General features: G+C 33.9%; 43 protein-coding genes (2 of these 43 running past the window's edge). 19 read left to right on the top strand and 24 right to left on the bottom strand.

What is annotated here, in order from left to right; translation table 11 throughout:
• Positions 1-32: the 3' end of a ribosomal maturation YjgA family protein gene (locus tag ABXT06_RS09460; protein WP_354590530.1), read on the top strand. The gene continues 352 nt to the left of window position 1, outside the view; 32 of the gene's 384 nt are visible here — the last part of the coding sequence; its start codon lies beyond the left edge, outside the window; its stop codon occupies positions 30-32.
• On the opposite strand, the gene ABXT06_RS09455 is transcribed toward ABXT06_RS09460, so the two are convergent.
• A complete protein-coding gene (locus ABXT06_RS09455) occupies positions 13-1,791 on the bottom strand; it encodes an ABC transporter ATP-binding protein (RefSeq protein ID WP_354590529.1) in 1,779 nt (592 codons plus the stop codon). The two genes, ABXT06_RS09460 and ABXT06_RS09455, sit on opposite strands and share 20 nt — an antisense overlap.
• 78 nt (positions 1,792-1,869) lie before the next feature.
• Here ABXT06_RS09455 and ABXT06_RS09450 point away from each other — a divergent pair, with 78 nt between their 5' ends.
• The 3 genes from ABXT06_RS09450 (at position 1,870) to ABXT06_RS09440 (ending at position 5,521) form a co-directional block, all read left to right on the top strand.
• Positions 1,870-2,448 (top strand): non-canonical purine NTP diphosphatase, encoded by a 579-nt coding sequence (locus ABXT06_RS09450; protein WP_354590528.1) that lies wholly within the window; start codon positions 1,870-1,872, stop codon positions 2,446-2,448.
• 203 nt (positions 2,449-2,651) lie between these two features.
• Entirely contained in the window at positions 2,652-4,565 is a 1,914-nt protein-coding gene (locus ABXT06_RS09445; protein WP_354590527.1) for a DEAD/DEAH box helicase, read from the top strand.
• Between the two features lie 173 nt (positions 4,566-4,738).
• On the top strand, positions 4,739-5,521 hold the full coding sequence (locus ABXT06_RS09440) for a carboxypeptidase-like regulatory domain-containing protein (RefSeq protein ID WP_111366840.1): 783 nt from the start codon (positions 4,739-4,741) through the stop codon (positions 5,519-5,521).
• Between the two features lie 119 nt (positions 5,522-5,640).
• Here the strand turns inward: ABXT06_RS09440 and ABXT06_RS09435 are convergent, their stop codons facing one another.
• Positions 5,641-7,101, bottom strand: a complete 1,461-nt coding sequence (locus ABXT06_RS09435; protein WP_354590526.1) for an aminoacyl-histidine dipeptidase — start codon at positions 7,099-7,101, stop codon at positions 5,641-5,643.
• A gap of 205 nt (positions 7,102-7,306) precedes the next feature.
• Between ABXT06_RS09435 and ABXT06_RS09430 the strand changes: the two genes are divergently transcribed.
• From ABXT06_RS09430 to ABXT06_RS09420, 3 genes are all read left to right on the top strand, one after another.
• Positions 7,307-8,368: a DUF3810 domain-containing protein gene (locus ABXT06_RS09430; RefSeq protein WP_354590525.1), complete on the top strand. Its 1,062-nt coding sequence runs from the start codon at positions 7,307-7,309 to the stop codon at positions 8,366-8,368.
• Between the two features lie 155 nt (positions 8,369-8,523).
• Positions 8,524-9,018, top strand: a complete 495-nt coding sequence (locus ABXT06_RS09425; RefSeq protein ID WP_008462500.1) for an RNA polymerase sigma factor — start codon at positions 8,524-8,526, stop codon at positions 9,016-9,018.
• Positions 9,019-9,026: 8 nt separating this feature from the next.
• Positions 9,027-9,659, top strand: a complete 633-nt coding sequence (locus tag ABXT06_RS09420; protein ID WP_354590524.1) for a DUF8845 family protein — start codon at positions 9,027-9,029, stop codon at positions 9,657-9,659.
• 2 nt (positions 9,660-9,661) lie between these two features.
• On the opposite strand, the gene ABXT06_RS09415 is transcribed toward ABXT06_RS09420, so the two are convergent.
• Together ABXT06_RS09415 and ABXT06_RS09410 are read right to left on the bottom strand one after the other, a co-directional pair.
• Entirely contained in the window at positions 9,662-10,492 is an 831-nt protein-coding gene (locus ABXT06_RS09415) for a lysophospholipid acyltransferase family protein (protein WP_354590523.1), read from the bottom strand.
• Positions 10,493-10,624: 132 nt separating this feature from the next.
• The gene (locus ABXT06_RS09410; protein WP_354590522.1) at positions 10,625-11,269 is read right to left on the bottom strand and encodes an NUDIX hydrolase; all 645 of its coding nucleotides are present in this window, start codon (positions 11,267-11,269) and stop codon (positions 10,625-10,627) included.
• A gap of 91 nt (positions 11,270-11,360) precedes the next feature.
• Between ABXT06_RS09410 and ABXT06_RS09405 the strand changes: the two genes are divergently transcribed.
• Complete coding sequence (locus tag ABXT06_RS09405) at positions 11,361-11,798, top strand: DUF4268 domain-containing protein (RefSeq protein WP_354590521.1); 438 nt, start codon at positions 11,361-11,363, stop codon at positions 11,796-11,798.
• Between the two features lie 145 nt (positions 11,799-11,943).
• Here the strand turns inward: ABXT06_RS09405 and ABXT06_RS09400 are convergent, their stop codons facing one another.
• Genes ABXT06_RS09400 through mnmA form a run of 4 tightly spaced genes read right to left on the bottom strand, consistent with a single transcriptional unit; the run spans position 11,944 to position 16,163 of the window.
• Complete coding sequence (locus tag ABXT06_RS09400; protein WP_354590520.1) at positions 11,944-12,354, bottom strand: hypothetical protein; 411 nt, start codon at positions 12,352-12,354, stop codon at positions 11,944-11,946.
• 19 nt (positions 12,355-12,373) lie between these two features.
• Positions 12,374-13,318 (bottom strand): NAD(P)H-dependent flavin oxidoreductase, encoded by a 945-nt coding sequence (locus tag ABXT06_RS09395; RefSeq protein ID WP_354590519.1) that lies wholly within the window; start codon positions 13,316-13,318, stop codon positions 12,374-12,376.
• 5 nt (positions 13,319-13,323) lie between these two features.
• Positions 13,324-14,931, bottom strand: a complete 1,608-nt coding sequence (locus tag ABXT06_RS09390) for a S8 family serine peptidase (RefSeq protein ID WP_354590518.1) — start codon at positions 14,929-14,931, stop codon at positions 13,324-13,326.
• 44 nt (positions 14,932-14,975) lie between these two features.
• A complete protein-coding gene (gene mnmA, locus ABXT06_RS09385; protein ID WP_502909023.1) occupies positions 14,976-16,163 on the bottom strand; it encodes a tRNA 2-thiouridine(34) synthase MnmA in 1,188 nt (395 codons plus the stop codon).
• A gap of 142 nt (positions 16,164-16,305) precedes the next feature.
• Here mnmA and ABXT06_RS09380 point away from each other — a divergent pair, with 142 nt between their 5' ends.
• Positions 16,306-18,183, top strand: coding sequence for a PEP/pyruvate-binding domain-containing protein (locus tag ABXT06_RS09380; RefSeq protein ID WP_354590517.1), 1,878 nt, complete (start codon positions 16,306-16,308; stop codon positions 18,181-18,183).
• Here the strand turns inward: ABXT06_RS09380 and ABXT06_RS09375 are convergent.
• The 11 genes from ABXT06_RS09375 to ABXT06_RS09325 all read right to left on the bottom strand — a co-directional run bounded on the left by ABXT06_RS09375 (position 18,180) and on the right by ABXT06_RS09325 (position 30,697).
• Entirely contained in the window at positions 18,180-18,737 is a 558-nt protein-coding gene (locus ABXT06_RS09375) for a DUF4956 domain-containing protein (protein ID WP_354590516.1), read from the bottom strand. The two genes, ABXT06_RS09380 and ABXT06_RS09375, sit on opposite strands and share 4 nt — an antisense overlap.
• An 89-nt stretch (positions 18,738-18,826) precedes the next feature.
• Positions 18,827-19,552 (bottom strand): toxin-antitoxin system YwqK family antitoxin, encoded by a 726-nt coding sequence (locus ABXT06_RS09370; RefSeq protein WP_354590515.1) that lies wholly within the window; start codon positions 19,550-19,552, stop codon positions 18,827-18,829.
• Positions 19,553-19,645: 93 nt separating this feature from the next.
• On the bottom strand, positions 19,646-21,562 hold the full coding sequence (gene yidC, locus ABXT06_RS09365; RefSeq protein WP_354590514.1) for a membrane protein insertase YidC: 1,917 nt from the start codon (positions 21,560-21,562) through the stop codon (positions 19,646-19,648).
• 79 nt (positions 21,563-21,641) lie between these two features.
• Positions 21,642-23,255 carry a CTP synthase gene (gene pyrG / locus ABXT06_RS09360; RefSeq protein ID WP_354590513.1) on the bottom strand — a complete coding sequence of 538 codons (1,614 nt, stop codon included), beginning with the start codon at positions 23,253-23,255 and terminating at the stop codon, positions 21,642-21,644.
• A 524-nt stretch (positions 23,256-23,779) separates the two neighbouring features.
• Positions 23,780-24,106, bottom strand: a complete 327-nt coding sequence (locus ABXT06_RS09355; RefSeq protein WP_354590533.1) for a DUF2752 domain-containing protein — start codon at positions 24,104-24,106, stop codon at positions 23,780-23,782.
• Between the two features lie 76 nt (positions 24,107-24,182).
• Positions 24,183-24,593, bottom strand: coding sequence for a DUF4190 domain-containing protein (locus ABXT06_RS09350; protein ID WP_111424036.1), 411 nt, complete (start codon positions 24,591-24,593; stop codon positions 24,183-24,185).
• A 103-nt stretch (positions 24,594-24,696) separates the two neighbouring features.
• A complete protein-coding gene (locus tag ABXT06_RS09345) occupies positions 24,697-24,927 on the bottom strand; it encodes a DUF3820 family protein (protein ID WP_354590512.1) in 231 nt (76 codons plus the stop codon).
• Positions 24,928-25,219: 292 nt separating this feature from the next.
• Positions 25,220-27,148, bottom strand: a complete 1,929-nt coding sequence (gene nagB, locus ABXT06_RS09340; RefSeq protein ID WP_354590511.1) for a glucosamine-6-phosphate deaminase — start codon at positions 27,146-27,148, stop codon at positions 25,220-25,222.
• Positions 27,149-27,172: 24 nt separating this feature from the next.
• Complete coding sequence (locus ABXT06_RS09335) at positions 27,173-28,552, bottom strand: sugar MFS transporter (RefSeq protein ID WP_354590510.1); 1,380 nt, start codon at positions 28,550-28,552, stop codon at positions 27,173-27,175.
• A gap of 165 nt (positions 28,553-28,717) precedes the next feature.
• Complete coding sequence (locus ABXT06_RS09330; protein ID WP_354590509.1) at positions 28,718-29,599, bottom strand: sugar phosphate nucleotidyltransferase; 882 nt, start codon at positions 29,597-29,599, stop codon at positions 28,718-28,720.
• 6 nt (positions 29,600-29,605) lie between these two features.
• Positions 29,606-30,697, bottom strand: a complete 1,092-nt coding sequence (locus ABXT06_RS09325; protein ID WP_354590508.1) for a GHMP family kinase ATP-binding protein — start codon at positions 30,695-30,697, stop codon at positions 29,606-29,608.
• A 232-nt stretch (positions 30,698-30,929) separates the two neighbouring features.
• On the opposite strand from ABXT06_RS09325, the gene ABXT06_RS09320 reads away from it, so the two are divergent.
• On the top strand, positions 30,930-31,970 hold the full coding sequence (locus tag ABXT06_RS09320) for a LacI family DNA-binding transcriptional regulator (protein WP_354590507.1): 1,041 nt from the start codon (positions 30,930-30,932) through the stop codon (positions 31,968-31,970).
• Between the two features lie 118 nt (positions 31,971-32,088).
• Here the strand turns inward: ABXT06_RS09320 and ABXT06_RS09315 are convergent, their stop codons facing one another.
• Positions 32,089-32,727, bottom strand: coding sequence for a sugar-binding protein (locus ABXT06_RS09315; RefSeq protein ID WP_354590506.1), 639 nt, complete (start codon positions 32,725-32,727; stop codon positions 32,089-32,091).
• Positions 32,728-33,407: 680 nt separating this feature from the next.
• Here ABXT06_RS09315 and ABXT06_RS09310 point away from each other — a divergent pair.
• From ABXT06_RS09310 to ABXT06_RS09270, 9 genes are all read left to right on the top strand, one after another.
• Positions 33,408-36,506, top strand: a complete 3,099-nt coding sequence (locus tag ABXT06_RS09310; protein ID WP_354590505.1) for a SusC/RagA family TonB-linked outer membrane protein — start codon at positions 33,408-33,410, stop codon at positions 36,504-36,506.
• A 31-nt stretch (positions 36,507-36,537) separates the two neighbouring features.
• Complete coding sequence (locus tag ABXT06_RS09305) at positions 36,538-38,049, top strand: RagB/SusD family nutrient uptake outer membrane protein (protein WP_354590504.1); 1,512 nt, start codon at positions 36,538-36,540, stop codon at positions 38,047-38,049.
• A 97-nt stretch (positions 38,050-38,146) separates the two neighbouring features.
• Positions 38,147-39,553 carry an aryl-sulfate sulfotransferase gene (locus tag ABXT06_RS09300; protein ID WP_354590503.1) on the top strand — a complete coding sequence of 469 codons (1,407 nt, stop codon included), beginning with the start codon at positions 38,147-38,149 and terminating at the stop codon, positions 39,551-39,553.
• 12 nt (positions 39,554-39,565) lie between these two features.
• Positions 39,566-40,561 (top strand): c-type cytochrome, encoded by a 996-nt coding sequence (locus tag ABXT06_RS09295; protein ID WP_354590502.1) that lies wholly within the window; start codon positions 39,566-39,568, stop codon positions 40,559-40,561.
• 37 nt (positions 40,562-40,598) lie between these two features.
• Entirely contained in the window at positions 40,599-43,601 is a 3,003-nt protein-coding gene (locus ABXT06_RS09290; RefSeq protein ID WP_354590501.1) for a glycoside hydrolase domain-containing protein, read from the top strand.
• A 278-nt stretch (positions 43,602-43,879) separates the two neighbouring features.
• A complete protein-coding gene (locus tag ABXT06_RS09285; RefSeq protein WP_354590500.1) occupies positions 43,880-46,975 on the top strand; it encodes a DUF5107 domain-containing protein in 3,096 nt (1,031 codons plus the stop codon).
• 20 nt (positions 46,976-46,995) lie between these two features.
• A complete protein-coding gene (locus tag ABXT06_RS09280; RefSeq protein WP_354590499.1) occupies positions 46,996-49,179 on the top strand; it encodes a M1 family metallopeptidase in 2,184 nt (727 codons plus the stop codon).
• A gap of 99 nt (positions 49,180-49,278) precedes the next feature.
• Positions 49,279-50,568, top strand: coding sequence for a DUF3472 domain-containing protein (locus ABXT06_RS09275; protein ID WP_354590498.1), 1,290 nt, complete (start codon positions 49,279-49,281; stop codon positions 50,566-50,568).
• Between the two features lie 41 nt (positions 50,569-50,609).
• On the top strand, positions 50,610-51,989 hold the full coding sequence (locus ABXT06_RS09270; protein ID WP_354590497.1) for a Gfo/Idh/MocA family protein: 1,380 nt from the start codon (positions 50,610-50,612) through the stop codon (positions 51,987-51,989).
• Between the two features lie 230 nt (positions 51,990-52,219).
• Here ABXT06_RS09270 and ABXT06_RS09265 read toward each other — a convergent pair whose 3' ends face one another.
• From ABXT06_RS09265 to guaA, 4 genes are all read right to left on the bottom strand, one after another.
• On the bottom strand, positions 52,220-52,621 hold the full coding sequence (locus ABXT06_RS09265; RefSeq protein ID WP_008462463.1) for an OsmC family protein: 402 nt from the start codon (positions 52,619-52,621) through the stop codon (positions 52,220-52,222).
• A complete protein-coding gene (locus tag ABXT06_RS09260; RefSeq protein ID WP_354590496.1) occupies positions 52,621-54,696 on the bottom strand; it encodes a LysM peptidoglycan-binding domain-containing protein in 2,076 nt (691 codons plus the stop codon). Before ABXT06_RS09260 ends, ABXT06_RS09265 begins: the two co-directional genes overlap by 1 nt.
• Positions 54,697-54,790: 94 nt before the next feature.
• The gene (locus ABXT06_RS09255) at positions 54,791-56,704 is read right to left on the bottom strand and encodes a LysM peptidoglycan-binding domain-containing protein (RefSeq protein WP_354590495.1); all 1,914 of its coding nucleotides are present in this window, start codon (positions 56,702-56,704) and stop codon (positions 54,791-54,793) included.
• 63 nt (positions 56,705-56,767) lie between these two features.
• Positions 56,768-57,671, bottom strand: the 3' portion of a protein-coding gene (guaA, locus tag ABXT06_RS09250) for a glutamine-hydrolyzing GMP synthase (protein ID WP_354590494.1). It continues 626 nt past the right edge of the window; 904 of the gene's 1,530 nt are visible here — the last part of the coding sequence; its start codon lies off the right edge, out of view — the gene reads right to left on this strand; its stop codon occupies positions 56,768-56,770.

Raw genomic sequence — 57,671 nt, 5'->3', positions numbered from 1 at the left:
CTTTGAATTTTCTCAATCAAAAGTCTGCGTGATTTTATCAATATTTAAGCTGTTGGCCATTGCCATGAATATTTGATAATAGGTTCCTTTATTATCATAGAGCTCATCATGAGTTCCTTTTTCTACACATCTACCTTTTTCTAAAACAATAATATTGGAAGCATCAATTATTTGGGAGATGCTATGCGAAATGATAATAACAGTTCTGTCTTTTTTAATGGCATCAAGAGATTTCTTAATCTGTTCTGTAGCAATGGCATCTAAGCTTGCAGTGGGTTCATCCAGAAAAATGATCGGCGGATTTTTGAGAAAAAGTCTTGCAATAGCGATTCGCTGTTGTTGTCCGCCTGACAGCAAATGCGCATCAGAATCGTAACCTTTTGGCAATTGTATCACTTGTTCGTGAATATATGCCTGTTTTGCCGCTTCGATTACTTCTTCTTGAGAAGCTTCGGGATTTCCGTATAGAATATTTTCTGCAACCGTTCCTTTAAAAATATGATTCTTCTGAAGCACCAATCCGATGTTTTTGCGCAGAAAATCGGTATTATAATCTGCTAAATCTACTCCATCCAAAAAAATATGACCTGACGATGGCAGATAAAATTTGTCCAGTAAATTGATTATAGTACTTTTTCCGGCGCCACTTAATCCTACTAATGCAGATGTTTCATTCGGTTTAACCGTAAAATTAATATCAAACAAAGCCTGAGTTCCGTTTGGATAAATAAAATCGACATTTTTCACTTCAATTAATCCAATAATTTTTTCTGGAATGTAATTACCGCTGGTTTCCACTTCTTTTTCTGCTTCCAGAATATCAAAGAATCCTTCAGAATAAATCAAGGCATCGTTTACTTCATCATAAATTCTATGCAATTGTCTAATTGGAGATGAAACATTATTAAAAAGCATAATATGAAACATAATCGCTCCAATTGTCATTTGATTATTCAAAACAAAATAAGCAGTCAAAATGATAATAATTACGACTCCAATCTGTTCGACAAAACTTTTTATGCTTTCAAAAATAAAGCTAGTCTTTCTCGTTTGCAGCTGATTTTCAGTCATTTCAAACTGAATCTTTTCATGGCGATCGGCTTCAGTCGATTCACGAACGAAAGATTTAATCACAGTTATAGACTCAATTAAACTAATGATTCCGTTATTTTTGGTTTCGCGATAATTGCGCATTCTTCGTCTAAATCCGCTTAATTTGGTTGCCTGCAATTGACTGATATAAAAGTAGATCGGAATAATGCATAAACTTACCAAACCCACATAAACATTAGCATAAAACATAATGCCCAAAGCCACAAAAGCATTGGCAAATAAAGGAAGAATATCTATAAAAAAGTTTTGGACTAGTCGTGTCAAACTGCTGATTCCGGCATCAATTCTAGTTTGCAGTTTTCCGCTTTCATTTTCATCAGAAGTATAAAACTCCATTCTGTAGCTTAGAATTTTTTCTACAATGGTTTGAGAAATATCACGCGTAATAAAAATACGGAGTTTTTCTCCATAGAATTTCTGTCCAAATTGAACCACCGAATTCACCAATTCTTTAGTTAGCAAAACAATACTAATAATCCCAAGCAAATGAAACCCTTTTGATAATGGCTCATGTGCCACCATCAAATTATTAATTGTATCTACAGTGTATTTTAGAATTATAGCATTTACCTGTGCCGCAAAAGATCCCAAAAAAGTAAGCAATAAAGTAGCAACAACCATCTTTCTGTAAGGCTTTACAAATGGCTGGATTTTTTTATATAATACCAATAGCTGCATTTATTTTATTTTTAGGCTGCATATCAAATATAAGAATTCTAAATTTGTGTTGAAAATCATTTAAAAACATTAATTCATATGAAACTCGTTTTTGCTTCGAACAACAAAAATAAAATAGCCGAAATTCAAAGCATGCTTCCTGAAGGCATCAAAATATTAAGTCTAGAAGATATTAATTGTTTTGAAGATATTCCAGAAACTGCGGATACAATTGAAGGAAATGCTATTTTAAAAGCCGATTATGTAACCCAGAAATTTGGCTATAACTGTTTTGCAGATGATACAGGTTTGGAAGTAAATGTATTAAATGGCGAGCCAGGAGTATATTCTGCACGTTATGCAGGCGAACAAAAAAATGCAGACGACAACATGAACAAGCTTTTGGAGGCTTTAAAAAATAAAGAGAATCGCAGTGCCCAGTTCAAGACCGTTATCACTTTAAATCTTGACGGAAAACAATATTTATTTACTGGAATTGCAAAAGGAGAAATTACGTTAACCAAAACAGGAACAAATGGTTTTGGCTACGATCCTATTTTTAAACCAGAAAATTTTAACGAAACCTTTGCAGAACTGCCATTAGCAACTAAAAACACTATTGGTCACCGCGGAAAAGCGGTTAAGCAACTTATTGATTTTCTGCGCACCACAAAATAATTGTTTAAAATACAACATTTTAAAGGCTAAATTTTACATTTCACGACGTATTTTTTGGCTTGTTTCTGCTTTTCTTGCAAAAAATTATTTTAATAAAAGTGTAACTTTTTGATAATCAATTCTTAACAAATACATAATTCTTAAAATTGCATTAGTTTATCTGAATAATTAACAGTAATTTTGCACCCTATTTTAAAACACATATGAATAAATTTGAACAATTAGGATTGAATGAATCGTTACTGAAGGCGATTTTAGATCTAGGATTTGAAAATCCGTCAGAGGTACAGGAAAAGGCGATTCCCCTATTATTGGAAAAAGACACGGATATGGTTGCGTTGGCTCAAACAGGGACAGGGAAAACGGCAGCTTTCGGTTTTCCGCTAATTCAAAAAATTGATGCCGACAACAGAAATACACAAGCATTAGTTTTATCGCCAACACGCGAGTTATGTTTACAGATTACTAACGAACTTAAAAACTACTCAAAATACGAAAAAGGTATTAATGTGGTAGCAGTTTACGGAGGAGCTAGTATAACAGAGCAAGCAAGAGAAATAAAGAGAGGTGCACAAATCATTGTGGCAACTCCAGGAAGAATGCAAGACATGATTAACAGAGGTTTAGTAAACATTAAAAACATAGATTACTGTGTTCTTGATGAGGCTGACGAAATGTTAAACATGGGATTCTATGATGACATTGTATCTATTTTATCAGATACTCCAGACGAAAAAAGCACATGGTTGTTTTCTGCAACTATGCCGCAAGAGGTTGCTAGAATTGCAAAACAATTCATGAGCGAACCATTAGAAATCACTGTAGGAGCTAAAAATTCAGGTTCATCTACAGTTTCTCACGAATTTTATTTAGTTAATGCTCGTGATCGTTACGAAGCATTAAAACGTTTAGCTGATGCTAATCCAGACATTTTCTCAGTAGTTTTCTGTCGTACGAAAAGAGACACACAAGCTATTGCTGAGAAGTTAATTGAAGATGGATATAGCGCTGCTGCGTTACACGGAGATTTATCTCAAGCACAACGTGATGGTGTAATGAAATCGTTCCGTGGAAGACAAATTCAGATGCTTGTTGCTACTGACGTTGCTGCACGTGGTATTGACGTTGACAACGTAACTCACGTTGTAAACTACCAATTACCTGATGAGATCGAAACATACAACCACCGTTCTGGACGTACAGGTAGAGCTGGAAAATTAGGTACTTCTATTGTAATTGTTACAAAAAGCGAGTTACGTAAAATTTCTTCTATCGAGAGAATCATCAAACAGAAATTTGAAGAAAAATCTATTCCATCTGGAATCGAAATCTGCGAAATTCAGTTGTTACACTTAGCAAACAAAATTAAAGATACTGAAGTTGATCACGAAATTGACAACTATTTACCAGCAATCAATAATGTTTTAGAAGATTTATCTAAAGAAGAATTGATTAAGAAAATGGTTTCAGTAGAATTTAACCGTTTCATCGCTTACTATAAAAAGAATAGAGATATTTCTGTATCTGGTGGCGAAAGACGTGAAAGAGGTGATTCTGAGCCAAGAGAATTTAGCAATAATGGAGCAGTTCGTTATTTTGTTAATATTGGTTCTAGAGACAACTTCGATTGGATGTCATTAAAAGATTACTTAAAAGAAACATTAGATTTAGGTCGTGATGATATCTTTAAAGTAGACGTAAAAGAAGGATTCTCTTTCTTCAATACTGATCCACAGCATACTGACAAAGTAATGGATGTTTTAAACAACGTTCAATTAGAAGGTCGTCGTATTAATGTTGAGATTTCTAAAAATGACGGTGGAGGAAGACGTGACCACAACAACCGTGGAGGAAGACGTGATTCTGGAAGAAGAGAAGGAAACTTCGCTCCAAGACGTGAAGGCGGATTCAGAAGTGACAGAGGCTCAAGAGACGGAGGTTCACGCGAAGGCGGATCACGCGACGGAGGTTTTAGAGGTGACAGAAACTCATCTTCAAGAAGAGAAGGCGGTTTCAGAAGTTCTGCCCCAAGAAATGAAGGTGGTTCAGATAGAGCTCCAAGACGTTCTGAAAACTTTGGCGATAGCTCAAGACCAAGAAGATCAAGAAGAGATTAATAATCTAATTTCTTAAAATACAAAATCCCAAATTCCAATTTTATACGGAATTTGGGATTTTTTCTTGTATCAAATAATCTTGTCAATGTCTTTGTTAATTTTCTTATAATTAAATTCCAAGACTATGAGATATTTAATCCCGATTTACTACTTTTAGAGCTTTAAATCAGGATATGAAATATTTCGCAATTTTCTTTTTTACACTTCTCGCTAACATTGGTTTCGCACAAGATACGCAAGATACACAGCCAACAGTTCCACAAAGAGTTTCAGGTTACGTTATTAATGACGACAGCAAACAACCACTTGCTGGCGTAAACATCATTAACACCAATAAAGTACGTGGTGCAAAATCTGACGAAAAAGGGTATTTTGAAATTGACGTACAAGTCAATGATACTCTTCATTTTTCTATCCTAGGATTTCAATCATTAAGAATCAGAGTAACAAACGACTGGATAAAAAATAAAGTAACTAGAATTCAGCTTACCGAAAAAGCAATTGCTTTGGAAGAGGTTGTTATTGCTCCTTTCTCTTTAACAGGATATCTTGAAATTGACTCTAAATTAATTCCAACAAAAGAAAACTACCGCTATAGCATTTCAGGTTTAACGCAAGGTTATGAAGCTGGAGAATATGCCCCAAATGCCTTTGGAAAAGTCCTTGGCTCGATTTTTAACCCCGCCGACATGCTTTATAATTTCTTTGGAAAGAACGGAAAAGAACTCAAGAAGCTAAAAGAAATGAAAAAGGATGATACCGTAAGAACGCTTTTAGAATCCAAATACGATCGTGAAACGGTTGCAGTTTTATTAGGCATCAGTAAGGATGAGATTCCTGAAATTATGCACCGCTGTAATTATTCTGATTCTTTCATCCAAACAGCAAATGATCTTCAGATTATGGATGCAATTAGCGCTTGTTACGAACAGTACAAAGTTTTGAAAAGAAATTAATATTTTTCCATAAAAAAATCCCCAATTTTTCAATTGGGGATTTTTTTTTAGTCGCAGTTTTCGGTCGCAGTTTCCTGTTTTATTGAACTGAAAACTGAGACTGCGACTGAAAACTATTTTTATTTAACTGGAATATTTTCTAAGATCTCAAGAACAAATTTCCAATATTTCTGAGCAGAAGAAATACTTGCTCTTTCGTCTGGAGAGTGCGCTCCATGAATAGTTGGACCAAAAGAAATCATATCCATATCAGGATAATTTGTTCCTAAAATTCCGCATTCTAAACCAGCATGGCAAGCTACAACTTTTGGTTGTTCTCCATTTTGCTTTTCGTAAATATCTTTTAAAACTTCTAATATTTCAGAGTTTACATTAGGCGTCCAACCTGGATAAGAACCAGAAAGTTCTACTTCGCATCCTATTAATTCAAAAGCAGAACGTAGTGAATTAGCTAAATCAAATTTTGAAGATTCAACAGAAGAACGCGTTAAACATCCAACCAAAATTTCTCCGTCTTTTATAACAACACGAGCAATATTGTTTGAAGTTTCAACTAAATCAGACATATCAGCGCTCATTCTATAAACTCCATTCTGAGCCGCATAAATCGCCCTGATAATTCCCTCTTGAACTCCTAATTCCATTACTTTTTCAGGCAAATCACCTTTTACGATTTCAATCGATAAGTTTGGTTCAGTTGTTTTATATTCTGCTTTGATATCAGAAATAACTTCCTGCATATCATAAACATAAGCTTCATCAAACATTTGAGAAATAATTACTTTAGCAACACTTTCTCTTGGAATTGCATTTCTAAGACTTCCTCCATTAATTTCAACAATCTGCAAACCAAAGTTTTCAAATGCATCAAATAATAAACGGTTCATGATTTTATTGGCATTTCCTAAACCTTTATTAATATCCATTCCTGAATGTCCACCGTTCAATCCTTTTACTGTAATAGTATATCCAACAGAACCTTCTGGAACTTCTTCTTCATGATATGTTCTTGTAGCAGTTACATCAATTCCACCAGCACATCCAATATCAATTTCATCATCTTCCTCTGTATCTAAATTCAATAAAATCTGACCTTGTAGAATTCCACCTTTTAGATTTAAAGCACCTGTCATTCCTGTTTCTTCGTCAACAGTAAACAAAGCTTCAATTGCAGGATGCGGAATATCTTTGCTTTCCAAAATCGCCATAATAGTAGCCACTCCTAACCCATTGTCAGCTCCAAGAGTTGTACCACGCGCACGAACCCAGTCACCGTCAACATACATATCGATTCCTTGCGTATCAAAATCAAAAACTGTATCTGCATTTTTTTGATGTACCATATCTAAATGTCCTTGCATTACGATTGGTTTACGATTTTCCATTCCTGGAGTTGCCGGTTTTCTAATGATTACGTTTCTAATTTCATCTTCGAAAGTTTCTAAACCTAAGCTGTTTCCAAAGTTTTTCATAAACTCAATTACACGCTCTTCTTTCTTCGATGGACGCGGAACAGCGTTTAAATCTGCAAATTTGTTCCAAAGCGCTTTTGGTTCCAGATTTCTTATTTCTTGACTCATTATATTTTGTTTAATGTTTAACAATTAAGAGTTTCAAAGTTACAAAGTTTAATTGCTTTTTGCCACGAATTGCACGAATTAGCACAAATTAAAACGGCTCTAAAACTGAATAAATCAATAATTACCGAAAATTCGTAGAATTCGTGACAAACTTTTTTCGATCATTCGATATTGTATTTATATTTACGTATCTAAAATTTACCTTGTGAGATCAAAATACGTTTTACCCTTATTTCTAATAGTTCAGATTATTTTTTATAAAATCCTTCCCTACTTTCCAGATTTTGTGGAAGGTTTTTATAGCAAAAACTTATTTCTTAGAATTTCCCATTTTTCAAGAACACTTTTAGGCAAAGTTCCATTTTCTGTTGGTGACATCATTTATGCTCTTTTACTAATTTCTATAATTAGCTGGTTTTGGAAAATCAGAAAAACTTGGAGAACAGATTGGAAAGATTACCTTTTAACAATGTTGGGTAAGATTTCTGTTTTTTACTTTTTTTTCCATCTGCTTTGGGCTTTCAATTATTATCGCAAACCTCTTTTTGAAAAAATGGAAATCAAAAGAGAATACACCGACGCTGATCTTTTGGCTTTCACTAAAAGATTAATTGCAAAGACGAATGAAGTTCAGTTTCAAATCACAAAAAATAAAAGCTCCAAAATTGTCTTTCCATATTCACAGAAAGAGTCATTCAACATGATTTTAAACGGTTATGACAATTTAGCAAAAGAACATCCTTATTTTAAATACGAAACGCTAAGCGTAAAAAAATCATTATTCAGTGTTCCATTGACCTATATGGGATTTGGCGGTTATTTAAATCCTTTCACAAACGAAGCTCAGATTAATTATTTATTGCCAATGTACACTTTTCCGCTAACCACAGCCCATGAAATGGCGCATCAGATTGGTTTTGCAAGCGAAAGCGAATGCAATTTTATTGGTCTTTTGGCTTCTGTAAAAAATGAAAATTTATATTATCAGTATGCTGGATATAGTTTTGCATTACGTTATTGTCTCGGGATTTGGAAATTTAAAAACGAGAAAATTTTTGAAGTATTAAAGAAACAAGTAAATCCTGGAATTTTAAAAAACTATCAAGAAGACCAAGATTTTTGGAAAAAATATGACACCTTTATTGAAGAAGGTTTTCATTTTTTATGGGATAATTTTTTAAAAACAAACAACCAAAAAGATGGAATGGAAAGCTATAATAAGTTCATCGATTTAACGATCAATTATTACAAAACAAGAGAACTATAATTTCTTTTGCCGCAGATTAAATGATTAAAAATGATTTCTAATCTCTTTTAATCATTTAATCTAAAAATAGAAATCATTAAAATCTGTTCAATCTGTGGCAAAAAAAAAATAAATTCAACTGTAACAAAAATGATTTCATAACTACTAATATAAATATGAGCGAAAATCTAGAACAGTCATTTGTTGCGCAGCTGCAGGCAAATCAGAATATAATCCACAAGATTTGTAGATTATATACTGCTGGAGAAGATGCTCATAAAGACCTGTTTCAAGAGATTACCATTCAGCTTTGGAAAGCTTATCCAAAATTTAGAGGTGACAGTAAATTTTCGACTTGGACGTATCGTGTTGCCTTAAACACAGCGATTACCTTATACCGCAAAACCAAAAGAACTATTTCGACCGTAGATTACGAAAACCATCAGCATTTTGTAAAAGATGTTGACTACAATTATGAAGAAGAAGAACAGATTAAACTGATGTATAAAGCGGTTTATCAATTGAATGACATTGAAAAGGCATTAGTTTTTATGTATTTAGAAGACAAAGATTATCAAGAAATAGCTGAAACCCTAGGAATCAGCGAAGTGAATGCGCGCGTGAAAATGAACAGAATTAAGGGGAAACTTAAAAAAATACTAAATCCTTAAAAATTATTATGAAAGAACTGGATTTATTAAAAAAGGACTGGCAAAAGAACTCTGATTCTTTTCAACAAATTTCTGAAAACGAGATCTACAAGATGATTCACAGAAAGTCATCTTCCATTGTAAAATGGATTTTGATTATCAGTATTTTTGAAATTTCGTTTTGGACATTTTCAAACATCTTTATCAATACAGACGATGTATTGCACAAAATGAACCATCCTGAAATTGTAACTGCTTTGGAATTTCTAACTTATTTCAATTATGTGGTTGTTTTAATTTTTGTTTACATTTTCTATAAAAATTACAAAACAATTTCAACTACAATAGCCACAAAATCCTTGATGAGCGCCATTTTAAAAACTCGTAAAACAGTTCAATATTATGTTTGGTACAATTTAGGGATGATTGTAATTACCGCAATTCTGAGCTTTTTTATTGCTTTTGTATACAATCCAGACATGGAGTTTCTTAGAGAAAAATTAGCCATGAACGGAAAAGCTATGTTTGTAACAATAGGTATCCTGATATTAGTAATTTTAGGTTTCTTCGGATTATTCTGGTGTTTCTATAGAGTGATTTACGGAACACTTTTACGCAGATTATATACTAATTATAAAGAATTGAAAAAAATTGATTTTTAAATCTAATATTCATTTTCAGAATCCTTGTAACTCCATCTTCTCATTTCATTAAGTTCTTCTTGCGCTTTGATTTCTTCAGCAGGAATAACTTTTAAAAATGATGGATGCTGTTCGATTGCGTATTCTACTTTTTCTACGATTTGTTCGATCGTGTCGTTTTCATAATCAATATCAAGAGGTTCTTTGATGATGAAAGATTGTAGAATTCCTTTTTTCTTCATTCGAAGTCCTTTCTTATCGAATGATCTACGGAAACCATCAATTACAATAGGAATAACGATTGGTTTATGCTGTTTGATAATATGAGCGGTTCCTTTACGAACAGGTTTAAATGATTTTGTAGTTCCTTGCGGAAAAGTGATTACCCAGCCGTCTTCAAGCGCAATTCTAATGTTTTCAGTATCATTTGGATTCACGTCACGTTTTTCTGTTACATCTACTCCTTTTGCTCTCCAAGTTCTTTCAACTGTAATTGCACCTACATAAGCTAAAATTCTTGGCAACAATCCTGCCTGCATAGTTTCTTTTGCAGCAACATAATAAATATTCATTTTGGGCTGCCACAAATAACCGATGTTCTTAATAGTATCTTGACGTCCAGATAAACTGGCGTTAAAAACATGAAACATCGCTACAACGTCTGCAAAATAAGTTTGGTGATTGGAAATAAATAAAACATTAGTATCTGGAAGTGTTTTAATAATTTCAGATCCTTCAATCTGCAATTCATTAAAACCTCTATATCTCTTATGAGTCATCGCACCTAGAATTCGGATCAACCATTTCTTGATGAATAATATATGCCCAAAAGGATTTCGTTTAAACAATCCCATAACTAATTTGTCTTATTTTTTTGTTAGGTCGCAAACATACAAAAATTATTCTTTTAGCAACACTATAAAACAATTTCTGCAATTAAGAGTTATCCAAATGAATATCAAATCGTTAAATAAACTTTATGGAACTTATTTCATCATCGCTTCTTTCAAGACATCTCGCAGTTCGCTCAAAATCATCGCTGTGGCTCCCCAAACAACATGATTCTGAATATTAAAGGCAGGAACTAAAATATTTGCTCCATAAGAAGTTGATAATCTGGCTTCGATAATAATATCATCATTTAAAAAAACAGACAAAGGCAGTTCAATAATTCCGGCAACTTCTCTTATATCGGGATAAAAAGAAAGTTCTTCTTTGGCAATTCCTAAAAAAGGATGCACCAAAAAATTGCTTGGTGGGATATACATAGGAGAAAAACGCTTAACTATATTTATTTTATCACTCGTAATTCCGACCTCTTCATGGGTTTCTCTAAGAGCCGTAGTTTCAAAATTTAAATCTTCCTTTTCATACTTGCCTCCAGGAAATGCAATTTGAGCCGAATGAACTCCGTCATAAGCATTTCTAACAATCAAAACCAAATGCGTTTTTTCTTGTTTGGGATAAAACAGCATCATTACCCCCGCCATTCTGGCATTTAGTGCATCAATATCAAGATTTTTTAATCCTTCTATACGTTCTTTTGGAGCCATTTTTAAATGTGAAGTTACTGCTGGCAGCTCTACTGGAATTATATTGGGAACATATTTCAAAAAGTCTTGAAAATTCATAATCAAAGCTTATTTTTGTATTTTCAAATAAAACATAAATATACTTCAGAAAACGCAGTACCACAAGTTTTCTGTTATTAAAGCCTAAAAAATGTACAGTAAAGAAGAATCGCAAAGAATAAAAAGAGAATTTTGGGTAGCGTTTGCCGAAAAATATCCTCGTAAATGGGTACTTTATGATACAAAAATTAAAGACTTTTCGTTTAAGTTTTATGTTGACAATAAAAAGGCTCAGGTTTTAATTGATATTGAACAAAGAAGCGATGAAAAACGTATTGCTTATTTTGAAAAACTAGAAGCATTAAGAAATATTCTGGAAGAAGAATTTATTAAAGACCTGGTTTTTGAGAAAAATCATACTTTAGAAAGCGGTAAAACTATCAGTAGAATTTGGGTTGAAAAACTTGGTGTTGGTTTCAGCAATAAAAACACTTGGGATACTATTTTCGATTTCTTCAACGAAAATATGCATGCTCTAGAAATGTTCTACTTAGAATATGATGAGTTTATTAAGGATGTAGAGAATTAAGACACTAAGGTTCTGAGGTGCTAAGGTTCTAAGATTCTAAGTCTTTTGTTTTAAATCAAATAATAAACCCTACAAGTTTTGAAAAAATGTCGGGTTTACTATATAAAAACTTAGCACCTCAGAACCTTAGTATCTTAGAACCTTATTATACTGTAATAATATTATAAACAATAATATGATCGTCGTAATTGATATATAACTGTTTTCTGTAATCCTGTTTTTTTCGGGTTATGATTGACAATTTACATTCTCGTCCGTCATTATCTTTGCAAATGAAAGAATAGGTAATATCAGTATCATTTTCTTCTCTTTCAATATAATCTAAAATATTAAAAAGCTGAATTTCCTGAGAATAAACCACAATTCTATGTTTATCGGTATCTAAAACCACCGAAAGATTTACTAGATCCAGATTGGACCATTGTCCCCACTTGCCTCTTTCGTTTTTTTCTAGAACACTAAATCCTGATGTTTTAAAATGATACGACTGACTCTGAACCTGTTGCAATCCAAAAGCTAAAAATAATAACAATATGTAGGGGCGTAGGGAATTCATAAAATTTTCTTGTAGGCAATTAAAACTCAAATGTAATCTTTTCTTTGGACGCCTTTTCAAATTCGGCTATCATTTGTTGCACAATTTGCTCAACTGGTAAGATTTCATGAATCAGACCTGCTACTTGTCCAATTTCTAATTCTCCCTCGTCCAAGTCTCCTTCAAACATTCCTTTTTTGGCTCTAGCTCGTCCTAAAAGCTGAACCAATTCTTCTTTAGATGGGCATTTTTGATACAAATCTTGAACATCCTGATAAAACTTGTTTTTTATTAAGCGAACAGGCGCTAATTCTTTCAATGTCAACTGCGTACCTCCTTCTATAGTATTAACTATGGTTTCTTTAAAATTATTGTGTGAAGAAGATTCTATAGAAGCTGCAAAACGGCTTCCGACCTGAACTCCATCTGCTCCAAGAACCATTGCAGCCAGCATTCCTCTTCCTGTGGCAATTCCGCCAGCAGCGATTAAAGGAATCTTAATTTTTTCTTTTACCATCGGAATTAAAGTCATCGTAGTGGTTTCTTCACGACCATTGTGACCACCAGCTTCAAAACCTTCGGCTACCACCGCATCTACGCCAGCGTCTTGTGCTTTTAGAGCAAAAACACTGCTACTAACCACATGAACCACTGTAATGCCTCTTTCTTTCAAAAATGAAGTCCAAGTTTTAGGATTTCCTGCAGAAGTAAAAACGATTTTTACGCCTTCTTCAACTACAATATTCATAATTTCTTCAATGTTTGGATATAACATCGGAATGTTTACTCCAAAAGGTTTATCGGTCGCTTTTTTACATTTTTGAATATGCTCTCTTAAAACTTCCGGATACATAGAACCTGCACCAATAAGTCCTAAACCTCCTGCATTGCTTACAGCCGAAGCCAATTTATAACCGCTGTTCCAGATCATTCCGCCTTGAATGATTGGGTATTTTATATTGAAAAGCTGAGTGATTTTATTCATTAAAATTATTGCTTGATTATTTTTCCTGTTTTATGCAGATTATTGGCATCAAAACTATAAAGATACAATCCGCTTTGAAGTGATTGCAAGGAAAGAACTGGATTTGAATTACTGATTTTTTCTTCTATTAATTTTTGTCCTAAGATAGAATAAATAGTTACCGATGCTGTATTATTTTCATTTAAAAAAGAAAACGAAACTTCATTTTTAGCCGGATTTGGATATAGCGCAAACGAAACTTCCGCTATAAAATCATCAACACTTAATGCTGCTCCGAAATTTGGAATCCCGTATCCGTAATTATTATCTGGACTAGCATATCGATCCGCAGATTGCAAAATCATCTGCCTGATTTCTTTGTTTGTTTTAGTTGGAAATGCCTGCCATAAAGAAGCCGCCATTCCTGCCATTATCGGACATGAAAATGAAGTTCCACTTGCTGTACCAATATTGCCATTTGCATCAGAAACAGTAGCTGATGCTCCTTTTGCCATAACATCAGGTTTTATTCTTCCATCATAACTTGGCCCGATTGAACTAGAACTTGCCCTCACTTTAGATGCATTAACAGAACCAATTGCTAGTACTGACACAGCATCTGCAGGAGCTCCAATATGTTTTTCTGACTGGTTTCCTTCATTTCCAGCAGAGGCCAAAACCAAAATTCCTTTACCAAAAGCAATTTCGGCACCACGAGAAATAAAAGTCGTAATTCCGTTCATATCGCTATAGGTATGATTGTATCTGATTTCATCTCTATCCAAAAAATATCCTAATGAAGTCGTAATTATATCAACTCCTAAAGCATCTGCTTTTTCAGCTGCTTCAACCCATAGCGATTCTTCTAATGGAATCTCCTGTGCATCAATTTCTGTAATAAAAAGATAGTACGAGGCATTTGGAGCTGTTCCTACCAAAGAATTTACCGTATAACCGCCCATAGTTGAAAGTACGGAAGTTCCATGGGAATCGCCCGTATAGAAATTGCTATTTCTAGTAGTATAATCATAACCGCCTAGAATTTTATTATTATTTCTAAGATTTTCAAATGGCTGTGCAGTATTGACGCCAGGAAAACCACCATCCATAACGGCTATAATTTTTCCTTCTCCAGTAAAATTCTGCTGATGAAGAACTTGTCCGTTTAACATCTGTATTTGATTCGCAGAATTTCCATACGAATAATCAATTGCTTCTTTTAACTGTTCATGAGTTTGGTTTATCGAAGTCTCAGAAACTCTTTTTCCTGTAGTATTTAAAGTTTTGTCGGCAAACTCTATTCTAGAAACAAAAGCTAACGTTTTTAAAGCGTTAATATTAGCCTGAGTTCCTTGAATATGAAGTGCATTCAGCCATTTTGACTGCGCTTTTACCGTAATCCCTGCGCTTGAAGTAATTTGATTTATATAAGAAGTTTCCAGAGGAGCATCTGTAATAGTCAAAGCGATATTCTGGTTCGTTCTTCGATCCAAAGCTCTCTGTGATAATTCGCTTAGCGGATTATCATAAAAAGCTTGCGCATTAGGTTTACCATTAAAATAAACCCACGCATCTTCTTGTGAAAATACCGTAACCGAAAGAAGTAATAAAAGAAAAGTAAAGCTATATCTCATCGTTTTATACCTTTAAGGGATTTACTCCCAAATAAAGTATAAAGCTAAGAAATTACTCCCGAACCAACTAATTCATTTTCTAAATACCAAGCAACAAATTGTCCTTCTGTAATAGCAGACTGCGGCTCTTCAAACTCCACATACATTCCATCTTCAAACTGATATAAAACAGCTTTCTGCAAAGGTTGACGGTAACGGATTCTTGCCATCACTTCCATTTTTTCTCCTGCTTTTAGCGTCATATCTTCTCTAATCCAGTGTACTTCAGATGCCCCAACAAAAAGTGCTTTTTTAAACAAACCCGGATGCTCGCTAGACATACCTGTATAAATGGTATTCGTATCTACATCAGTTGCAATTACAAACAAAGGATCTATTGTTCCTCCTACATTCAGACCTTTTCTTTGTCCAACTGTAAAATAATGAGCACCTTGGTGTTTCCCAACCACTTTTCCCATTGTTGGAAGATATTCTAATTTTTGAGATTCTAACTTTAATTTTTCTTCTAAAGAAAGATCAGCTGATTTCTCAATAGTATAGATCGGATCATTTTTATCAACCTGAACAATTTTACCCTCTTTAGGCTGCAATTTTTGCTGTAAAAATTCTGGAAGACGAACTTTCCCGATGAAACACAAACCTTGAGAATCTTTCTTTTCTGCTGTAACCAACTCCATTTCAGCTGCAATTTCGCGCACTTCTGGTTTTGTTAAAGCTCCAATAGGAAACAAAGCTTTTGACAATTGTTCTTGAGACAACTGGCATAAGAAATAAGATTGGTCTTTGTTAACGTCATTTCCGGCAATCAATTGATACACTGTTTTTCCGTCTACTTCAATTTCGCTTTTTTGGCAATAGTGTCCTGTTGCCACATAATCTGCACCAAGACTTAAAGCGATTTTCATAAATACATCAAATTTGATTTCTCGGTTACAAAGCACGTCAGGATTTGGAGTTCTTCCTTTTTCGTATTCGTTGAACATGTAATCAACGATTTTTTCTTTGTATTCTTCGCTCAAATCAACTGTTTGAAACGGTATGCCAAGTTTTTCTGCAACAAGCAAAGCATCGTTGCTATCTTCTAGCCAAGGACATTCGTTCGAAATAGTAACCGAGTCATCGTGCCAGTTCTTCATAAAAAGGCCAATAACTTCGTAACCCTGCTGCTGCAATAAATATGCTGCAACACTAGAATCTACTCCACCTGAAAGTCCAACAACTACTCGTTTCATTTTAAAATGTTTAATTTTTTAAGGTTGCAAATATACGCCAAATAATAGAAAATTTAAGCATGATTTTCATTAGTTTAAGCAATCCCACAGTAGATAAAACTTATTACTTTTTTAAGTACATTTAATCATACATTTTTATCCTATGAAAAAATACATTTACAGCTTATTTTTCCTTTTCGTGTTAACCTCGTTAAGTGCGCAGCGATTTAGCGCATCTTTGCCAAATTATGAAGCTTACAAGGCATTTAGAGGAAAACCTTTGTCTGATAAATTTTCGAATATTGAGTCTTTAAAAGTAATTTATGATCTTCGAAAACAGAAAATGTATTATTTCAACAGCAGCGTTATTCCTCTTCATTACGATTTTGTAGTTAATTATTTAGGATACATTCATGATCTTGAAGTATTCAATAATGAAAATTACAGCGATACGGAGAAAAACAGGGATTTTCTTCTCGGAAATTTAAATCACATTAAAGGAACTGACAAATGGATTTTCGAACTTGCTGCATCCGATCATATGCCTTTGCCTTTGATTGAACGTTTTTTTAATATGGTCAAAAACTCCACTTTTATTGGCGAAAAGCTAAAATTTTATCTAAATAATCCAGAAATGATGGAATGGTTCCAACAACAGAAATTCAAAATTCCGTGTGTTAAATCAGATTATATTTTTGGGGAAATTAAATATCAGGAAGTCGTTCGCGGCAGTAATATTGGAATTCTGAAGAAATACAAAATCAAAGAGTTAGAAACCGTCAAACCAAATTCTGATGAAATTGTTATTCTGGACGGAACACCAGATATTCTTCCCAACGTAAGAGGAATTATTGTGAATGAACTTCAAACGCCATTAAGCCATTTGGTCCTTTTAGGAAAAAACAGAAAGATTCCAATTATGGCTTACACTGACATAGAAAAAGACAACAATATCAAAAAACTGCTTTCTAAAAAAATAGAATTAAAAATAGAAGTTGATACTTTTTTTATCAAAGAAACCACTAAAAAAATCCCCGTTAAATCTGCTGGAAAGAAGAAAAAACTAATTATTGACAACAGTGTTACCGAATTGGTTAGTTTATCTGAAATTCCTAAAAAGGGAGTGAATTACATTGGTTCTAAAGCTCAAAACATGGCTTATTTAATTGCAATTTCAAAAGAAATTCCGTTTAAAGTTCCAGAAAACGCGCATGCCATTCCGTTTTATTTTTACACACAGCACATTCAAAAATCAACTATTTCTCCCTTAATTTCTGAACTTTTAGCTTATCCGCATAAAGATTCAACGGTCTGGATTAATAAACAATTAAAAAAGATCAGAGATGCCATTAAAAAAGAAAACGTTAATCCAGCTTTAATCGCCAAACTCAATGAAACTTTTAAAAATGCTAAATTCAAAAACTTTAGATTTCGTTCCTCTACAAATGCAGAAGATTTAGATGATTTTAACGGTGCCGGATTATACGATTCTAAAACAGGCATTTTAGGCGACTCTATTAAATCTTTTGAAAAAGCGATAAAACAAGTTTGGGCAAGTGTTTGGAACGAAGCTTCGTATAACGAAAGAGAACTTTTTGGAATTGATCAGCAAAATATTGCTATGGGCGTTTTAGTGCATCGTTCGTTTCCTGACGAACTGGCAAATGGCGTAATTATTACCAAAAATATATTTAGAGAAAACTTTCCAGGAATTACAGTTAATGTTCAAAAAGGAGAAAATTCGGTTGTAAAACCCGAAAAAGGAGAAATCTGCGAGCAATTTGTGGCTTATCATTTCAATGACGGAAAAGACGAAACCGATTTTGATATCGATTATACTTCCAATTCAAATCTAAATAATAATGAGCCTTTATTGACCCGAAAAGAAATGAGCAATCTGTATGATGTTAGCAAAAAGATTGAAACCAAAATGTATCGCTATTGGCGTAAAAACCAATTTCACCCCATAGATATCGAGTTTAAAATTGTTGGAGAAAAAAGAGATTTGTACATCAAACAAGTTCGACCTTTTAACGATTAATAGAATACTAATAAATCTATTTCGTTGGCCGCGGTGTTTATTAATACAATTCTAAAATCAAAATCTTCAATCTTAATTTTATCTTGAATTGATTTTCTAATTATTTCTGAGTTTAAAGAAAAATTTTCGTCAAGCGGAATTTTTACATCAACAGAGTTTAAATACTTTGAAGCTTTTTTATTAACGATAATTGAAGCCGCAATATAAAACCCGATGATAATGATTTGAAAAAACAGCAATAATTCAATCTTTTCAAACGGATACATAATATCGAGAATAGACAATGTAATCGTTGCAAAAAGAAAGATTATAGCGTTTACAGTAAAGGATTGTGTCCTAAAACGAAGTATCGAAAAAATAGCAAAGAGACCAAACCCTATTCCTACTCCAATTTCTATTTTAGTAAAAAGATAACAAAGCGAAAAAGTGCAAAGCCCGACAATGACCATCAATGGATTTATGGTTGCATTATCTTTTCTATTAGAGAAAAAATACAAAACCAAAATCGAAAAAAACAGCAGTAAAAATCGCCCTAAAAGTTCGTTTAAATCCATTAGTCAGAATAATTGATTACTCAAATGTAAACAATTTATTCTTTATCTTTTTGGAATTTAATCGATGAAAATCAAAACTGTATGTTCTGTTATTTTTTTGAAGCCCCTCCTTTTTCGGCAGCTTTATTGGTATTTTTCGGGTCACTCATATTCACTTCTTTTACCAGTTTCCCTTTTTGATAAAACTGCCAGATTCCAGCTTTTTTACCATTTACAAACTTTCCTTTTGAAGCAACAGATTTGTCTGAATCATAAAAAACAGCATCACCATTGTATTCATTATTTTTGAAATAAGATTCTTCTAAAAGCGTTCCGTCTTGCCCTATTTTTTTATATGGTCCTTCTTTTAAATCATTTTTATAAGTCATCTCTTCTGCAACTTGGGCATTTGGATAATAAATAGTTTTCAAACCTTCTAATTTCCCATTTTTATAATTCTCAACAGACATCAAAACTTTAGAAGCTTTATGATAATACTTCCATTCTCCCTCTCTTGCTTTTCCGATTTCTTTACCTTCGCTTACTTTATTTTTATTCTGGTCATAAAAAATAGTATACGAATTGCCATCATTGGCACTAAAATCTCTTGTAGCAATTACATCGCCTTTTTTCGTATCATCAAAAAACTTAAAAACACCTGTTTCTTTTCCGTGATTAAAAGTTCCTTCATAACGAGGACGTTTAGATTCTGTATAAGTACCTTTCCAAAGTCCGTCTTTTTTCCCAGCTGCGTCGACTTTATTAATATCGGTTTGAGCATTTGAAATTATTGATGATAGGAATATTAATCCGAATATGATTTTTCTTGAGATCATGGTAAATTCTATTTTTAAGCTTAACGAAAATCTTAATTATAAAGTATAATGGTATAAAAAAATCCCGATAAATCGAGATTTTTTTATTTAGAATTATTTCTTTTTCTTATTCTGAGCTTTAGCTGCTTCTTGCTGTTCCATTACTTCTTGAAGACGCTGTTGGAACTTACTTGGTTTCTTAGGCTCTCTTTGTTTGTTTTCTTGAATCTGAGCGTGAATTTTATCACTGTCTACAATGTAATTCTTGATAACAAACATAATTCCGATTGTAATTAAGTTCGAAATAAAGTTATATAAAGATAATCCTGAACCGTAATTATTGAAGAAAATTAACATCATTAATGGAGAAACATAAATCATGATTTTCATCATTTTTGCCATATCTGGCATACCTTCTTGCTGAGGAGCTGCCATTTGTTGGTCTCCAGAAGTCATTTTCATGTAGAAGAAAATTGCAATTGCTGCCAAGATTGGGAACAAACTGATATGGTCTCCGTACATCGGAATGTTGAATGGTAATTTTACAATCGAGTCAAAAGAAGATAAATCGTCTGCCCAAAGGAAGCTTTTTTGTCTTAATTCAAATGCTGCAGGGAAAAACTGGAAAGATGCATACATAAATGGAAGCTGAATCAATGCTGGAATACATCCTGCCATTGGGTTTACTCCTGCTTTGTTGTACAGTTTCATTGTTTCCTGTTGTTTCTTCATTGGGTCTTTTTTGAATTTCTCTCCCAACTCTGCAATATCAGGTCTTAAAACTTTCATTTTAGCCTGAGACAAGAATGACTTATACGTAATTGGCGACATAGCCAATTTGATGATAATCGTAAAAATAATGATTGCAATTCCTAATGACAATCCAATTGTTGAGCTTAAGAATCCGAATAACGGAATGAAAATCCATTTATTGATCCATCCGAAAATTCCCCATCCAAGCGGAATAATTTTTTCGAAGTTTTTATCGTAAGCTTTTAATGTTTTGTAATCTGCAGGACCCATATACAAATTCATTTTGTAATCGATCTCTCCATTTGTAAACGCTAAAGGCAAATTAGCTCTAAATTGTTTTGTAAAAACTGTATCAATTTTATCATCCTTAACTAAATCGTCAGATTGTAGTTTTGAAGTTTCAAAAGGTTTTTCTGTAGATAAAATTGTAGTAAAGAAATGCTGTTTAAAAGCTACATAACTCACTTTTTCAGGAGTTTCTTCTTTTCCTTGTCCGTGTGAACTTACGTTATTGTATTTTGATTCTTCGTATTTGAAATCGATTTGTGCATAACGGTTTTCATACGCAACGCTTTTTTCGTTTCTGTATGTTTTTAAATCCCATTGTAAATCAACTGGTTTAGCAGAATTTAAAACTCTGTTTAAACCTTGTGAACGAATATCAAAACCAACTAAATAATCGTTTGGCTTTAAGATGTATTTATATTCTAAAAATTCATTAACTCCTGCTTTCAAACGCATAGATAAAACTTGGTCTGCACCAATTTTTTCTAATGTTGGTTCGAAATACAAATCTTTAGAATTTAATGTTCTGTTATCTGTAGTAAGAAGCTGTAAATTTAAGTTTGAGTTATTGTTTTTGATTAACTCAACTAATTGACCAGAACCTTTTTTTAATCTTTCAAATTCTTTTAAAGTAGCCTCAACAATATATCCGCCTTTATTAGCAATCTTTAACCTTAATTTTTCGTTTTCGATTGTAGTAAAAGCTTCTTTTGCAGAAGGAAGTGTTGCAGAATAAGCAAATCCTCCTAAAGTTTTTTGCAATTGAGCCAATTGAACCGTATCTCCAGGAGTTACAGCTGCAGCTGGTAATGACGCAGTTTTAGCTTTATCTGCTTTTGCTTGTGCTTCTTGTTTAGCAACTAATTCTTTCTTGGCTTTTTCAGCAGCAATTTCTTTTTCAGAAGGCTGATTTTGATACATAATCCAAATCAAAATTCCGAAGATCAATACAAAACCAATGATCGAATTAAAGTCTAATTTTTTTTCTTCCATTATTAATTAAAAAAGTTATTCGTTTGAGGTAATTAGTTATCTGTTTCGTTTAAAAGTTACAACCTCTTAGAATATATTATTATTTTTTATGCGCATTTACCGCAGCAGCCACAAAGTTTACAAAGATCGGGTGCGGATTTGCAACTGTACTTTTGTATTCTGGGTGGTATTGTACACCAATGAAGAACGGGTGATTTTCAAGCTCTACGATTTCAACTAATCCTGTATCAGGGTTAACTCCAGAAGCTTTTAAACCTGCCTTTTGCAATTCATCAGCATATTTATTGTTGTACTCATAACGGTGGCGGTGACGCTCCGAAATAGTTTTTTCTCCGTAAATTTTGTATGCTAAAGTGTTTGGTTTAATATCACATTTCCAAGCACCTAAACGCATTGTTCCTCCTTTATCGGTTACATTTTTCTGTTCTTCCATCAAACTCACTACCGGATGAGACGTTTTATCGTTCATCTCTGTTGAATTCGCTTCTGCGTAACCTAAAATATTTCTAGAATATTCGATAACAGACATTTGCATTCCTAAACAAATTCCGAAGAAAGGAATGTTGTTTTCACGTACAAAACGAACTGCAGCAATTTTTCCTTCAATACCTCTTTCACCAAAACCTGGAGCAACTAAAACTCCATCTAAATAGCCTAATTTTTCTTCAACATTATCTGCATTGATATGTTCTGAGTGAATAGAAATAACATTTACTTTTGTTTCATTTGCAGCACCTGCATGAATGAACGCCTCTAAAATAGATTTGTAGCAATCCTGCATTTCTACATATTTTCCAACCAAACCAATGTTTACAGTTTGTTTTGGACTTTTTAATCTTTTTAAGAAAGTATTCCAGTTTTTAAGATCTGGAGATGCTTTTTTAGGCAAATCTAATTTCTTTAAAGCTACAACATCTAATCCTTCTTCAAGCATTAAGTTTGGAACTTCATATATAGTAGAAGCATCAATTGACTGAATAACCGCTTCTTTCTTAACATTACAGAATAAAGCTAGTTTTTGGCGTAATTCCTGAGACAATTCGTGCTCCGTTCTACAAACCAAAATATCTGCTTTAATACCACTCTCCATTAAAGTTTTAACAGAGTGCTGTGTTGGTTTTGTTTTCAACTCTCCAGCTGCAGCCAAATAAGGAACTAATGTCAAGTGAATAACAATTCCGTTATTTTCACCTAATTCCCAAACTAGTTGACGAACAGATTCTATATAAGGTAAAGATTCGATATCACCAACCGTTCCACCAATTTCAGTAATAACAATATCATAATCGCCAGATTTACCTAGCAATTGCATTCTGTCTTTGATTTCGTTTGTGATATGAGGAACAACTTGAACTGTTTTTCCTAAAAATTCTCCTCTTCTTTCTTTTTCAATAACCGAAAGATAAACTCTTCCTGTAGTAACGTTATTAGCCTGAGAAGTAGGAACGTTTAAGAAACGCTCGTAGTGTCCTAAGTCTAAGTCAGTTTCAGCTCCGTCATCTGTCACATAACATTCTCCGTGTTCGTACGGGTTTAATGTCCCCGGGTCAACGTTAATATATGGATCAAATTTCTGAATAGTTGTACGGTATCCTCTTCCTTGTAACAATTTTGCCAAAGATGCCGCGATAATCCCTTTTCCTAATGAAGAGGTCACACCTCCTGTAACAAAAATATATTTTGTTTGATTCATTCTGTTGTTGTTTGTAAGTAGTTGTGTAAAAAACTTGGCAAAAGTACAAATTTAATTAGACAATTTATCAATTCCAGAATGAGATAATTTTTAAAACTTTAAAGCTCTTTCGATTTAAATAAAGGTTTAAAGTTCTACCACAAGAAAACGAAATATTTTTCTATTTTTAGCTACAAATTCGCAACTAATAAACAATAACCTTATCAATTTAAAAAATCCGCTCTTTTTATGTTTTTGAATAATTACTACATATCATTTTTTCACATATGTAATATAAAATAAGGAAGATGCAAGGAAAATTTTCTCTACCAATAATTGATACTTGCTAAAGAGAAAAGTTTGGGCAAAAAAAAATATTATAATTTAAAAAAACACTGACTTGTACACATTTATGAATTCAGTCTTGAATTCTGTGGTATCACTTTGTTTTTTGAAAATTATAATATTTTGTATTTCAAACTTATACAAAAAAATCCAAACCGCCAAAGATTTTTCTTACTTTTATTTCAGAATTTAATTAATTCCTAGTAAGGAAGTATTAAATTATAAAAACAGAAGAGAAAAGAAATTACACTTATAGAGATATCGAAAATTAATATCATTCTAAATACGGAAAAAGAAATAATCCAATTGATCAAAAATCTCGCAATAAACTGAAAGAAAAAGAAACAAAAAATTTTTATAGAAAATGGATTGTAAGCGATTGCTTCTTGAAAATGAAATCGAAGAATTTGAGAAAAAGCTCTTGTAAGTCCGCGGCTTTTACAATATGCTAATGGCAATCCTTCACAGGATGAACGCAAACCGAAATTTAAATATGGTAGAAAAAAGCAATAAAAAAAGATAAACATAATTATGAAAATCAAAATTACATTTATCTTTTTATAAGAATCAATTTCTTGATAAACAGACATTTTATACAATAAATTACTTTACAGTAGTTTCAATTGTAGTCGAATCTACTTGTACTTTCACATTTAAAGAATCATCTGTTTGTATTTGTTCCACTTTGACAGAATCCAAAGCTCTCTGAATCTCATCTTTATGCTCTAAAGCCATAGAGCCAACTGAGCCTACAAAAATTGCAACCCAGATAATAACGAAAATTGTCGCCGCAATTCCCAAATAAAGACCAGCTTTTGGTAAAGAAGTCGATGCATTTTCTTTTTTTGCCTGATTTAAAGCAATTGCTCCAAATACTATTGCAAGAATTCCGAATAAAACTGCAATAAAACCAAAGCAAGGGATAAATGCCGCTAATACACCGATAATACCAAAAATTAAAGCGATAATACCTAGTGACTGGCCAGCATTTGAAGAAGGTAAATTGTTTTCCATAAAAATGTTTTTGTTAGTTCTGACAAAAATAGAAAACGACTAATACAAACTAGGGTAATCGAATCTAAGTTATCAACAATTAAATTAACCTTCCTTTTCTGAATTAAGGTTTTGGATATTGTTTTTTGATATTTCTAATCAATTCTTCCAATCCGTTCAATTTCAACTCATAAATCAATTGTAATTGCTGCCCTAATTCTCCTTTTGGAAATCCTTTATTATGATACCAAACCACATAATATTCCGGCAAATCAATTAGATACCTTCCTTGGTATTTTCCAAAAGGCATTTTGGTGTGGGCTAATTTTATAAGTTGTTTTTTGTCTTGATCCATAGTTTTTAAGAAGAAAGAAGCAAGAGGAAAGACTTATACTTTCTTCTTGCTTCAATTATATGCAAAGCTATTATTTATTTGCCACAGATTAAAAGGATTCTCACAGATTATTAAATCAAAGATTAAAAACTTAGAATCTCAGAATCTTAAAACCTTAGCAACTTTAAAAAAAAGAAGCAAGAAAAAAGAACCAATTGTCGTTCCTCCTTCCTGCTTCAAAAATATTATTTAAAAAAGTTCAGCACAGATTAGAAACCTCTGTCCCTTTGTCACTCTGAATCTTTGTCACTTTTTAATAGTGCCATCTCACGAAAGCTTCCATTGCAGCATAAGTTGCCAAACCTAATTGGTGATACAATTCTGCTGTTTCGCGGTTTCTGTCTTCCGCTCTTTGCCAGAACTCTCTTGCGTCTGTTCCTTGGAAAACAACTCCATCTTTTTGAGATTGGTGTTTGAAGATTCCGTGACGTTTTGCTAAAACCTGATCTGGACTCATTGGAACTGCCATTTCAACTTCGTCAATTCCCCACTCTTGCCAAGCTCCACGATATAACCACAACCAGCAGTCGTTCATGAATTCTTTTGGTTTTAAAACTTTTACCGCTTCAAAAATAGCATCCAAACAAACTTTATGAGTTCCGTGCGGATCTGCTAAATCTCCTGCTGCATAAATTTGGTGCGGTTTAATTTTCTCAATTAAATCAACCGTCAGCTGAATATCTTCTGGACCAATTGGTTTTTTCTCGATTGTTCCTGTTTCGTAGAAAGGCAATTCCATAAAGTGAATCTGAGAATCTGGAAGACCGACAAAATAACTTGTAGCTCTTGCTTCACCTTTTCTGATCAAACCTTTAATGTAACGAACTTCCGGAATATCAATTTCGCTGTTCTTTTTGTTCTGTAAGAATGCTTCAGCCTTTTTATAGATATCATCTGCTTGTTCGCTTTTGATTCCGAATTTCTCGTTGTAATCAATTACGAATCTTGCAAAACGTAATGCTTCATCATCAGCAACTGCAATATTTCCAGATGTCTGGTATGCTACGTGCACTTCGTGCCCTTGCTCTTGCAAACGCATGAAAGTCCCTCCCATACTGATAATATCATCATCAGGATGCGGACTAAAAATCAATACACGTTTTTTAGCTGGCTCTGCTCTTTCAGGACGATTTGTATCGTCTGCATTTGGTTTTCCACCTGGCCAACCCGTGATTGTATTTTGTAATTTATTAAATATCTTGATGTTAATATCGTAAGCCGGACCCGAATCTGCTAACAAATCACTCATACCGTTTTCGATATAATCAGCATCTGTAAGCATTAAAATTGGTTTTTTAAGATCTAATGCCAATCCTAAAACTGCTTTACGAGTTAATTTATCTGTCCAAACGATTTTCTCAACCAACCAAGGCTTGTTAATTCTCGTTAATTTTGAAGAAGCTTCTTTATCTAAAATAAAAACAGCATTATTATGCTCTTGCAAGAAAGAAGCAGGAACTCGGTTTGTAACTTCATCTTCAACAGATTTTTTTACAATGTTTGCTTTTCCTTCTCCCCAAGCCAATAAAATCACTCTTTTTGCTTCCATGATTTTTTTTACTCCAAGCGTGATTGCAGTTCTTGGTGTATTATTTAAACCAAAGAAATCTTTACTTGCAGCAACTCTTGTAATATGATCTAAAGCCACTAAACGTGTTTTAGAGTTTTGTAGCGAACCAGATTCGTTAAAACCAATATGCCCGTTACCTCCAATTCCAAGAATCTGAAGATCGATTCCGCCTAAAGCTTCGATTTTAGCTTCGTATTCGTGGCAGTAATCTGCAATTTGTTCTTTTGTTAAAAGTCCGTCTGGAACATGAGCGTTTTCAGGTAAAATATCGACATGATCAAACAAAAGTTCTTTCATGAAACGAACATAACTGTTGATTGAATTTGGTTCCATTGGATAATATTCATCCAAGTTAAAACTAATTACGTTTTTGAAACTCAAACCTTCTTCTTTATGCAGACGCACTAATTCAGCATACAAACCTTTTGGAGAAGAACCAGTTGCCAAACCAAGAATACATGGTTTTCCTTCTTTTTGTTTTTCTTTGATTAAAGCCGCAATTTCCTGCGCTACTTCTTTTGAAGCATCTGTTGAGTTTTCAAAAACAACTGTATTAATGTTTTCGAATCGTTTTTCGAAACCTGTTGCTTTGTCGATTTTACTTTTTAACATGATATATTAATTTTTATTTTTTGTTCAACTATTCCATTTCCTGTATTTATGCCCTTTTACAGCATAAAACAAAATCATTGCATAAGAAGGCAGCAGCATTAAATACGCCAATTGATTACCGCTTTTGGAAACGTCTTGCATATTTTTTGCAAGATTTGCAGAATTGATGCTTTCAGTGATCATTCCGTAGAATAATGGAAAAACTGCTCCACCAATAATGCCCATAATCAAAATGGCACTTCCTATTTTTGTATAACCTCCCAAATCCTGCAAAGCCATTGGCCAAATTGCCGGCCAGCATAGCGCATTTGCCAATCCTAAAAGCGCTACTAAAAGTATCACTAACGGTATATTTGGAGTTCCAGGCAATGCAATCATTATTTTTGGAGAAATCAAGACAATTGCCAAAACCAGAACTAAACCAAGCATTCCAGACACTTTTAAAGCAGTTACCTGAGAAACATATTTAGGAATCAAGACTATTCCAAGAACGTATCCAATAACCATTGCCGACATCGTAAATGATGTTAATTTTAGATAGAAATTCCCTTCTTCGCCGTAAACACCCAATTGTTTCCCGAAAGCTCCAATAGAATCTCCTGCTAAAACTTCGGCTGATAAATAAAGCATTAAAGTAATTACTCCTAAAACCAATTGAGGGTGTTTGAAAGCATTTTTAATCTGTTTGAAAACACTCAACTCAGAAACATTTCCTTCTTCGTCCAAATCAATTTCTGGAAGAGGAGAAAATTTCACCATTAAAGCTAAAACAGTAATAATCAACCCCATATAAAGATACGGTGTTTGTAATTGTAATGCAAGAGAATTTAATGCACTAGTTTTTGCAGCTTCATCCATCAAGGCAATTTTGTCTGCGGTAAAGTCTTGCATATTAGACAAAACCAAAACTGTAAGCACAATTGGCGCTACAAATCCTGCCAATTTATTTGCAATTCCTAAAACGCTGATTCTTGCAGCAGCACTTTCTCTTGGGCCAATTACTACTACATAAGGATTTGAAGCTGTCTGTAAAACTGCCAAACCAGTTCCCATTACAAATAAGGCCAATAAAAACAAAAGAAATGTACGACTAGAAGCCGCCGGATAAAACATAAAAGCTCCCGCGGCAATAATTAATAACCCTAAAGAAATTCCGTTTTTATATCCCACTTTTTCAATGATATAGGAAGAAGGAACTGCCATAACAAAATAGGCAATATAAAAGGCGAAAGTCACAAAGTAAGCTTGAGAAGAAGTCAATTCACAAGCTAATTCAAAAAACGGAATTAATGGTCCGTTAAGCCACGTTACGAATCCTAGAATAAAAAACAATAAGGTTAAAATCACCATTGGAACAATGGCGCTTTTTTTCTCTACTTGTAATGTACTTTGAATGTTTGTCATAATTTTTGGTTGATTTAGTTATAGATTTATTTAATTCAAAATCTAAATTAGAATCAACTCTCACATTATTGATTGCGTAATTTATGCAAATATCTGCATTTTTTTTGCAAAACAAAAGTACTACATTAAATTTCCTTATTCTCTAATTTAGATATGAAAGTTTTGTTAATTTTTATTATTCCAATTTAAATCAGGATAATATTTTGCCAAATATGTTTTTACTTCGGCAATATCTTCTTTGGCTGTTAAGTCTGGTACGTGCTCAGAAAATGGAATTCCGACAGTAGTTTGCGGATTTTCTTTAACGGAATTCAAAAGAACCGTTGGAAGCTCCTTTTCATCACGCTCCGGATGAACAGGACAATTTTTAAGATGTATATATAAAGTCTTGCCGTTAAACTTAAAAGCATTCATACTTACACGAATCTTACCTTCTGAATCTTTATATTGCTCTAAATCTTCTTCTGATGGTTTTTCTAAAATATCCAACAGCTGATTGTTTTTATCTAATTTCGCAATTGCAAAACGAGAAATACGCTCTAATGGAAAATCCATAGCATCGCGATCATAACCAATAAAAGCATTCGGACTTTCGGTTTCCCTCAAAGCACGCAATGCTTCAGCCGAATACAAATTATCGCTGTTGCAAACCGAATAAAACTGCGAATTTAGTTCTGGATATTGCTCTACAGCTTGAAACAAAGCATCTGCAGTTCCAAAAGGCTTTACTCTTCCTTCAGGAATATACTGAACCGCAAATGAAATATTGAGACCGTGAAAATCGTTATCCTTCATTTTACTTCCGTAAAATTCTTTAAACAATTCTCCTTGCTCTCCTATTATTATATAGATGTTTTTATAGCCAGCCTTTTTAGCATTCCATAAAAGATAATCTAAAAGAGGTCTTCCGCTTGCGCCAACACCTATTAAGCCTTTACTCCTTTCGTTGGCCTGCGCAATTTCTTCTGGAGATAAATTATTTATAACCGCTTCTTTTTTCATACGAGAAGAAGCTCCACCGGCTAAAATCACTAAACTGTCGTGCATTTTGTTTTAATTTTCAATATTATCAATAATTCGTACTCCTGGATCAACATTTACCGCATAGGCTTCTTGAGCTCCCGCGTGCAAAATCGCTTTTATAACCGTATCTTCATGTTTAGGATCGGCAATCACAACAATACTTCCACCACCGCCAGAACCAACAATTTTTGCTCCATATGCTCCTGCTTTTAATGCTGCGTTAACCATTGCATCAATTCTCGGAACAGTTATTTTCAGTAAATCACGCAACACTTCATGATGGCCATTCATTAACGCCCCAATTTTTTTAAGATCTAAAACTGGTTTTTCAAATTCTTTTAAAGCTTCTTTAGTATAATAGTAATTCTTGATAGCTGCTTCAAAAAATGGAATTAGACGATCTGGAAGACAATTTCGATATTTAGCCAAATCTTCAATTTCTGAAGCATTTAAGTCGAACTGCGGATAATTTTGCTTTACCAGATCAATCGCCATTAATGCATTTCCTTTTAATTCTCCAAGAAGACCAATAGTTTCCTTTGGAACACCTGAAACTCCTGTAATTAAACCTTTCAGTTCCGTACCTATTACATCAAAAGAAAACGGTTTTCTTGTATTAATGTAAACAATATTTCCAACGCCAATACTAAAATGATCCATCATTCCGCCAGGTTCCCCATGTTCCAAAACTTCAGATTCATAACCTAACTTTGAAAGAAATTCAGGTGTAACTTCGTGATCGATTCCAAAAGCTTCTATCAGGAAACGAATCCAAGCCATTAATAAAGCTGACGAACTCGATGTTCCAGAATTAATCGGAATATCTCCAGTAATTGTAATGGTATAACCAGATGTTGGTTTACAACCATATCTGCGCAAGACACGCAATGAGGATGCAAAATAATCTCTTGGTTCTAATTTTTCGAAAGCCTCGTGTATATCAATGATTCGAATTTCATTAATATCAATCATATTCAGAACAAATGTATCGGTCTGATTTTCTTTTGCTATTAATTTAATACTTCTATCTATCGCACAGGCTATAACAGGCAATCCTAAATAATCTTGATGGTCTCCAAAAAGACAGGTTCGGCCAGGAGCTAATGAGGTAATTTTTTTCACGTAAACACATTGTGTTAAAATACTGTAATTCAGTAAATTACAATATTACTAGGTTATCTTTTTATTTTAGTTTTTCAGTTTTGATTTCACGAAACTATAGATTATATTTTTATAAAACAAGAAAAAATAAAAAAAATGTGCTCGAACACACTATTTTTATGTTCTCGAGCACATTTTATAATTCTTACAGAAAATTTACATTTATTAACTCAAAGTTTTTATATTTGCTTATATGGATAAAAAGTACACAATTAAGGACATAGCGCAAATGGCTGGAGTTTCTAAAGGAACTGTAGATCGCGTACTGCATAATAGAGGAAAAGTCTCTCCTGCTGCACTCGAAAAAATCAATGAAGTTTTAAATGTAATTGATTACGAACCCAACTTAATTGCTCGAAATTTAAAAAGCACAAAAGTGTACCGCATTTGCGTTCTACTTCCAGACCCTGTATTTGACCCCTACTGGCTTCCGTGTGTTAACGGAATCCAAGATGCTATAACAGAATTTAAAGCTTATAATGTGGTTATTGAAACGCATTATTTTAACCCTGAAAGCACAAAATCTTTCTTAAAGACTCATGAAGCCATTGTAACCAAATCGCCAGATGCTGTTTTATTAGCACCGCTTTTCCATAAAGAAACCATAGAAATCATAAAACAATATGAAGAACTAGGAATTATGGTAAACACTTTCAACAATCAAGTTGAATCATCATCAATAAAAAGCTTTGTTGGGCAAGATTTATACAAAAGCGGCCGCGTTGCTGCGAGTTTAATGAATTTAATTCTGCCTAAAGGACAAATTGCGATTATCCATATTGACGAGAGTTTAAAAAACGCCATTCACATGCAAGAAAAAGAACGCGGTTTTAGAAGCTATTTTGAAGAAAAAGACCTTTCCAGCTTTCCTTTAACCACTTTAAAGCTGAAATATTCTAATATCGAAACTAAGCTTCCAGCCTTTATAAATGAAAATCCAGATTTGAGTGGCATTTTCATTACAACCTCTAAAGCTTACCAAATTGCTTCTATACTTTCAAACATAACAGACGAAAAAATTGCTTTGATTGGTTATGATCTAGTCGATAAAAATGTTAGTTTTTTAAACCAGGGATTAATTCATTTTTTAATTCATCAGAACCAAAAGAGACAGGCTTATTTAGGAGTCAGCACTTTAGTAGAGCACTTTTTGTTTAGAAAAGATATTCCGGAAACTATTTTGCTTCCTATTGACATTATCAATGTAGAGAATGCTTCTTTTTATGTTAGCTAAGAGAGTTTTCCACTAAGACGCTAAGGATCAAAGTTTTTTATTTAAATCTCGCAAAGACGCAGCTTTTTCTTTAAAATCTAAATTTAAAAACTTTGATCCTTCGCGTCTTTGCGGCTAATTATTTTATCAAAATGAATTTTCCAAAAGAAGAAGCGATATGAAAATTCGGTTCTGGAGTATTTGGATCCACCCAAGTAATCCAAGCGGGTTCGTAATTGCCATTTTTGTCTTTAGAAAATTTAGCCCTGTAAACCCCAGCTTCGATAATATTATCATGAATTAAATCTAATTCTTTTAAAGATACAACACTAATTGATCCTGCAACTGTAAAAGAAATTTCATCTGTAGAAGATTCCAATTTTATATGGTTTTCTGGCCATTTCCATTCATAATCAAAATCTTTATCCGGACGCGCTATAAAATCCAACAATCTGGTTGAAGGATCTATTTCTAAACAATAATACGGATTAAGCTTATCATTACTTCTAAAAAAAAGCTCCACACGATCTGAATTACAAATACTATCCACACTATTGTCTTTCTGATCCATATAAACATCAGTATCAAAAACTCTAAAATTAAAATAGAAATTCTCCTGATCCCAAAGCGCACGAAATTCAATTCTTAAAACTGGATCATTATTCCATGGAGAAGAAAAATTGGTTAAACAATTTGCTTTTTCCCAAAAAAAAGGATCCAAGATCTGAATCGTGTTTTTTTGATTTTTATCGATTATTTCTACGTGGTATTCTTTCAAAATTTTACTTCTTAAAATCTGTTAATTTTTCACTTTTAAAAAAGGTCAAAATGACCATTAAATCATTTTCTGAATTTGATATTTTTCTCAATAGCCAAGATAGTTCAAAAAATGTATTGAAAAGCAATCCAAATTCATAAATAAATCCAAAAATCAGCATCATTCCATTATAAGAAAAGACTGTTTAATTTTTACATTTCCCAATTAGTAATTGCGAAATTCACAAGTTTTTGACAATTCCTTATTTATATTTCAAAAAACCATCAATTTGACACACTCATCTTTTTTCAAATCATTTTAGAAATATCACAGCAATTTAAGCTAAAAAAAATGATTCGCACAATTTTATGTGCTCGAGAACATAAATTTTGTGTGTTCGAGCACATTTTTTGTGTTTTTTCTTGTTTTATAAAAATATAATCTATAGTTTCGTCAGAGATTAATCTTAAAACTAAGTTAATTATGAAAAATATTCGGTGATTTTTACGCTTCAGAAAAGCAAAAAAATGAACTAAACAAACGGTATTTAGAGCAAAAAACAAAAGCTCTAATTGATCTAAAAAAATAACACAATCAAAACACAATTAAAAAGACAAAATGAATTTCCAGATCAAAAAAGAAATCTAAAACCTACAAACAAAGAAAAAACAATTAAACATTAACCAAAACCAATTCAAAGTATGAAATTATTAACCCAAAAAAAGCCAAGAGATTTTCGGCTTAACAATTTATCCCGCAAAGAAATCGGAATAACAGTTCTCTCGTTATTAGTTTTTACATTTCAGGCTTCTGCAGCTTCTTCTATAAATATTTCGGATAAAAACAATACGGCATTATTTTTTGAAAAAACTGTAAAAGGTAAAGTAACAGACGAGAAAGGCATGCCACTTCCTGGCGCCAATGTTTTGGTTAAAGGCACTAACAAGGGGGTTCAGACTGATGTAGACGGAAGCTTTGCCATTACAGTTCCTGATAATGCTACAAAACTTGTGATTACTTATATTGGCATGGAAGATCAAGAAGTTACTATTGGAAGCGCCCCTCTAAAAGTTGTCATGAAAGAAGCAGGACAAAAACTAGAGGAAATCGTTATTGGATATGGAAAAGCGAAGAAAAAAGATCTTACGGGTTCAGTATCTTCTGTTGGAAAAGACAATTTAAACTTAGGTGGTACTGTAGCAAATGTTGGACAAGCACTTCAAGGACGAGCTTCTGGAGTTCAAGTACAGCAAAACAGTTATGCACCAGGAACTAGTCCTACAATCGTAATTAGAGGTGGAAACTCAATTACAACCTCAAATGCGCCACTATACGTAGTCGATGGTTTTATTACCGCAACTGGTGCATCTATCAGCCCAAATGATATCGAAAGTATCCAAATCCTAAAAGATGCTGCTTCTACTGCAATTTACGGTTCAAGAGGAGGAAATGGTGTTATCATGATTACAACTAAAAAAGGAAAATCTGGTAAAATGCAAATTGAAGGCGAGATTTCAGATGGTTTTCAAAACATTATTCAGGAACCATCATTGCTAAATGGGCAACAATATGCTTCTATTCAGAATGCGATTTCTGTTGAAAATGGAAGACCACCACTTTTTCCTTCTAGTTTTCCTATTGCCAACACTAACTGGTTTGAGGCGGCAACCCGCCCTGGTGAAGTTCTTAACAGAACACTTACCTTTAGCGGAAGCGATAAAACATCTAAATTTTTCTTATCTGGAAATTATTTGAAACAAACTGGAGCAATAGAAAACACAGATTTTACAAGATATAGTGTTCGTATTGGAACAGAGAAAAAATTTACAGACAAAGTAACTGTAGGAGCTAATGTATATGGAGCTGCAAGTGAAGGACACAATAGTGATTTTGGCGATAATATTTTAGCTCCACTGTTTTCTATTCAGACTGCGCCGCCTTCTATCCCTATTTATAATGCTGACGGATCTTACTACAAATTCCAAGGAAAAGATAATGCTTTGGCACTTTTACTTGAACCAACAGACCATACAATCAACCGATTAGTGAACGGTAATATGTTTATGGATTATGAAATCATTAAAGGCTTAACCTATCATTTTGGAGCTGGCGCAGAATGGCAAGAAAACATTCAGGGTAAATATACACCGCGAACTCTTGTTGCTGGTGCGGCATTAAACGGTACTGGATCTGAAGAAAACAAAACTTATTTTAGATGGACTACAGAACAATATTTGACTTACAAATTTAACATCAAAGAGCAGCATTCATTTACTGCAATGATTGGAACATCGAACCAAAAAGATACTTATGAAAGAATGAAAGCGTCTGGTTCCGGTTTTGCAAATGATGTGCTGACTTACTATAATCTTGAAAGTGCTGCTGTTTATTTGAAACCTGAAACACAAAAAATAGAAGCAAAACTTACCTCATTTTTTGGAAGGTTAAGCTATTCTTTTGACGATAAATATTTGGCTTCTTTTACTTATAGAATGGATGGTTCGTCACGTTTTGGTCCAAATAACCAATATGGAAGATTCCCATCTGGAGCTGTGGCCTGGAGAATCTCAAAAGAAGCATTTATGCAAAATTTTGAAACTCTATCAGAATTAAAACTAAGAGTTAGTTACGGTATTACCGGAAATGATGGAATTTTGGATTATGCCTTCCTAGCTGGTTTAAAACCTTGGAATACTACCATTGCAGACGGTTCATTTGAAGCTGGTAATGAACCTAAAAATTTAGCAAACCCAAATCTTAAATGGGAACAGCAAGCGCAGGCTAACATTGGTTTAGACATGGGATTCTTTAACGACAGACTTACTGCTACAATTGATGTATATAAGAAAAAAACAACAGATGCGCTTTTAGATGTACCTGTTGGAGGATGGTGGGGATTTGGTATCCAGACACTTAACTCTGGTACAATAGAAAACAAAGGAATTGAGATTGGTATAAGCAGTGAAAATTTCAAAAATGATAAATTCTACTGGAGAACCTCTTTAAATCTTGCATACAATAAACAGGAAGTAGTTTCATTAGCAGATAATGTTAATCAAATCAGTATCAATACTTCTAACCCAAGTGGTACTGTTTCTGGTCGTGAATTTACAAGACTTGTACCTGGAAAAGAAATGGGATTATTGTACGGATTTAAATATGCAGGAGTAGTAAAAACAGGAGAAACTTATGCTCCACAACCTTTATCAAAACCAGGAGATCCTAAATATGAAGATTTAGATGGTGATGGATTGGTTACAGCTAAAGACAGAACTTATTTAGGAAATTCTACTCCTCATTATATTGTTGGTTTTAATAATGATTTCAGATTCGGAGATTTTGATGTGAATCTGTTTTTCCAAGGTGCTCTTGATTACTCGGTTTACAATATGACCAGAATGGTTGGAGAATCAAGCACTAGTACAGATGCTTTGAATCGTTGGGTTGCTGGTACAAACGAAAATACTGATATCCCAAGAGATGGTTATTACAAAAGTACTTATGGTAGTTATGTAAATTCAAGGTTTGTTGAAGATGCTTCTTACTTACGTCTTAAAAATCTATCTATCGGATATTCTATACCAGAAAATCTTTTAAAACCAATCAAATTTATTGATAATATAAGATTATATGCAATAGGACAAAATTTATTGACAATTACAAAGTATTCTGGAAACGATCCTGAAATAAATGGTCATACTAATTCTGCCACAGCACAAAACCTTGGTGGAGGAATTGATTTCAACTCATTTCCAGCTTCTAGAACGTTTATATTAGGGATCAAAATAGCAATTCATTAATAGCTTTTTCAATAACATTAAATTTATCAAAATGAAAAAATATACAATTCTATTGCTTTTACTTGCTGCAGGACTACAATATTCCTGTAATGAGGATCTTGATCCTACAGTATATAGCAGTTTGACCACTACGAATGGATATCAAACCAAATCAGATGCTATCGCTGCCGTTAATTCTATTTATGGCAGATTAAAAGGCCCATCTGTAGGCGATAACTTTTCGTATTGGGCTACAAGACACTTTGCATTAACTGATATTGCAACAGATTTAGGACATTGCCAATTTGGAGGAGATCCTGGTCAATTGTCTTTAGGGACATGGAATTCTGCAAATGGCTTACTTTTAGAAGATTGGAACGCCATGTATAAATTAATTTCCAATGCTAACAATGCTATTTATTACATCGGAAAAATGTCTACTGTTTCGGATATCGAAAAAGCACAGTTTATTTCTGAGGCAAAATTTTTAAGAGCATCTGCTTATATGGATTTGACTGATTCTTGGGGGCCTGTTGTTTTAATGACCGAAGAGAACATAGCAAATCCAAGTTACTTAGCACAGACACCTCCAACATCTGTTGAAGAAATTGATGCTTTTATTATTAAAGACCTTACAGAAGCTGCTGCTATTTTACCCATAAACTATAGAGAAAATGCAATTTATGGCAGTAACGATGTTGGCCGTGCTACAAAAGGTGCTGCGCTTACTTTACTAGCAAAATTATATTTACGCAGTCATGATTGGCAAAAAGTAGTTACGCTTACTCAGCAAGTAATGGATCTAAACGAATACCATCTTTATCCTTCTTACTTAGGTTTGTTTAAAGAAAGTAACAAATGGTGCAGCGAAAATATCTTCTCTTCTTTAAGTGATGCTAATACAAATGGAACAGAATTATTAAACCACTTTGGTCCTGTTGATCACCCTGTTGTTCAAAACAGATGGCAGTATTATACTGTAAACTGGGATTTCTACAATACTTTTGGTGATGAAGATGAGAGAAAACAATGCTTTTTCCCAGAATTCATGGGAACAGATGGATTATTGCACAAACAAGCTCCATATTTAGGCGCAGAACCACCAGAAGGAGAACTTTATATGCAAGATGTTTCTACAAAAAAATATGCTGATGATGAAACGACTACATATTATGATGGTCATAGTGTAAATATTCTTCGTTATGCTGATGTATTGTTAAGCCGAGCTGAAGCCTTAAACGAAATCAGCGGGCCAACTCAAGAGGCAATAGACCTTATCAATCAGGTAAAAGGAAGATCGCATGCCAAACTTTTGGCTTTATCTGGCCAAACGCAAACTAGTTTAAGAGATGCTATCTTACAAGAAAGAGGATGGGAACTTTTCTACGAAGGAAAACGTCGTGCAGATTTGATAAGAATGAACAAATATGATGTTTTGGTAAATGCATACCATCTTAGAGTTGGTGAAGCAGCTTTAATCAAAATGCCGCAAAACAAATATTATACGTATCCACAAAGTCAGGTAGACCTTAATCCAAATTTAAGCAACGCCGATAGACAATAAGAACACTCAATCAAGAATAGACAGTTAAATGTCTGTCTATTCTTGATTTTTTATAACAATAAAAGTATTTTTCTGTTTCACAAAAAGAGCTTTTCAGATGATAAAAAAAATAATAGAAAAAGGAAGTTTTATTTTAGTCTTGCTGGCATTAGCCAGCTGTTCTAAAAGCCAAATTATCTCCAATATCAATATTGGCACTCATAGCAACAACGAATTGAAAATTCAGATCGATGTTACTACGAATGACCAAGCTCAGGTATATGCAGAATATTGGTTGGACAAAAAAGGAAATCAAAATAAAATAACCTCTCCTATTTCAAATTCTGGTTTAAAACATTCATTGGTACTTTGCAACATAATTCCAGAAACCAATTATAGTTTTCAATTAGTTACAGTTCAAGACGGAAATAAACAAACCAGTAAAGTTTATACTTTTAAATCAAGAAAGCTTCCAGAATGGCTTCAAAAACAATTCAAAGCTAATTGCCCGAAACCAGAATTATTGCCTGAGAATTTCAAAAAAGGCTTTATGCTTTTAGCTAAAAGAGAAACTCCAGGAACAGCTTACATTGTAGACTATAAAGGAAATTTAAGATGGTATCATACAATTGAAGGAACTGGATTTAAAGTGATTCATTTCACTAAAGACCAAACCATTCTTTCTATTTTAGGCACAAATGACGAACCAACAAGCTACGGAAGTGAAATTCTAGAAATCAATCTTCAAGGTGATACTCTAACTCATATTAAAAAAGGACAAGGCGATTTAAAACAGGTTCTTCATCACGAAATTATAAAAAAATCGGCTGACGAAATTGTTGCTTTAACTGTTGAGCAAAAAATAATAGATTTTACTTCTATTGGAGGAAAAAAACAAGATACAATCAACGGTGACGGAATTATAATTTTAAATAAAAAAGGAAAACAGCTTTGGAAATGGAGTGTTTTTGATGATTTAAATCCGTTTAAAGATAAGGATTTACTAAAAACCAAAAAGGATTGGACGCATGCCAACAGTTTGAGTTACGATAAAGATGGAAACTTTTTAATTTCTTTCTACAACAATGGTCAGATCTGGAAAATTAATTCTACAACAGGAAAAGTAATCTGGAAATTAGGAAAAGGAGGCACAATGAAAATGGCTCCAGATACCAATTTCTCTCAGGCGCATGCCGCACATATCGATCAAGAAGGCAGTTTATTGTTTTTTGATAATGGAGTCGACATCAAACAATCTTCTGTTTTTGCCTTAAAAGTGGATGAAAAAAATAATGATGTAAAGCTGGATTATCATATAAAATTGCCAAAAGATATTTACAACGACAGAATGGGAAGCGCTTATATGATCAATAAAGATCTCTTTTTGGTTTGTTGTTCTAAAAGACATATTACCGTTTTAACCAATAAAAAAGGTGTTTTATTATGGGCTTTAGAATCTGAAATTCCGCCATACAGAACCATCTTTATTCCTGAAGAAAAACTGAAACCTTTTCTTCTAAATTAAAAAATAGTAACCATGAAAAAAACAATTCTTATCGGACTTTTTTCAGCATTATCAATGGCTGTTTTCAATTCCTGTACCAAATCCAATTCTCAAACTTTGGCTTCAAAAGTAACCGAAGAAGAAGACGAAGGTTATATCACAATTGATACTTCCAAAATTCCTGATGATCAATTTGGAGAATCGGTTCGTTACGGGAGAGAATTAATGATGAAAACGGCTTATTATATTGGTCCAAACGGAATCAACGGAAAATATTTAGGCAATAAAATGAACTGCACCAATTGCCATCAAGATGCCGGCACAAAACCTCACGCATTCAATTTAATGTCTTCACATGATAATTATCCACAATATCGCGGACGCGAAAACAAAGTCCTTACTTTAGCAGAAAGAGTTAATAACTGCATTATGCGTCCGCATTCTGGAAAACCGCTTCCGTTGGACAGTAAAGAAATGGTGGCGTTTTTATCTTACTTTAAATGGATCAGCAAATTTGTTCCAAAAGATGGTAATTTTAAAGGAGCTAAAAATTTAGAAATCGAATTTCCAGATGTTGCTGCAAGTCCAGAAAGAGGAAAAGTTTTATTTGCCGAAAACTGCGCAAGATGCCACGGAAACAATGGCGAGGGAGTTTATAATGCAGACAAATCGGGTTACACCTATCCTCCACTTTGGGGACAATACGGTTATCAGCCAGGTTCAAGCATGCATCGAGTAATCAAACAGGCGCAATGGTTAAAAAGCAATATGCCTTATGATAAAGTACTGCTTGGAAAACCATATCTTACAGATAAAGAAGCTCTTGATATTGCAGCATTCGTAAATGATGATTCACAACATACAAGACCGAATCCAAAAACATTTGATTATGCTGATAAAATGGGCAAACCAATTGATTATTCGCACAGTCCTTTTCAGGATAATTTTTCAGAAGAACAGCATAAGTATGGACCTTATAAACCAATTATTGCTTACTGGAAAAAACAAGGATGGAAAGCCGTTTACTAAACTCAAAATATACTATTTAACCTGATTATACAATACAATGAAACTAAACCTAAACAACACAACGCTTTTAAGCAGAATATTGATAATGTGTTTTATCACGATCAGCATTCCTCTAACTGCACAAATTAAATATTCAGACGGAAATGACAGCTGGAATCCGAATCAATTAGGAAATCACCGTGCTGTAATTGCCTTTTCTGGCTCGGGAAATGTTGCTAAAACAACAATCGAATGGCGAAGACGAGACACAAATCCAGAACTTAAAAAAATTATCGTTCAGGATGCATCTGGAAAAGATATTCAGAACATCAAAACAGAAAACATCAATAGAGAAAACGGTACTATTTACTTCGAACCCATTTCTGGAAAAGGAACATACTACGTTTATTATATGCCTTATGTGGACGAAGGAACTGCAAATTATCCAAAGGGAATTTATCAGAAACCTGAAGACAAGGCCGATGCAAAATGGCTTTCTGCTATAAAAGCAAACTCAAAAGATAATGCTGCTGTAACAGAAATTCAGAGCGTGAATGCTTTCAACAGCTTTTACCCGATGGAAGTGATTGCTACAGCTCCTGAAACTTCGGCTCTTGTAGCAAAAAACAGCGGAAATTCTTTCTTAGTTTTCCCAGAAGATAGAGAACATTCTATCAAATTAAAATCGGATTTGCCGCAAAGATGGATTCAGAAAGGCATTCAAAACAGCTTTTCTGATACGGCGATGAAAGGTGAATATTTAGCTTTTCAATTGGGAGTTTATGCTCTTGAAGATTTAAAGAACATAAAAGTGTCTTTCACCAATTTAGTTAGCACAACTGGAGCAACAATTGAAGCGAAAGATATCAGCTGTATCAACACTGACGGAACGAAATATGACGGAAATCCTTTTACAAACACAGTTTCTGTTTCAAAAGGAAAAATTCAGGCAATGTGGTGCGGTATAGATGTTCCGCAAACTGCCGCTGCTGGAACGTACAACGGAAAAGCAACTGTAATTGCGGACGGAAAATCAAAAGAAATCAATCTACAAATTACAGTTTCTAATCAGGTAACCAAAAATGGAGGCATCGACAGTCCAGAAAAAATGACGCGTCTAAAATGGTTAAACTCAACTTTAGCGCAAGAAAATATAGTTATTGCTCCTTACACTCCATTAACGGTAAACAATTCTGAAATTGCCTTATTAGGAAGAAAACTGGTTTTAGCGCCAAACGGATTCCCAGCACAAATCCAGACTTTCTTTACTCCAGAAATGACTTCGGTAGGAACAAAAGCAAATGATGTTTTAAGTGCTCCAATAGATTTTCATTTTGTTGACGCTTCTGGAAAAGATGTACAATGGAAAAACAGCGGCGTAAAATTCACTAAAAAAGAAGCTGGAACAGTTTCTTGGGAAAACACTTCAACTTCAAAATCGGTTCAAATGGACGTGAATGCGTCTGTAGAGTTTGACGGTTTTGTACATTATATTGTAAAAGTTACAGCTCTTGAAGATGTTGCCTTTAACGACATTAATTTCCAAATGCCAATGCAGCCAACATCTGCAAAATACATGATGGGATTAGGTCAAAAAGGAGGCGATCGTCCTGCAACTTTTGATTGGAAATGGGATGTTGCTCATAAAAATCAAGACGGTGCTTGGATTGGTGCTGTAAATTCTGGATTGCAATTTTCTTTAAGAGACGAAAAATATAGCCGCCCTTTAAATACTAATTTCTATTTACAAAAACCTTTATTATTGCCAACTTCATGGGGTAACGAAAATAAGGGCGGTATTACCATTACACCAAACCAAAAATCGGTACTAGTAAATGCGTACAGTGGTGCTAGAACAATGAAAAAAGGCGATGTTTTATACTATAACTTCAACTTATTAATTACACCATTCCATACAATCAATACCGATTTTCAATGGGATACAAAGTTTTACCACAAATACAGCCCAATCGATTCTATTGCTAAAACTGGCGCAACGGTAATCAATATTCACCACGCAAATGCAATCAATCCGTACATCAATTATCCTTTTATTGAATTTAAAAAGATGAAAACGTATATCGATGAAGCGCATGAAAAAGGATTAAAAGTAAAAATCTACAATACCGTTAGAGAGGTTTCTAACAAGGCTTATGAGACTTTCGCTCTTAGAAGTTTAGGTCACGAAATCTATTCTCCAGGAAAAGGTGGCGGATTCTCTTGGTTGCAAGAACACGTTGGTGACGATTATATCGCAGCTTGGTTTGTTCCTGAAATTAAAGATGCTGCAATCGTAAACAGCGGCATGAACCGTTGGCATAATTATTATGTAGAAGGAATGAACTGGCTGACTCAAAATGTTGGTATTGACGGAATTTATCTAGACGACGTCGCTTTCGACAGAATCACAATGAAACGTATCAAAAGGGTTTTGACTAAAGACGGACATCCTGGAATTATCGATTTACATAGCGCGAACCAATACAACAAAAGTGATGGATTTAATAACAGTGCCAACTTATACATGGAGCACTTTCCGTACATCAATAAATTATGGTTTGGAGAATATTTCGATTACGAAAAAAATCAACCTGACTTTTTCTTGACTGAGGTAAGCGGAATTCCGTTTGGATTAATGGGAGAAATGCTTCAAGATGGTGGAAATCCGTGGAGAGGAATGGTTTACGGAATGACAAACAGATTGCCTTGGAGCGACGGCGCTGACCCAAGAAATATCTGGAAAGTTTGGGATTCTTTCGGAATTAAAGGTTCTGAAATGATCGGATATTGGAGCGAAAACTGTCCTGTAAAAACAAACAATGACAAAGTTTTAGCAACAGTTTACAAAAAGAACGGAACGGCCTTAATTTCAATCGCAAGTTGGGCAGATGCTGATGTAAATGTGAAATTAAATATTGATTGGAAAAAACTAGGAATCAATCCTGCAAAAGCAACAATTACAGCTCCAGAAGTTACCAATTTCCAACCTGCAAAAACATTCACAGTAAAAGACGAAATAACTGTTCCTAAAGGAAAAGGATGGTTACTTATTGTTAAGTAATTTAAAGACAATAACGATTACCTCGTCCTATTTGTCATTTCGACGAAGGAGAAATCACACAAGAAATTCCATACAGAAAATCGCCAATCTTTATCGATTTACGAGTGTGATTTCTCCTTCGTCGAAATGACAAAAAAGCAAAAAATTTAATGCCACAGATTACACAGATTACACAGATTACACAGATTAATTTGTATTACGCATAGATTAAAAAAAATCCTTTTAATCTGTGTAATCTGTGGCAAAAAAAACAACCACAAAAAACCAAGCTCTCCATCATGAAATTTAGACCATTACTATCCTTTTTACTCCTTGGAAGCCTTTTTGTCTCAGCACAAAACAAACCCACTATAAAAGAATACAAAAAAGTATTTACAACATATCCATTCTCAGATCCTGATCCGATTCCGAAACCAGATACCAAGTTTTATCCCTATTTCCGTTTTGATGGTTTTACAGATAAACCCGTTCAAAAAGAATGGAAAGTAATCGAAATTGAAAACGATTATATCAAACTGATGATTCTGCCTGAAATTGGCGGAAAAGTCTGGTCGGCTATAGAAAAATCTACAGGAAAAGACATTGTTTACAATAATCATGTTGTAAAATTCAGAGACATTGCTATGCGCGGACCGTGGACAAGCGGCGGTGTTGAAGGTAATTACGGAATTATCGGCCACACGCCAAACTGCGCCACTCCTGTTGATTATAAAATCATCAACCGAGAAGATGGAAGTATTAGCTGCGTTATTGGAGTTTTAGATTTATTGACGAGAACTTCTTGGAAATTAGACATCAATCTGCCAAAAGACAAAGCGTATTTTACCACAAATTCGTTCTGGTCAAATACAACCGAATTCGAACAGCCTTATTATACTTGGATGAATACGGGAATAAAAGCGGCCGAAAATCTGCAGTTTATTTATCCAGGACAAACTTATATTGGTCATAACGGAGATTACCATCCATGGCCAATTGACAAAGAAAACGGCAAAGATTTATCTTTCTACAAAAACAACAATTTTGGCGGTTACAAATCGTACCACGTATTTGGAAAATATGATGATTTCTTTGGCGGATATTATCATGACGAAGATTTCGGAATGGGAAGATACGGCAATCACGATGATAAACCGGGTAAAAAAATCTGGATTTGGGGATTGTCACAGCAAGGAATGATTTGGGAAAAATTATTGACGGATACTGATGGGCAATATGTAGAAGTGCAAAGCGGAAGATTATTTAATCAGGCTAGCGAAGGCAGTAATCTTACGCCTTTCAAACAGCGTTCATTTGCACCTTATCAAACAGATACCTGGACCGAATATTGGTTTCCTGTAAAACACACAAAAGGTTTTGTAAAAGCTAATAATTATGGTTCAGTCAACATTAAAAACGAAAACGGCTGGCTGAAAATCTATTTTTCTCCGCTTCAAAAACTAAATGAAAAAATTGAAGTTTTTGAAAACGATAAAAAAGTATATTCTAAAGATATTGCTCTGAATACAATGCAAACTTTTAAAGATTCCATTCAGGTAAAAGTCGATTCTAATAAATTGAAATTTGTTTTAGGCGAAAATAAACTCGTTTGGAATTCTGCTCCAGAAGACGGAAATATCAATCGTCCTTTAGAAATACCAAAAGATTTTGATCATAATTCAATCTACGGATTATATCTTCAGGGAAAAAATTATATCGCTTTTAAAGATTATGTTCTGGCTGAAGATAAATTAAATGCTTGTTTAAAATTAGATCCAAACTACGCTCCTGCCCTTTCTGCATTGGCTTCTTTGCAAATTAGAAAATTAGATTTTAAGTCTGCAGTCAATTTAGCAAGCAAAGCTTTAGCAATAGATACTTATGATCCTTCTGCGAATTATTTTTATGCTTTGGCAAACTTTCATTTAGGAAATACTACCGATGCAAAAGATGGTTTCGATATTGCAGCTGCAAGTGTTGAATTTAGAAGTCCAGCTTATACTGCTTTAAGCAAAATTTATTTAGCAGAAAACGATCTGCCAAAAGCGGTTGAATATGCTGAAAAAAGCTTAATCTACAATCAATACAATGTAGAAGGCTTACAGGTTTTAGCGGTTTTATATCGTCTGCAAAATAATTCAGATCAAGCAAATTCGGTTTTAAAAACCATTACAAAACTGGATCCGCTGAATCATTTCGCTGATTTTGAAAAATACCTTTGGAACAATTCAAACGATTCTAAAAATGCCTTTACTTCTGCCATTCAAAACGAAATGCCAGAACAGACGTTTCTTGAATTGGGAATTTGGTACAATAATCTTAGCCGAAAAGAAGATGCCATAAAAGTATTTTTTATCGCAGAACCAAGCGCTGAAATTATATATTGGAAAGCTTTCTTAGAAAACAAACCAGTTGATGTAAGCAAAATCAAACCGGGAACAAGTTTTCCTTTTAGAAATGAAACCGCAGAAATTTTGAAATCATTAATTAAAATAAATGATCAATACCAATTGAAATATCATTTAGGTTTAATTGAATGGAATCGTAACAGCATTTCAGAAGCTAAAAGATTGTTTTCAGAATGCGGTGCAAAACCAAATGATCCAGCTTTTTATGGAGCTAAAGCTTCTTTGTTTAAAGATGATGCTTCAATAGTATTGGCAAGTCTTCAGCAGGCAATAAAATTGGATCCGCAAGGCTGGAGATACCATAAAATGCTGGCAGAACATTACATCGCTCAAAAACAATTTGACAAAGCGCTTACAACGGCTGAATCTTTCTATAAAAAACATCAAGACAATTATTTGATTGGAATGCTTTACGCTAAAACTTTATTGCTAAACAAAAAATACCGTGAAGCTGATACGTTTTTAACCAAATTACAAATCCTTCCGTTTGAAGGCGCAACGGCAGGAAGACAATTGTATCACGAAGCAAAATTGATGCAGGCTTTAGCAGAAATCAAAAACAAGCAATACAAAAAAGCATTACAATTTATTGCCGATGCCAAACTGTTTCCAGAGAATTTAGGGGTTGGAAAACCTTATGACGAAAACATAGATGAAAGACTAGAAAACTGGCTGGATTATCAATGTTACAACAGTCTTGGAAACAAAGAAATGGCTTCTAAATCTTTAGATAAAATCGTCACTTTCCATCCTGTGGTTGATAATACAGTTATGAACTTCCTTCCGGCAAATCAATTGGTTTCGGCTTGGGCGATTGAAAAAACTTCTTCTGCACAAGAAGCTGAAAAATGGATTAAAACTCAGGCAGATTTATATCCGACAAATAAAATAGTTCAGTGGAGTTTATTGGCTTACACCAAAAAAGCATCGAATATTTTAAGCGAAGATGAAAAAGACGGCGAAGTCAGAATTATCGAAAAATTGTAAAGAACTTTCAAAACAATAAAATGAAAAAGCATTTTTTAAAATATACATTTTTGGGTCTTGCCCTTGTTCTGGCACCAAAAATAGAAGCACAAAACAAGGCTGAAAAAGCAGATGAATTATCTATTTACCGCACGACTCCATTAAAAACACATGATTTAATTCATACCAAATTGGAAGTTTCTTTCGATTACGGAAAACGTTATTTATATGGAAAAGAATGGATTACTTTAAAACCTCATTTTTACGAAACCGATTCGCTTAAGCTGGATGCAAAAGGAATGGATTTTAAAGAAATCGCTATTATTGACGGAAAAAAAAGTATTCCGTTGCAATACAAATATGACAATGAAGAACTTTCAATCGCTTTAAACAGAAAATATAAAAGCACAGAAAAGTACACGATTTTCATCAATTACACCGCAAAACCAGCAGAACTGAAAAGCAAAGCCGGCGAATCAATCACCAATTCAAACGGATTGTATTTTATTAATCCTGACGGAAAAGGTGACAAACCAACACAAATATGGACACAAGGCGAAACGGAAGCTTCTTCTTGCTGGTTCCCAACAATCGATAAACCAAATCAGAAAACAACTTCTGAAATTGCGATGACTGTTGAGGCAAAATATACCACACTTTCAAACGGGAAATTAACCTCCCAAAAAGTAAATAAAGACGGAACAAGAACAGATGTTTGGAAAATGGAACAGCCAAATGCGCCATATTTATTTATGATGGCCGTTGGTGATTTTAAAATCTATAAAGATTCATACAACGGAAAAGAAGTCAGCTATTATTTGGAACCGAAATATGCGCCTTATGCCAAACAGATTTTTTATAAAACGCCGAATATGATGAATTTTTACGGCAAAATGCTTGGCGTAGAATATCCTTGGGCAAAATATTCGCAAATTGTAGTAAAAGATTATTTTGGAGGTGCGATGGAAAATACTTCCGCAACAGTTCACGGAGAATATGTTCAAAAAACAGAACGCGAATTATTAGATGATAATCAAGAAAGTACCATTGCTCACGAACTTTTTCATCAATGGTTTGGAGATTACGTAACGGCTGAGTCTTGGTCAAACTTAACCATGAACGAATCATTTGCCACTTTTGGAGAAGTTTTATGGCATGGTCACGATGCCGGACAGGATGCAGAAGATAGATCTCGTTATGAAAAATTGCAAAATTATTTGCGCTCTCAAAAAAATGGTGATAGTCCAATTTTAGCACGTTTTCATTATAAAAATGCAGACGATATGTTTGATAATATCAGCTATTCTAAAGGTTCGATTATTTTATATGCCATGAAAAACCAAATGGGTGATGAAGCCTTTTTTAAAGGATTAAATCATTATTTAACCACAAATGCTTATAAATCTGGTGAACCGCATCAGCTGCGTTTGTCTATGGAAGAAGTGACAGGAAAAGATTGGTTGCCTTATTTTGAGCAATGGTATTATAATGCTGGAAGTCCGATTTTGGATGTGAACTACAAATACGTAAACGGAAAAATTATTATTACTATAAATCAATCTCAAGATAGTTCGGTCCAAACCTTCACACTGCCTTTAAAAGTTGATTTTTATGTAAACGGAACTAAAATAAGAAAGGATATTTTAATTAATAAAAAACAACAAAGCTTCACTTTTGACCTTCCTTCAAAACCTGAATTTATAGATTTAGATCCAGATAAAATCTTAGTTGGAGAAGTTAATGTAGATAAAAAAACGGCTGCTGATTATCTTTTTCAATATAAAAATGTGCCATCCTATTACAACCGAATTGAAGCGATAAAATTTGCTTCAAAAGATAGAAGTCAGGAATCACAACTTATTTTATTGGAAGGTCTAAAAGATCAACAGGAAGATTTAAGAGCACTGAGCATCAAAGCAATTGATTTAAATGAAAAGCAAACAAAAGATCAGGTTTTAAAAACGCTTCTTGATATTGCTAAAAATGATAAAAAGACAATCGCCAGAGCAAATGCAATTGTAAAATTAGCTTCTACAGGTGATGTTTCTTATAAAAGTTTAATGGAACAAAGCATTAAAGAACAGTCTTATAACGTAATTGCTGCAGGATTAACAGGATTAACAAAATACGCGCCAGCCGAAGCAGATAAAGCATTGGCTTCATTAGATGACGATACCCAAAAACATGTAACGCCATTAATGAAAAGATTTAGTAGTCAAAAATAATTATTGGAATCCTTAGAATCTGTTTTGTTTTTGAAAACCTCTCTAATTTGGTTCATTAGAGAGGTTGTTTTTAAAATAAAAAATTACAATCACAGCAAAATGAGAAATTTATTTTATATAGTTTTTGCTTTCTTATTAGTCTCTTTTTCCAATGAGAAAAAAGATGCTGAAACCGTCATTTCTGTTCCTTTGGCAGGAAATGCTTTCAGTTCTGAACATATTGACGGAAGCAATACAATTACAGACAATGGCATTGAAAATTGGACAAATCCTAAAGAGTTTTTCACTTTATATTTTAAGATTTCAAAACCTGGAACTTTTCAATTTACCGTTGAAGAATCTGTTGAAGTTTTTGGAAAATCAGAAGTTGAATTTTCTATAAACAACGAATCTAAAAAAGTAACGTTCACCACTTCAAAAAAAGTTGTTTCCATTGGAACTTGGACAATAAAAAAAGAAGGTTATGTTGCGCTAAAGATTAAAGGAATCAGTAAAACTGGTGATCGTTTTCCTTCTATAAATCGTTTAGAAATTTCAAGCAAAGATTTTGATGGAAAAATATCTTATGTCCCAAATAACGAAGGAAATTTTTATCACTGGGGACGTCGCGGCCCTTCGGTTCATTTAAACTATCAGGTTCCCGAAAATGTTAATGCAGAATGGTATTACAACGAAATTACCGTTCCTAAAAATGAAGACAAAATAGGTTCTTATTTTATGGCAAACGGGTTTGGCGAAGGCTATTTCGGAATTCAAGTAAATTCAGCAACTGAAAGACGAATTTTGTTTTCGGTTTGGAGCCCTTTTGAAACAGACGATCCAAAGAGCATTCCCGATTCACAAAAAATCAAAATGCTCAAAAAAGGAGAAAATGTACATGCAGGAGAGTTTGGAAGCGAAGGTTCTGGCGGACAGAGCTATTTAAAATACAGCTGGAAAGCCGGAACAACTTATAAGTTTTTATTAAGAGGATTTCCTGAAAGCAATAATTCTACGACTTACACAGCATATTTTTATGCGCCAGAATTGAACAAATGGTTATTAATTGCAAGTTTTAACCGTCCACAAACGCATACTTATTTAAAGAGATTTCATTCTTTTTTAGAAAATTTCGTTCCTGAACAAGGTGATTTATCTCGAAAAGTTCTATTCAATAATCAATGGGTTTGTGATGAAAAAGGGAATTGGACTGAAGTTAATTCGGCTCGTTTTACAACAGACAATACAGGCGCAAAAGGGTATCGAATGGACTTTGCTGGCGGGCTGGAAAATGATTCATTTTATCTAAAAGATGGCGGTTTTTTTGACGAATTCACAACACCAAAAAAGATATATACAAGACCATTAAACAATAAAAAACCAGAAATAAATTTCAATGCTCTGCCATAAATGACGAAGTATTGATCAACAAAAAACAAATTAATTTACACATGAAAACTACATTTTTTAAATCGGCAATAGTTCTTTTTCTTTTGTTTGGATGGACGATTGCTTCTGCACAAATGATTAAGACCAAAACACCTGCACGCCCAAAAGGACAACAAGATGTGCTGAGAATGGCAGCAGATCCAATCCCAACAGTTCGTGTTGCTTTCATCGGACTTGGAATGCGCGGTCCTGGCGCTGTCGAGCGTATGACACATATTCCAGGTGTAGAAATTGTGGCTTTGTGCGACATGACTCAGGAAAATACTGCAAAATCAAATGAAATTTTAACAAAAGCTGGTTTTCCAAAAGCGCAAGAATTCTACGGTGACGAAAATGCTTGGAGAAAAGTAACAGCTTTGCCAAATGTAGATTTAGTTTATGTAGCTACTGACTGGCTTCATCATGCTTCTATCGGAGTTCAGGCCATGAAAGATGGAAAACACGTTGCCATTGAAGTTCCGGGAGCTTTGACGATGAAAGAAATTTGGGAATTAATTGATACTTCAGAAAAAACAAGAAAACACTGTATGCAATTAGAAAACTGCGTTTATGATTTCTTTGAATTGACCACTTTAAACATGGCACAGCAAGGTGTTTTTGGAGAAATCCTTCATGCCGAAGGTTCTTACATTCACGGTTTACAGCCTTTTTGGGGAGAATACTGGAACAACTGGAGAATGGATTATAACATCAAACACCGCGGTGATGTTTATGCAACACACGGGATGGGGCCTGCGTGTCAGGCACTAAACATCCACCGTGGTGACAAAATGAATTTCTTGGTTTCTATGGACACAAAAGCGGTTGGAAATCCTGCTTACATTAAAGAAAAATCTGGACAGGAAATTAAAGATTTTAGAAACGGAGATCATACCATGACAATGATTCGTACCGAAAACGGAAAAACAATCCACATTCAGCACGATGTTACTTCTCCTCGTCCTTACAGCAGAATGTATCAGTTGAGTGGCACAAAAGGCTTTGCTAACAAATATCCATTGGAAGGTTATGCACTTGACGGAAAAGAATTAAGCGATGACGTAAAACCAAACCACGAAAAATTGAGTGCACACTCTTTTGTTCCTGAAGAAGTGAAAAAAGCGTTGATGGAAAAATACAAACACCCAATTGCAAAAGGCATCGAAGAACAAGCTAAAAAAGTAGGTGGTCACGGCGGAATGGATTTCATTATGGATTATCGTTTGATTCATTGCCTTCAAAAAGGGCTTCCTCTTGATATGGATGTTTACGATTTAGCGGAATGGTCTTGTTTAGGGCCATTAACAGAGATTTCTCTTGACAATAATTCTGCTCCCGTTGAAATTCCAGATTTTACTCGTGGAGGCTGGAACAAACTTAAAAAATTAGAGTTTTCAGAATAAAATAATATTGGTTAATTAGTTAGTAAGGGACAAGAGGGCAAAGTAGATGTTGCTCTCTTGTCTGTTTTAGACCATTCGTAAAATTTACATTGTACAAAAAATGTCGCTCCTCTGGAGCTTTACATTGTAAATGTCTATTCTTTGCTATAAATATCTAGCTTCTCCGAAGCCTACAAAAAAAGGAGCTGTCTTTTTGAGACAACTCCTTTGTTAATTATTTAAATAAAAAACTAATTCCAGTTGAAAGTAATTTTCTTTTCTATTTCACTGCTTAAGCTTAGAAAAACTGGGCAAGTCATTGCAGCGCGTTCCAGAATAGTTTTGCTTTTTTCATCAGCATTGCTTTTCATTTGAAACACAATTTCGATTGCTCCAATTCTTCTTGGTTCAGCATTCATAATCTTAGTTACTTCTGCTGTAGAACCCACAAAATCAACTTCTAAATCACGAGCTTTGATCCCCATAATCGTCATCATACAGCTTGCTAATGCGTTTGCTACAGTATCTGTTGGAGAAAATGCCTCTCCTTTTCCGTTATTATCTAATGGTGCGTCAGAAATGATTTCGCTTCCCGATTGCACGTGAATTGAACTTGTTCTTAAATCTCCTAAATAGGTTACTTTTGATGTCATTAATTAGCTACTTTTAAAGTTAAGTCAGTATCATAGTATAAAATGTAAACACCTTTGTTAGCGTGTCCGCCATCTTCTTTTCTATAATATTGAAATTTATTATCTACTTGTTGAGTCGTCATCAGATCAGCTGTTTCCTGAAATGTTTTTCCTTGCACCAAACGCATCATGGTATCAAACGTTACATCAAAACCTCTAGTTGCATAAGTCGTTGGATTAGCTTTGTTTTTTAGACGATATTGTTTTTCATAAATTAAAACTGGCTGTTCATCGCTTTCGCGAGTTACAGAAGGATACATTAATTTAAGCTTCACTAAATTATCAAAACTGATTTCGTCTGTATCCAATGTACTGTTTTGCTCCAAAATTACCAATTGAACTTGACACGTTTTCTGAGAATCAAGCAAAGCCTTAATCGTAGCTTTAACCATCGCTGTATTTCCTGTTTCCATTACAACATAGTTCATTCGGTTTGGCAATAATAAGCTTTTTAAGTTAGCCACATCCAAACCTCCAGTTTCAGTCAGAGATGCAAACGCAACTCCTTTTTGATTTTGTTTAATGTAGTTGATAACTGACTCTTTCTTCTTATCTACCACAGCAATAATATTTCCGTTTTTAGAACGCATATAGTCAAAAACTGAATTTCTAATTACGTCATTTGAAGGCACAGTTTGGTACAAATTATCAATTGGGTTTGCGCTATCTTTAGATAAAGGCGAAATTACAGGAACATTATACGAACGCAACATACTTGCTGCTGTTTCTGCGTTACTTTGGTAAAATGGCCCAATTACAGCATCTGCATCTTGAAGTTTCTGAGTCAAACCTACAACATTGGAAGTGGTTTTTGTTTCTTGCGAATCGTAAATCGCAACATCAATTGGCAGTTTCAATGTCTTTGCAGAATCAATCGCCATCAAAGCTCCAGAATAAAAATCTAGAGTCATATTTAGGAACTTATCGTTTTTAATTCTGTTAGCAGTTCCAGATGTATCACTTTGCACTTTTGCCATATTAAAAGGAAGCAATAAAACTACTTTTTTACGCTCGTTAATCCCTCTTTTTTTGCTTAATTCTACAATTTCAACATTTTCGTTTTCACTAGATTTTACTTTATCTACAATCTTAATTCCGCCTCCAGTGCTTTCTACAGGTTTATTTACCGAAGAATCTGCTGGTTTTTCAGTAGGAACTTGTGCAGCAATAATTGGTGCAGGTGCTATATATCCAGCAGGAACTTTCAGAACCATTCCTTCTTTTACACCTTCAGAAAGCGACGGATTTAATGCTACTAATTCCTCTTGCGATAAATGAAAAACTCTTCCTAAACTATAAAAAGTTTCTTTTGGTTTTACCTGATAATCCATATAAGTTACCGCTTTTTTAGAAGATTCAGCTGGCTTCTTATTTTCAACAGGTTTTGCTGTTTCTGTTGCAACATGTTCTGTCTTTGGAGCTGTTCCTTTTATTGTCAGCCTGTAACCAACTGGCAGACTAGAAACAATATCTGGATTACGTTTTTCCAATTCGTCAACAGTCATATTATACTGTTTTGCAATACCAAATTTTGTTTCTTTTGGCTGTACATCATGATACACATATTTTTCAGCACCTTTTTCCTTAGCAGGTTTTGCCGCTGCTTTTGGAGCAGATCCTTTTGCTGGAATTACCAATTTTTGTCCAATTTGAACACCATCTTTTTCTAAAAACGGATTTGCTGCTTTTAACGCTTCATCTGTAATTCCGTATTTATGCTCAATGCTCCAAAAAGTTTCTTTTGGCTGCACTTCATGGATAATGTCTTTACCAGAAGATGCTACAGTTTTTGTTTCAGAAACTTCTTTTTTTCCTTCTCCTGTTTTTGTCGGAATTAACAATACAGAATTTGGCACCAATCCTGTTCTTGCATCTGGATTGAGCTGATAAATATCAAAAGGGGTAACCTTAAATTTTTGAGCAATCTGATTAATAGTTTCACCGCTTGACACTTTATATTTCACTACTTTTTCCTGAGAAAAAGCACTTGAACTGATAAAGAATACAAGAGACAATAATGTTAAATAATATTTCATAATATGGCTTAAAACAATTTAATTTCTAATTTAAAAATATCTCACAGATTTATCCAAAAGCAAAATTCGAGCCGTTTGTTATTTCATTCAAAAATCATCTCAAATCGATTTCTACTTTGGCAATTACGATATCTTTATATAACTCATCTTCTTCTTTTTTCTTGCATTTGTAAAGCACTTCTTCCATGTTTTCGAATTTATCGCTGTAAACATAGTACGAAAGGCTGTTGATATTAAAGAAGAAACTAGCGTTAAAATCGCCAGAATCAATGAGTTTCATAATGAGCTTATCTCGGTCAACTGCGTCTGTAAATATACCCAAAACTAAGTAATACCCGTTCGAAACTTCTCTAAGATTATCATAAACTTCTATTTTTACTGTTTTATCAGCTCGTAACGGATTGTCTTTCAATTCTTGTCTCATTTCTTCTAACGAAATTGTTTTTGAATTTTCGACAGTATTATTATTTTTCTGTTTTTTGACTGCTTCGTCCTGATATTTTTTCAGTTTAACTAAAGCCAATTTATCATCAAACTTTCGAGCTTCCATACTGTAATATGAAGCTTTACTGATGTGTCTTTTCACTTCAATCTTTTTCTGATTATCAAGCGAATCAATTTTAGCAATTAAAAGCTGATTTTTTTCGTCTCCTTTTTGCTGGTCTTCTTTGTAGCGTTTAATTTCTTCTAAAGACAAACGCTGCTGCAAAGGTTCTGTATTAGCCTTTTTTTCGCTTTCGCGGATTTTCTTCTTGTACTCTTGATTTTCTTCAACAGCAATTTTCTCTACTTTATTCATCAAACCAGCATACACTTTTCTATTTTCTGCTAATTCTTTCTTTAACTGAGATGATAATTCATTGGTCTTGCTGATTCCTTCCGATGATTGTTTCTCCAATCTTTTTGATTCTTCAACATTCAAAATATCCATTCGTTTCAGTTCTTTCAAATCATCATTCATTGAATTGACAAGCGAATCTAATTTTGCCATTAAAACATCTTGTACATTTTTATTGGCTTCTAAAACCAAACGCAGTTTTTCAACAGAATTTTCTTTAGAACCGTTCATATCATTCAGATTCACTTTCAAATCATTGATTTTAATAATCTTTTGATTCATTTCTTTTTGAACAACCAAACGATCTTTTAAATCTTCTATTTCAACTGTTTTGGCTTTTGTTTTCTCGACAACAACTTGTTTTTCAGCCAAAGCTAACATCAGTTCTTCGCTTTCATTTGTCGGTTGAATTCCTTTTGTATTAATGGCCAATTTATTACCAACAATTAATCCGTTTACGATTTCTGGATTTTGAGATTCTAATTGATCAATTGAGATTCCGTATTTCTTAGCAATCGAAAACTTGGTTTCTTTTGGTTCAACGATATGAAAAACTGTTTCCTGATTGATGACACGAACTCTTCCGTCTAAAGTTTTTCTTTTGTTTGGAATTGAAATGGTCTGACCAATCTGCAATCCATTAATCAAGATATCTCTGTTTAGATTTTCTAAATCTTGAACCGACACATTATATTGTCTTGCAATGCTGAACAAAGATTCTTTTGCTACAACTTGATGCATTGTTTTTGAAGAAATAGCGATTTCTTGTTTTGAAGAATGATCTGAATTTTGAGGAATAATCAGTTCCTGACCAATTTGAAGTCCGCTGGCCAAAATTTCCTGATTAGCATTCTGAATGGCTTCAACCGAAACATGATATTGTTTTGATAAACCAAACAATGTTTCTTTTGGCGCAACAATATGGGTTTGCTGCTTTGAAGTTGTAATTTCTAAATTGTGAATTGGAATCTTTAATACCTGATTGTCTTTGATTCCGTTTTGCGATTCGGGGTTGAGTTTGTAAATCTCATCGATAGAAACCTTATACTTTTGGGCAATAAAATAAGCGGTTTCACCTTTTTGAATCTTGTGCTCGATAATTGAATCTTGCGCAGTTATTTTGTTAAAAGACAAAATAAACACAAGAGAAATTGTTAAAAGTTCTCTCATAAATAGTAGGTTATAAAAAATTAAGGCCTTACAAATGTAAGACCTTAATTTTAAATTATGCTACTATTCCCACTCAATTGTTGCAGGTGGTTTTGAACTAATATCGTAAACTACACGATTCACGCCTTTTACTTTATTGATGATATCGTTAGACACTTTCATCAAGAAATCGTAAGGTAAGTGAACCCAGTCAGCAGTCATACCATCTGTTGATTCCACAGCTCTAAGCGCCACTACTTTTTCGTAAGTACGCTCATCACCCATAACTCCAACAGAGTTTACAGGAAGCAAAATTGCTCCAGCCTGCCAAACTTTATCGTATAATCCCCAAGATTTTAATCCTTCGATAAATACAGAATCTACGTCTTGTAAAATTCTAACTTTCTCTGGAGTAATATCTCCTAAAATTCTAATAGATAATCCTGGTCCAGGGAAAGGGTGTCTTCCTAATAATTCAGGATCTATTCCTAATGTAGCTCCTACTCTACGAACCTCGTCTTTAAACAACATTCTAAGCGGTTCTACAATTTTTAATTTCATATAATCTGGCAATCCACCAACGTTGTGGTGAGATTTAATAGTTGCAGATGGTCCTTTTACCGAAACAGATTCGATAACGTCTGGGTAAATTGTTCCTTGTGCCAACCATTTTACGTCTTCTAAAAGGTGTGATTCATCATCAAAAACTTCGATAAATACACGACCAATTGTTTTTCGTTTTGTTTCAGGATCACTGATTCCGGCTAATTCGCCAAGGAAACGATCTCCAGCGTCAACTCCTTTTACATTTAATCCCATTCCTTTGTATTGATCTAATACATTTTGGAATTCGTTTTTACGCAAAAGTCCGTTGTTAACGAAGATGCAATATAAATTTTGTCCGATTGCTTTGTTTAATAAAACTGCCGCTACAGTAGAATCTACTCCTCCAGATAAACCAAGAACAACTTTATCGTTTCCTAATTTC

Source organism: Flavobacterium sp. UW10123, assembly GCF_040538975.1.
Taxonomy (GTDB): Bacteria; Bacteroidota; Bacteroidia; order Flavobacteriales; family Flavobacteriaceae; genus Flavobacterium.
Note: the sequence above shows the minus strand (reverse complement) of the source record. Positions and strands in the feature narration are given on the sequence as shown.

Coding starts and splice junctions, on each gene's coding strand:
- ABXT06_RS09455 (WP_354590529.1), bottom strand. CDS start 1,791: ATGCAGCTATTGGTATTATATAAAAAAATCCAGCCATTTGTAAAGCCT.
- ABXT06_RS09450 (WP_354590528.1), top strand. CDS start 1,870: ATGAAACTCGTTTTTGCTTCGAACAACAAAAATAAAATAGCCGAAATT.
- ABXT06_RS09445 (WP_354590527.1), top strand. CDS start 2,652: ATGAATAAATTTGAACAATTAGGATTGAATGAATCGTTACTGAAGGCG.
- ABXT06_RS09440 (WP_111366840.1), top strand. CDS start 4,739: ATGAAATATTTCGCAATTTTCTTTTTTACACTTCTCGCTAACATTGGT.
- ABXT06_RS09435 (WP_354590526.1), bottom strand. CDS start 7,101: ATGAGTCAAGAAATAAGAAATCTGGAACCAAAAGCGCTTTGGAACAAA.
- ABXT06_RS09425 (WP_008462500.1), top strand. CDS start 8,524: ATGAGCGAAAATCTAGAACAGTCATTTGTTGCGCAGCTGCAGGCAAAT.
- ABXT06_RS09420 (WP_354590524.1), top strand. CDS start 9,027: ATGAAAGAACTGGATTTATTAAAAAAGGACTGGCAAAAGAACTCTGAT.
- ABXT06_RS09415 (WP_354590523.1), bottom strand. CDS start 10,492: ATGGGATTGTTTAAACGAAATCCTTTTGGGCATATATTATTCATCAAG.
- ABXT06_RS09410 (WP_354590522.1), bottom strand. CDS start 11,269: ATGAATTTTCAAGACTTTTTGAAATATGTTCCCAATATAATTCCAGTA.
- ABXT06_RS09405 (WP_354590521.1), top strand. CDS start 11,361: ATGTACAGTAAAGAAGAATCGCAAAGAATAAAAAGAGAATTTTGGGTA.
- ABXT06_RS09400 (WP_354590520.1), bottom strand. CDS start 12,354: ATGAATTCCCTACGCCCCTACATATTGTTATTATTTTTAGCTTTTGGA.
- ABXT06_RS09395 (WP_354590519.1), bottom strand. CDS start 13,318: ATGAATAAAATCACTCAGCTTTTCAATATAAAATACCCAATCATTCAA.
- ABXT06_RS09390 (WP_354590518.1), bottom strand. CDS start 14,931: ATGAGATATAGCTTTACTTTTCTTTTATTACTTCTTTCGGTTACGGTA.
- mnmA (WP_502909023.1), bottom strand. CDS start 16,163: ATGAAACGAGTAGTTGTTGGACTTTCAGGTGGAGTAGATTCTAGTGTT.
- ABXT06_RS09380 (WP_354590517.1), top strand. CDS start 16,306: ATGAAAAAATACATTTACAGCTTATTTTTCCTTTTCGTGTTAACCTCG.
- ABXT06_RS09375 (WP_354590516.1), bottom strand. CDS start 18,737: ATGGATTTAAACGAACTTTTAGGGCGATTTTTACTGCTGTTTTTTTCG.
- ABXT06_RS09370 (WP_354590515.1), bottom strand. CDS start 19,552: ATGATCTCAAGAAAAATCATATTCGGATTAATATTCCTATCATCAATA.
- yidC (WP_354590514.1), bottom strand. CDS start 21,562: ATGGAAGAAAAAAAATTAGACTTTAATTCGATCATTGGTTTTGTATTG.
- pyrG (WP_354590513.1), bottom strand. CDS start 23,255: ATGAATCAAACAAAATATATTTTTGTTACAGGAGGTGTGACCTCTTCA.
- ABXT06_RS09355 (WP_354590533.1), bottom strand. CDS start 24,106: ATGTTTATCTTTTTTTATTGCTTTTTTCTACCATATTTAAATTTCGGT.
- ABXT06_RS09350 (WP_111424036.1), bottom strand. CDS start 24,593: ATGGAAAACAATTTACCTTCTTCAAATGCTGGCCAGTCACTAGGTATT.
- ABXT06_RS09345 (WP_354590512.1), bottom strand. CDS start 24,927: ATGGATCAAGACAAAAAACAACTTATAAAATTAGCCCACACCAAAATG.
- nagB (WP_354590511.1), bottom strand. CDS start 27,148: ATGTTAAAAAGTAAAATCGACAAAGCAACAGGTTTCGAAAAACGATTC.
- ABXT06_RS09335 (WP_354590510.1), bottom strand. CDS start 28,552: ATGACAAACATTCAAAGTACATTACAAGTAGAGAAAAAAAGCGCCATT.
- ABXT06_RS09330 (WP_354590509.1), bottom strand. CDS start 29,599: ATGCACGACAGTTTAGTGATTTTAGCCGGTGGAGCTTCTTCTCGTATG.
- ABXT06_RS09320 (WP_354590507.1), top strand. CDS start 30,930: ATGGATAAAAAGTACACAATTAAGGACATAGCGCAAATGGCTGGAGTT.
- ABXT06_RS09310 (WP_354590505.1), top strand. CDS start 33,408: ATGAAATTATTAACCCAAAAAAAGCCAAGAGATTTTCGGCTTAACAAT.
- ABXT06_RS09305 (WP_354590504.1), top strand. CDS start 36,538: ATGAAAAAATATACAATTCTATTGCTTTTACTTGCTGCAGGACTACAA.
- ABXT06_RS09300 (WP_354590503.1), top strand. CDS start 38,147: ATGATAAAAAAAATAATAGAAAAAGGAAGTTTTATTTTAGTCTTGCTG.
- ABXT06_RS09295 (WP_354590502.1), top strand. CDS start 39,566: ATGAAAAAAACAATTCTTATCGGACTTTTTTCAGCATTATCAATGGCT.
- ABXT06_RS09290 (WP_354590501.1), top strand. CDS start 40,599: ATGAAACTAAACCTAAACAACACAACGCTTTTAAGCAGAATATTGATA.
- ABXT06_RS09285 (WP_354590500.1), top strand. CDS start 43,880: ATGAAATTTAGACCATTACTATCCTTTTTACTCCTTGGAAGCCTTTTT.
- ABXT06_RS09280 (WP_354590499.1), top strand. CDS start 46,996: ATGAAAAAGCATTTTTTAAAATATACATTTTTGGGTCTTGCCCTTGTT.
- ABXT06_RS09275 (WP_354590498.1), top strand. CDS start 49,279: ATGAGAAATTTATTTTATATAGTTTTTGCTTTCTTATTAGTCTCTTTT.
- ABXT06_RS09270 (WP_354590497.1), top strand. CDS start 50,610: ATGAAAACTACATTTTTTAAATCGGCAATAGTTCTTTTTCTTTTGTTT.
- ABXT06_RS09265 (WP_008462463.1), bottom strand. CDS start 52,621: ATGACATCAAAAGTAACCTATTTAGGAGATTTAAGAACAAGTTCAATT.
- ABXT06_RS09260 (WP_354590496.1), bottom strand. CDS start 54,696: ATGAAATATTATTTAACATTATTGTCTCTTGTATTCTTTATCAGTTCA.
- ABXT06_RS09255 (WP_354590495.1), bottom strand. CDS start 56,704: ATGAGAGAACTTTTAACAATTTCTCTTGTGTTTATTTTGTCTTTTAAC.